At 43.5% G+C, this 57,671-nt stretch carries 53 protein-coding genes and 1 riboswitch (2 of these 54 running past the window's edge); of the genes, 19 read left to right on the top strand and 34 right to left on the bottom strand.

Features of this window, described 5'->3' with window-relative positions; translation table 11 throughout:
- Together AC5FX4_RS04835 and AC5FX4_RS04830 are read right to left on the bottom strand one after the other, a co-directional pair.
- A protein-coding gene (locus AC5FX4_RS04835) for a TonB-dependent receptor domain-containing protein (protein WP_493605347.1) crosses the window boundary here: on the bottom strand, positions 1-1,175 show its 5' portion. The gene continues 703 nt to the left of window position 1, outside the view; the window shows 1,175 of its 1,878 coding nt (coding positions 1-1,175); its start codon is at positions 1,173-1,175; its stop codon lies beyond the left edge, outside the window.
- 36 nt (positions 1,176-1,211) lie between these two features.
- Positions 1,212-1,364: riboswitch (cobalamin riboswitch) on the bottom strand.
- A gap of 158 nt (positions 1,365-1,522) precedes the next feature.
- Positions 1,523-2,005, bottom strand: a complete 483-nt coding sequence (locus AC5FX4_RS04830) for a YajQ family cyclic di-GMP-binding protein (protein ID WP_493605346.1) — start codon at positions 2,003-2,005, stop codon at positions 1,523-1,525.
- A 140-nt stretch (positions 2,006-2,145) separates the two neighbouring features.
- Between AC5FX4_RS04830 and AC5FX4_RS04825 the strand changes: the two genes are divergently transcribed.
- Together AC5FX4_RS04825 and AC5FX4_RS04820 are read left to right on the top strand one after the other, a co-directional pair.
- On the top strand, positions 2,146-2,496 hold the full coding sequence (locus AC5FX4_RS04825) for a VanZ family protein (protein ID WP_493605345.1): 351 nt from the start codon (positions 2,146-2,148) through the stop codon (positions 2,494-2,496).
- Entirely contained in the window at positions 2,489-3,388 is a 900-nt protein-coding gene (locus AC5FX4_RS04820) for a ketopantoate reductase family protein (protein ID WP_493605344.1), read from the top strand. The genes AC5FX4_RS04825 and AC5FX4_RS04820 overlap by 8 nt, the downstream gene beginning before the upstream one ends.
- A gap of 55 nt (positions 3,389-3,443) precedes the next feature.
- On the opposite strand, the gene thiI is transcribed toward AC5FX4_RS04820, so the two are convergent.
- On the bottom strand, positions 3,444-4,904 hold the full coding sequence (thiI, locus tag AC5FX4_RS04815; RefSeq protein WP_493605343.1) for a tRNA uracil 4-sulfurtransferase ThiI: 1,461 nt from the start codon (positions 4,902-4,904) through the stop codon (positions 3,444-3,446).
- A 105-nt stretch (positions 4,905-5,009) separates the two neighbouring features.
- Complete coding sequence (locus AC5FX4_RS04810) at positions 5,010-5,666, bottom strand: TetR/AcrR family transcriptional regulator (RefSeq protein WP_493605342.1); 657 nt, start codon at positions 5,664-5,666, stop codon at positions 5,010-5,012.
- Positions 5,667-5,856: 190 nt separating this feature from the next.
- On the opposite strand from AC5FX4_RS04810, the gene coaD reads away from it, so the two are divergent.
- Both coaD and AC5FX4_RS04800 read left to right on the top strand, forming a co-directional pair.
- Entirely contained in the window at positions 5,857-6,339 is a 483-nt protein-coding gene (coaD, locus tag AC5FX4_RS04805) for a pantetheine-phosphate adenylyltransferase (protein ID WP_493605341.1), read from the top strand.
- Positions 6,336-7,688 carry a capsule assembly Wzi family protein gene (locus AC5FX4_RS04800; RefSeq protein ID WP_493605340.1) on the top strand — a complete coding sequence of 451 codons (1,353 nt, stop codon included), beginning with the start codon at positions 6,336-6,338 and terminating at the stop codon, positions 7,686-7,688. The genes coaD and AC5FX4_RS04800 overlap by 4 nt, the downstream gene beginning before the upstream one ends.
- A 38-nt stretch (positions 7,689-7,726) precedes the next feature.
- On the opposite strand, the gene AC5FX4_RS04795 is transcribed toward AC5FX4_RS04800, so the two are convergent.
- The gene (locus tag AC5FX4_RS04795; RefSeq protein ID WP_493605339.1) at positions 7,727-8,281 is read right to left on the bottom strand and encodes a hypothetical protein; all 555 of its coding nucleotides are present in this window, start codon (positions 8,279-8,281) and stop codon (positions 7,727-7,729) included.
- Positions 8,282-8,636: 355 nt separating this feature from the next.
- On the bottom strand, positions 8,637-9,971 hold the full coding sequence (locus AC5FX4_RS04790; protein ID WP_493605013.1) for an IS5 family transposase: 1,335 nt from the start codon (positions 9,969-9,971) through the stop codon (positions 8,637-8,639).
- Between the two features lie 378 nt (positions 9,972-10,349).
- Here AC5FX4_RS04790 and AC5FX4_RS04785 point away from each other — a divergent pair, with 378 nt between their 5' ends.
- A complete protein-coding gene (locus tag AC5FX4_RS04785) occupies positions 10,350-11,471 on the top strand; it encodes an ISAs1 family transposase (protein ID WP_493605338.1) in 1,122 nt (373 codons plus the stop codon).
- A gap of 398 nt (positions 11,472-11,869) precedes the next feature.
- On the opposite strand, the gene AC5FX4_RS04780 is transcribed toward AC5FX4_RS04785, so the two are convergent.
- The 7 genes from AC5FX4_RS04780 to argC all read right to left on the bottom strand — a co-directional run bounded on the left by AC5FX4_RS04780 (position 11,870) and on the right by argC (position 18,591).
- Positions 11,870-12,388, bottom strand: a complete 519-nt coding sequence (locus tag AC5FX4_RS04780; protein WP_493605337.1) for a hypothetical protein — start codon at positions 12,386-12,388, stop codon at positions 11,870-11,872.
- Between the two features lies 1 nt (position 12,389).
- Entirely contained in the window at positions 12,390-12,569 is a 180-nt protein-coding gene (locus tag AC5FX4_RS04775; protein WP_493605336.1) for a hypothetical protein, read from the bottom strand.
- 200 nt (positions 12,570-12,769) lie between these two features.
- A complete protein-coding gene (argH, locus tag AC5FX4_RS04770; RefSeq protein WP_493605335.1) occupies positions 12,770-14,635 on the bottom strand; it encodes an argininosuccinate lyase in 1,866 nt (621 codons plus the stop codon).
- Positions 14,636-14,658: 23 nt separating this feature from the next.
- A complete protein-coding gene (locus AC5FX4_RS04765; RefSeq protein WP_493605334.1) occupies positions 14,659-15,864 on the bottom strand; it encodes an argininosuccinate synthase in 1,206 nt (401 codons plus the stop codon).
- A 14-nt stretch (positions 15,865-15,878) separates the two neighbouring features.
- Entirely contained in the window at positions 15,879-16,799 is a 921-nt protein-coding gene (locus AC5FX4_RS04760; protein ID WP_493605333.1) for an ornithine carbamoyltransferase, read from the bottom strand.
- A gap of 8 nt (positions 16,800-16,807) precedes the next feature.
- Positions 16,808-17,587, bottom strand: a complete 780-nt coding sequence (gene argB / locus AC5FX4_RS04755) for an acetylglutamate kinase (protein ID WP_493607774.1) — start codon at positions 17,585-17,587, stop codon at positions 16,808-16,810.
- The gene (argC, locus tag AC5FX4_RS04750; protein ID WP_493607773.1) at positions 17,581-18,591 is read right to left on the bottom strand and encodes an N-acetyl-gamma-glutamyl-phosphate reductase; all 1,011 of its coding nucleotides are present in this window, start codon (positions 18,589-18,591) and stop codon (positions 17,581-17,583) included. The genes argB and argC overlap by 7 nt, the downstream gene beginning before the upstream one ends.
- A 181-nt stretch (positions 18,592-18,772) precedes the next feature.
- Between argC and argE the strand changes: the two genes are divergently transcribed.
- Positions 18,773-19,933 carry an acetylornithine deacetylase gene (gene argE, locus AC5FX4_RS04745; protein WP_493605332.1) on the top strand — a complete coding sequence of 387 codons (1,161 nt, stop codon included), beginning with the start codon at positions 18,773-18,775 and terminating at the stop codon, positions 19,931-19,933.
- A 50-nt stretch (positions 19,934-19,983) separates the two neighbouring features.
- On the opposite strand, the gene AC5FX4_RS04740 is transcribed toward argE, so the two are convergent.
- Positions 19,984-22,410, bottom strand: a complete 2,427-nt coding sequence (locus tag AC5FX4_RS04740) for a zinc-dependent metalloprotease (protein WP_493605331.1) — start codon at positions 22,408-22,410, stop codon at positions 19,984-19,986.
- 157 nt (positions 22,411-22,567) lie between these two features.
- Here AC5FX4_RS04740 and AC5FX4_RS04735 point away from each other — a divergent pair, with 157 nt between their 5' ends.
- Positions 22,568-23,536 (top strand): class 1 fructose-bisphosphatase, encoded by a 969-nt coding sequence (locus AC5FX4_RS04735; RefSeq protein ID WP_493605330.1) that lies wholly within the window; start codon positions 22,568-22,570, stop codon positions 23,534-23,536.
- A gap of 27 nt (positions 23,537-23,563) precedes the next feature.
- Here the strand turns inward: AC5FX4_RS04735 and AC5FX4_RS04730 are convergent, their stop codons facing one another.
- The 4 genes from AC5FX4_RS04730 to AC5FX4_RS04715 form a co-directional block, all read right to left on the bottom strand.
- Positions 23,564-26,230 (bottom strand): NACHT domain-containing protein, encoded by a 2,667-nt coding sequence (locus AC5FX4_RS04730; protein ID WP_493605329.1) that lies wholly within the window; start codon positions 26,228-26,230, stop codon positions 23,564-23,566.
- Between the two features lie 8 nt (positions 26,231-26,238).
- A complete protein-coding gene (locus AC5FX4_RS04725; RefSeq protein WP_493605328.1) occupies positions 26,239-27,687 on the bottom strand; it encodes a KAP family P-loop NTPase fold protein in 1,449 nt (482 codons plus the stop codon).
- Between the two features lie 99 nt (positions 27,688-27,786).
- Positions 27,787-28,260 carry a GNAT family N-acetyltransferase gene (locus tag AC5FX4_RS04720; protein ID WP_493605327.1) on the bottom strand — a complete coding sequence of 158 codons (474 nt, stop codon included), beginning with the start codon at positions 28,258-28,260 and terminating at the stop codon, positions 27,787-27,789.
- A 17-nt stretch (positions 28,261-28,277) separates the two neighbouring features.
- Positions 28,278-28,628, bottom strand: a complete 351-nt coding sequence (locus AC5FX4_RS04715) for a hypothetical protein (RefSeq protein WP_493605326.1) — start codon at positions 28,626-28,628, stop codon at positions 28,278-28,280.
- Positions 28,629-28,638: 10 nt separating this feature from the next.
- Here AC5FX4_RS04715 and AC5FX4_RS04710 point away from each other — a divergent pair, with 10 nt between their 5' ends.
- A complete protein-coding gene (locus AC5FX4_RS04710) occupies positions 28,639-28,968 on the top strand; it encodes a C1orf53 family protein (RefSeq protein ID WP_493605325.1) in 330 nt (109 codons plus the stop codon).
- A gap of 3 nt (positions 28,969-28,971) precedes the next feature.
- Here AC5FX4_RS04710 and AC5FX4_RS04705 read toward each other — a convergent pair whose 3' ends face one another.
- A complete protein-coding gene (locus AC5FX4_RS04705) occupies positions 28,972-29,799 on the bottom strand; it encodes a sulfurtransferase (protein WP_493605324.1) in 828 nt (275 codons plus the stop codon).
- A gap of 96 nt (positions 29,800-29,895) precedes the next feature.
- Between AC5FX4_RS04705 and AC5FX4_RS04700 the strand changes: the two genes are divergently transcribed.
- Complete coding sequence (locus tag AC5FX4_RS04700; protein WP_493605323.1) at positions 29,896-30,915, top strand: glycosyltransferase family 9 protein; 1,020 nt, start codon at positions 29,896-29,898, stop codon at positions 30,913-30,915.
- On the opposite strand, the gene AC5FX4_RS04695 is transcribed toward AC5FX4_RS04700, so the two are convergent.
- The 5 genes from AC5FX4_RS04695 to AC5FX4_RS04675 all read right to left on the bottom strand — a co-directional run bounded on the left by AC5FX4_RS04695 (position 30,905) and on the right by AC5FX4_RS04675 (position 36,339).
- On the bottom strand, positions 30,905-31,294 hold the full coding sequence (locus AC5FX4_RS04695; RefSeq protein ID WP_493607772.1) for a group I truncated hemoglobin: 390 nt from the start codon (positions 31,292-31,294) through the stop codon (positions 30,905-30,907). The genes AC5FX4_RS04700 and AC5FX4_RS04695 overlap by 11 nt on opposite strands.
- Before the next feature lie 45 nt (positions 31,295-31,339).
- Entirely contained in the window at positions 31,340-32,161 is an 822-nt protein-coding gene (locus AC5FX4_RS04690) for a DUF3034 family protein (protein WP_493605322.1), read from the bottom strand.
- On the bottom strand, positions 32,148-34,463 hold the full coding sequence (locus AC5FX4_RS04685; protein WP_493605321.1) for a bifunctional diguanylate cyclase/phosphodiesterase: 2,316 nt from the start codon (positions 34,461-34,463) through the stop codon (positions 32,148-32,150). The genes AC5FX4_RS04690 and AC5FX4_RS04685 overlap by 14 nt, the downstream gene beginning before the upstream one ends.
- Positions 34,453-35,103 (bottom strand): methylamine utilization protein, encoded by a 651-nt coding sequence (locus tag AC5FX4_RS04680; RefSeq protein ID WP_493605320.1) that lies wholly within the window; start codon positions 35,101-35,103, stop codon positions 34,453-34,455. The genes AC5FX4_RS04685 and AC5FX4_RS04680 overlap by 11 nt, the downstream gene beginning before the upstream one ends.
- 129 nt (positions 35,104-35,232) lie before the next feature.
- A complete protein-coding gene (locus tag AC5FX4_RS04675) occupies positions 35,233-36,339 on the bottom strand; it encodes a phosphoribosylaminoimidazolesuccinocarboxamide synthase (RefSeq protein WP_493605319.1) in 1,107 nt (368 codons plus the stop codon).
- 200 nt (positions 36,340-36,539) lie between these two features.
- Here AC5FX4_RS04675 and AC5FX4_RS04670 point away from each other — a divergent pair, with 200 nt between their 5' ends.
- The 5 genes from AC5FX4_RS04670 to AC5FX4_RS04650 all read left to right on the top strand — a co-directional run bounded on the left by AC5FX4_RS04670 (position 36,540) and on the right by AC5FX4_RS04650 (position 42,397).
- Positions 36,540-37,226, top strand: coding sequence for an ABC transporter ATP-binding protein (locus tag AC5FX4_RS04670; protein ID WP_493605318.1), 687 nt, complete (start codon positions 36,540-36,542; stop codon positions 37,224-37,226).
- Positions 37,223-38,551 (top strand): ABC transporter permease, encoded by a 1,329-nt coding sequence (locus AC5FX4_RS04665; RefSeq protein WP_493605317.1) that lies wholly within the window; start codon positions 37,223-37,225, stop codon positions 38,549-38,551. Before AC5FX4_RS04670 ends, AC5FX4_RS04665 begins: the two co-directional genes overlap by 4 nt.
- A gap of 11 nt (positions 38,552-38,562) precedes the next feature.
- A complete protein-coding gene (locus tag AC5FX4_RS04660; protein WP_493605316.1) occupies positions 38,563-39,042 on the top strand; it encodes a DUF3299 domain-containing protein in 480 nt (159 codons plus the stop codon).
- A gap of 186 nt (positions 39,043-39,228) precedes the next feature.
- The gene (locus AC5FX4_RS04655) at positions 39,229-41,922 is read left to right on the top strand and encodes an Ig-like domain-containing protein (protein ID WP_493605315.1); all 2,694 of its coding nucleotides are present in this window, start codon (positions 39,229-39,231) and stop codon (positions 41,920-41,922) included.
- The gene (locus tag AC5FX4_RS04650; protein WP_493605314.1) at positions 41,915-42,397 is read left to right on the top strand and encodes a hypothetical protein; all 483 of its coding nucleotides are present in this window, start codon (positions 41,915-41,917) and stop codon (positions 42,395-42,397) included. The genes AC5FX4_RS04655 and AC5FX4_RS04650 overlap by 8 nt, the downstream gene beginning before the upstream one ends.
- A 275-nt stretch (positions 42,398-42,672) precedes the next feature.
- On the opposite strand, the gene AC5FX4_RS04645 is transcribed toward AC5FX4_RS04650, so the two are convergent.
- The 3 genes from AC5FX4_RS04645 to AC5FX4_RS04635 form a co-directional block, all read right to left on the bottom strand.
- Positions 42,673-45,270 carry a M14 family zinc carboxypeptidase gene (locus AC5FX4_RS04645; protein ID WP_493605313.1) on the bottom strand — a complete coding sequence of 866 codons (2,598 nt, stop codon included), beginning with the start codon at positions 45,268-45,270 and terminating at the stop codon, positions 42,673-42,675.
- Positions 45,271-45,373: 103 nt separating this feature from the next.
- Entirely contained in the window at positions 45,374-46,756 is a 1,383-nt protein-coding gene (locus AC5FX4_RS04640; RefSeq protein ID WP_493605312.1) for an ATP-grasp domain-containing protein, read from the bottom strand.
- A gap of 4 nt (positions 46,757-46,760) precedes the next feature.
- On the bottom strand, positions 46,761-47,696 hold the full coding sequence (locus AC5FX4_RS04635; RefSeq protein ID WP_493605311.1) for an ATP-grasp domain-containing protein: 936 nt from the start codon (positions 47,694-47,696) through the stop codon (positions 46,761-46,763).
- Positions 47,697-47,870: 174 nt separating this feature from the next.
- On the opposite strand from AC5FX4_RS04635, the gene AC5FX4_RS04630 reads away from it, so the two are divergent.
- Positions 47,871-49,016 (top strand): M20 family metallopeptidase, encoded by a 1,146-nt coding sequence (locus tag AC5FX4_RS04630; RefSeq protein WP_493605310.1) that lies wholly within the window; start codon positions 47,871-47,873, stop codon positions 49,014-49,016.
- Between the two features lies 1 nt (position 49,017).
- On the opposite strand, the gene mutM is transcribed toward AC5FX4_RS04630, so the two are convergent.
- Both mutM and AC5FX4_RS04620 read right to left on the bottom strand, forming a co-directional pair.
- Positions 49,018-49,827, bottom strand: coding sequence for a bifunctional DNA-formamidopyrimidine glycosylase/DNA-(apurinic or apyrimidinic site) lyase (gene mutM, locus AC5FX4_RS04625; RefSeq protein ID WP_493605309.1), 810 nt, complete (start codon positions 49,825-49,827; stop codon positions 49,018-49,020).
- A 16-nt stretch (positions 49,828-49,843) separates the two neighbouring features.
- Entirely contained in the window at positions 49,844-50,326 is a 483-nt protein-coding gene (locus AC5FX4_RS04620; protein ID WP_493605308.1) for a hypothetical protein, read from the bottom strand.
- Positions 50,327-50,501: 175 nt separating this feature from the next.
- Between AC5FX4_RS04620 and AC5FX4_RS04615 the strand changes: the two genes are divergently transcribed.
- The 4 genes from AC5FX4_RS04615 to AC5FX4_RS04600 all read left to right on the top strand — a co-directional run bounded on the left by AC5FX4_RS04615 (position 50,502) and on the right by AC5FX4_RS04600 (position 53,834).
- Complete coding sequence (locus tag AC5FX4_RS04615) at positions 50,502-51,422, top strand: manganese-dependent inorganic pyrophosphatase (RefSeq protein WP_493605307.1); 921 nt, start codon at positions 50,502-50,504, stop codon at positions 51,420-51,422.
- Positions 51,423-51,489: 67 nt separating this feature from the next.
- The gene (locus tag AC5FX4_RS04610) at positions 51,490-52,212 is read left to right on the top strand and encodes an AraC family transcriptional regulator (protein WP_493605306.1); all 723 of its coding nucleotides are present in this window, start codon (positions 51,490-51,492) and stop codon (positions 52,210-52,212) included.
- A 71-nt stretch (positions 52,213-52,283) separates the two neighbouring features.
- Positions 52,284-52,994: a transglutaminase-like domain-containing protein gene (locus tag AC5FX4_RS04605; protein ID WP_493605305.1), complete on the top strand. Its 711-nt coding sequence runs from the start codon at positions 52,284-52,286 to the stop codon at positions 52,992-52,994.
- A 174-nt stretch (positions 52,995-53,168) separates the two neighbouring features.
- Positions 53,169-53,834 (top strand): substrate-binding periplasmic protein, encoded by a 666-nt coding sequence (locus AC5FX4_RS04600; RefSeq protein WP_493605304.1) that lies wholly within the window; start codon positions 53,169-53,171, stop codon positions 53,832-53,834.
- Between the two features lie 42 nt (positions 53,835-53,876).
- Here the strand turns inward: AC5FX4_RS04600 and AC5FX4_RS04595 are convergent, their stop codons facing one another.
- The 5 genes from AC5FX4_RS04595 to radC all read right to left on the bottom strand — a co-directional run.
- On the bottom strand, positions 53,877-54,722 hold the full coding sequence (locus AC5FX4_RS04595) for a hypothetical protein (protein ID WP_493605303.1): 846 nt from the start codon (positions 54,720-54,722) through the stop codon (positions 53,877-53,879).
- A gap of 71 nt (positions 54,723-54,793) precedes the next feature.
- The gene (locus AC5FX4_RS04590; protein ID WP_493605302.1) at positions 54,794-56,605 is read right to left on the bottom strand and encodes an immunoglobulin-like domain-containing protein; all 1,812 of its coding nucleotides are present in this window, start codon (positions 56,603-56,605) and stop codon (positions 54,794-54,796) included.
- Positions 56,606-56,826: 221 nt separating this feature from the next.
- The gene (gene rpmG / locus AC5FX4_RS04585) at positions 56,827-56,982 is read right to left on the bottom strand and encodes a 50S ribosomal protein L33 (protein WP_005493124.1); all 156 of its coding nucleotides are present in this window, start codon (positions 56,980-56,982) and stop codon (positions 56,827-56,829) included.
- An 11-nt stretch (positions 56,983-56,993) separates the two neighbouring features.
- Positions 56,994-57,230, bottom strand: a complete 237-nt coding sequence (gene rpmB / locus AC5FX4_RS04580; protein WP_058028557.1) for a 50S ribosomal protein L28 — start codon at positions 57,228-57,230, stop codon at positions 56,994-56,996.
- Positions 57,231-57,504: 274 nt separating this feature from the next.
- On the bottom strand, positions 57,505-57,671 hold the end of the coding sequence (gene radC, locus AC5FX4_RS04575; RefSeq protein WP_493605301.1) for a RadC family protein. The gene runs 508 nt beyond the window's last position; only the last 167 of its 675 coding nucleotides appear in the window; the start codon falls outside the window, past its right edge; it ends in the stop codon at positions 57,505-57,507.

The following is a 57,671-nucleotide window of genomic DNA, read 5'->3' as shown; positions in this document are numbered from 1 at the left end:
TACTTATTGGCAACATAACCAAAGCCCGTGGTATAAGTTGTGTCGCGGCCATGAAAATCATAGTCATCAGTTCTTATCACCGCATTTGCTAACAACGTACCATCATCATAAAAACCACCGATAAACGCCGCCTTGTTGGTTCGCTCTGAATGCGTAAACTCAGCACTCGCATTTCCTAAATCTTCGGTTAGCTGATTGAGGCCACCACTGACTTTGAGCGCATTACTGACGTTGTATAATGCTCTATATTCGAACTCTACGCGTTCCGTGCTGTACACGTCATGCTTTGGTGTGCCAGTTTGTGTGTTCTCTTGCTGAGAGAAGCTTGCACTGGCGTGGTGAACTAATTTATCAACTTGCTTTTTCCAAGCTAATCGGCCCGTGTAGTTTTCAAACGCATAAGCATCATTGCCCCATGCGTTATCATACTCACCATCACCTTCACTGTACTGTGCGATTGCCGATAATGATCCCAAAGTTTCATGATCATAATTTAAGTTAAACCCTAAATTTCTATTGGTATAACCATCGCTATCATGATCTTTGCTCAGTGGTGCGGCAGGATCTTTACTCTTTACGTCATAGCCATCAGTATCTTCATAGCCAAGGTTAAAACTTAAAGATAAATCGTCTGAAGATAACTTACCCGATTGCTGGTAGTTCACATAATTATGGCCGCCGGTAGTCACAGCAACTTCATGCTGCTGTGCTTGACGCGTAATGATATTAATCACCCCAGCCATCGCATCAGAGCCATAAATGGCGGCTCTCGCGCCCTTTACAACTTCGATACGTTCAATGCTGTTTACTGGAATGTTGGTAAACGACACACTACCAGAGTTCGCATCACTGACACGTACGCCATCCACTAACACCAATACATGCTTGGTTGCAGCACCACGCAAAAATACACTGGCTGTTTGGCCAAAACCACCGGTTCTAACGACATCAACACCTGCCATGGTATTGAGCAAAGAAGGTAAATCGCGGGCATTACTTTTTTCAATTTGTATACGCTCAAGCACGTTTACTGTAGCTAAGGCATTATTGATAGGTTGTTCAAATTTGTTCGCTGTGACCGTGATACGCTCAATAGTTTGCGTGTCGGTTTGTGCAGATACAGACGATGACACAGCGGCGAGTACAGCCACTGCTAAAATAGATTTGTTGTGCATGATTTCCCCAAACTTGCGCCCACCGCACAAGTAAAACAAGTAAAGTACATCAAGGCCGGTCTCCGGACTTAGCCCATAGGGGCATCACCGTTGCGGGGGCAGTGCTGGATTTCGCTCACGCCTGTGATTGTCACCAACTTCCCGATTATCTTAGCTATTTTTGATAACGTCATGATCAAGTGTGATCGTTAAGATCATCTAGCCAAGCACCTTGAAAAGAGGCGCTATTGTGCGAACTTTAGAAATGATTGTCAATGGACGTCTAGAATTCTAAAGCAAGCTATATATCTAGCTTGCTTCAGTATGCGTGCGCTCTATTACAACACCGAGAGTGCGAGCAAAAAGAATTAATCGCGGAAGTTTTTGAATTGGAACGGCTGACCCAATTCAGAAGTACGAATTAATTGCATCACTTCTTGCAAATCATCACGCTTTTTACCCGTAACGCGCACTTCTTCACCTTGAATAGCGGCTTGTACTTTAATTTTTGAATCTTTGATCAATTTAACCAATTTCTTGGCCATGTCTTTGTCGATCCCTTGCTTCAAAGCAACCTTACGAGATACATTTTTACCTGAACGCTCAATGTCTTTTAATTCAAGACTCGACACATCAAGACCACGCTTTGATGCTTTGTTAGCTAAAATATCAAATAATTGCATTACTTGTGGGTCGGCTTCCGCTTTTAAAGTGATCACCTCATTTGTCAGTTCAATTGAGGCGTCAACACCACGAAAATCGTAGCGTGTTTCTAGTTCACGATTGGCATTATCAACCGCGTTTTTTGCTTCTGTCATTTCGATTTCAGACACAATGTCAAAAGAAGGCATGTTACTCTCCTAAAATATGAATAACGCAATTATATCAATCAAAATTAGAATGTGGGTAAAAATGTGATATTCACCCACCAGCCAGTTTTCAGTGATATACTGGCCCCAATTTAGTAGCTCATCATTTAGTAGGACTTTTTGTGACAAGACGGGTTTATCAAGTATTACTGTTAATCACTTTGGCTATTTGCACCTTTTTATTTGCTAAAGAATTTCAACATTCTGGTGTACGCATTGAGCATGCCGATAAAGTCGTTCATTTTATCATTTTTTTTGGCCTCGCATTTATCATGCACCACGCATTTAAATGGCCGATGATAGCGCAGTTGGTGTTGTTAGCCGCTTATGGCATTGGCATTGAAGTGATGCAAGACAGCCTCCCCTACAGAGAAGCGTCATTAGGTGACTTTGTCGCCGACTTTGCCGGCGCGCTCAGTTATTACTTAACCTATTCTGCAATATACAAGTGGCGCCTTAAAAAACATGGCTAATGTTCATATTGTGGGGGCCGGTGCGATTGGACTGTCCTTTGCACAAAAGCTAAGTCAAAGGCACACCGTCATGGTAATTGGCAGACATTCATCGATAAACGAGCTACTTTACACGCTAGATAACCACACCACCAAAATAAACGCCTCCTATACACTTGCTGATGCTAATCAACTGGCTTCAACTTCGATTTCTCACTGTTTTATTTGCGTCAAAGCCTATCAACTACAGCAAGCATTCTCAGACATTCAGCCTTATTTACAAAAAGATGCGAGCCTCTTTATTTCGCATAACGGTATGCAAGATCTCAACGCAATAAAAAACGAATTGAAGCCAAATCAGCGGCTCTATTTCATAAGTACCTCAATGGGTGCTTTGAAGTTGGCAACTAACCACGTGAAAGCAACGGGCAATGGTGATACTTATCTTGGTGCCTGCAACAAGCTGGCTGCGGCGAATATCGAGCAAATCTATCACGATTTTTTTACAGAGATCTTTGACCCCAGTGCGATTCATAACGATATCACTCTGCTACGCTGGCAAAAACTACTGGTCAATATTGCGATTAATCCCCTTACTGCCATTCATCGAGTCCCTAACGGGGCGCTCAGAAAACCGCAGTTTGCGGGCACAGTGATCAATTTGCTGAATGAAGCGTGCACTGTCGCTAAATTTGAAGGCGTTCACATACCCCTTTGGCAGGCGTTAGAAACTGCATATCAGGTGATGGATCGCACGCAACTTAATGCCTCTTCTATGCTACAGGATGTCACAAACCGTAGAACAACAGAAATAGAAGCCATCTGTGGTTACATTGTCATGCTCGGCAAGCAACACCACATCACCACACCATATAACCTGCAACTACTTAAACAGGTTAAGTCGTTACATTAAAAAAGCCGATATAAATCGGCTTTCAATGTGTAAGTGACAACCTTGAGTTAATTCATCACTCTGGCTTATAAACCTTAACATTCATAAAGCCATTTTCATGCAGGATCAACGCTTGCAGCTGACTCATCACCCCTTTAGTACAATATAAATAGTACTCTTTGTCTTGCGGTAAATCGGCAAACTTAGTCGCAAGGCGGAAGAAAGGTAAATGCACGACTTCAACACCCTCTATTTCCAAGGGGTTAGCGTCTTCCTCGTCCGGCGAACGAATGTCAAGTACAACACCATTTTCAGGCAATTCGCTAGCCGTTTCAGCCTCTTTCACTTCTTCTTTGGCTTCCGATTCAATGTCGCGAATATCTTTAATTACCGCATTGCTGACTACTGTATCAAGCACATCAAAATCAAACTTTTGTTCTTCAGCGATAATCGTGTCGAGTTTTGCTTTAACTGTTGGTTTTTTAGAGATCACACCACAGTATTCTGGCATGGCTTCAGCCATTTCTATGGTACCAATTTCACGGGCGATCTTAATAATATCGGCTTTGTCGTGTTGAATAAGCGGACGCACAATCAGCGTTTCCGTTACACGGTCAATCACATTAAGATTAGCCAGCGTTTGGCTCGATACTTGACCGATGCTTTCACCAGTGACCAGTGCAGGAATACCGTATTTTTCCGCAATTTTACTTCCCGCTCGCATCATCATGCGTTTGAGGACCACACCCATTTGCCCACTTTCAATATTCTCAAGTATTTCAGCTACAACCGGTTCAAAGTCCACGCTGATGAACTTAACACGGTGGGTTGAGCTAAAACGCTTCCACAAATAATGGCTTACCTGCTTCACACCAATTTCGTGCGCAGCACCACCCAAATTAAAGAATAGGAAGTGCGTACGTGCGCCCTTGCGGATCATCTGATAACTCGCAACACCCGAATCAAATCCACCCGAGATCAAAGACAGTACTTCTTCTTGAGTTGGTAATGGAAATCCGCCAATGCCGTAGTGCGTGTGTGTGACGATGTAGGCAAGCTCGCCTTTGATCTCAATTTTTACGGTTACGTCGGGTTTGCTTAGTTTAACCTTTGCACCCGGTACATTTTGATTTAAGCCACCACCCACATAACGCTCAACATCACTCGATGTAAAGTCATGCTGACCATTGCGCTTCACACGCACACAAAATGTTTTGTTTTCTATGGTATGTCCAGCCAGTTCAAGCGTGCGTTGATATATATCATCAAGGCTTTCAAACGGCGTTTCTTGTACTTCTATAAACTGAACTATCCCAGGAATACGTTTTAGATTATCAATAAAAACAGCACGTGTTTTCTCGCATGTACTGCTGCTTGTTACCGCAATATTGTCCCAGTTATTTTTCACCTTAACCTGATCATCAAAACGAGTTAAGATGATTTCAATGTTCTTCTCTAATAGTTTAGTGAAGCGTTTACGGACTGATTTGCTCTTGATAGCAATTTCAGGATGTAGTTTGACGATAAATTTAAGCATAGAAAAATAACTCTTTTGCGGGCGAATGCGCGCCGGAACATCGGGCGCGCGATTATAGCAAATTTCTATGCGTCTAGGAAATAAACAAACCAATAACTTGTTTATCTAGGCAATACTGGGGAGAGATTGATCAGCTAATTCTTGATAGTGTGTTTGTAATTGTTGAATTTTTGCGACACTTAACTCAGTACAATATGGCTTGAATAACATCAAGACTTTGACAATACCGTTATAGATATCCTGCTGCTCAAGGACACCTGTCATACGACGTGCTTTAACGTAAGGCGTCCAAAAGCTTACTGTCATCTTTAGCATATGCGCAAGCTCTGCCGCGTCATCGTCATTAATGTCGATAACATGACTATTTCTTAACCCAATCACCACTGAACGCACTTGAGCAAATAGGTCAGATTGGAACTCAATGTATTGTTTTTTCAACACACCATCTCTGGCCAATATATCGGTGAGGTTATCGTAGAAAAAATGATAACGCCACATCAGCTCAAACAATGAATCAAGGTATTTAGTTAGTTGCTCGAGCGGCTCAAACTCAGTATTCAAAGGTTTAAAGTGAGTACTCAAGTGGTCTCGATATAAGGTGAAGATATTGCGAATGATATCCTCTTTATTTTTAAAGTGATAATACAAGTTCCCTGGGCTTATCCCCAGATTGGATGCAATATGATTCGTGGTAATTGCACGTTCACCATGTAGGTTAAACAGCGCAATACTGGTACGAATAATTTTTTCCTTGGTATTCATATCCTGCTCTCTATGACACGCGTTAAATATTAGGATGTTCGTTTCGCTAACTGGGCCAGTATAGCCAATCCGCGAAAGTGAAAATAGCACTAAAGGGTATATGATATAAGCGCCTAATGTGCAAAGCAGACCAGTGAAATGTCTGTAAAATATTGCTACCATAGAGCAAATTTTTTAACGATGTAGTGTTATGAAAGTCACCGCTTTATATCCAGGTACGTTTGACCCATTAACCAATGGCCATGCCGATTTGATTAAACGTGCTGCCAAAATGTTTGATGTCGTTTTACTAGCGATTGCTCATAATCCCAACAAGCAGCCTTGCTTTTCATTGGAGCAAAGAGTCTCCTTAGCCGAACAAGTGTTGGCCGAACACAAGAACGTCAAAGTGATTGGTTTTTCTGGGCTTTTGGTCGATTTAGCAAAACAGCAAAAAGCCAATGTTTTGATCCGAGGCATACGCGCCGTGTCTGATTTTGATTACGAATTTCAGTTGGCAAACATGAATAGAAGGTTAAATCCCGACCTAGAAAGCGTATTTTTAACCCCTTCAGAACGTAACTCTTTCATCTCATCAACATTAGTTAAAGAGGTGGCCCTACATAAAGGTGACGTTAGTGAATTTGTTCATCCCATTGTAGCCAAAGCTTTACAGGAAAAATTACACGGATGAAAATCAAAAATCTGACTTTGAGTTTAGCACTGGCATTGAGTACCCAAAGTATTGCGAGCCCTTGGATAAGTACGGAAGAAGTTGAACTCAAACACTCTATCGATTTACTCGTCAGCTACAGACTGATCAGTCGCCCTGTTACGCAATTTCCATTGTTATGGCAAGGGATAGTACAAGATTTAGCGGTGATTGAAACAAAAAACGTACCTGAACCAGCTCAATTTGCTTTAGCGCATGTGCGTCATGCTTTAGTGCAAGCGAAGCGTCATGAATATTCGAGTATTAAGGCGCTTTATGACAGTCAACCTGAAACGCTTGATGGTTTTGGACAGCGTGATGCTGCCAAAACAAGTATTGAGAGTTACAGCATTATTACAAAAAAGAGCATCAGCGCTAAGGTGCAGGTCAACTACACAGACAACGCCCTCGACGAGAAAGAGATAAACCACTACGGTAGCCATTTAGCCTTGTTGTTCGGCAATTGGTCACTCAGTGCGGAGCGAATCAATTACTGGTGGGGACCGGCCAATGAAAACGCATTGATGTTGTCAAACAATGCCGCGCCAATGCAAGCAATACGCTTAAGTCGTGCAAATAGTAATTATGCTGGTCCAAGTTTGTTCTCGTTTGTTGGCCCATGGCAATTGACCGCAATTAAAGCCAAACAGAGACCAAACTTTACCGATACCCGCAGCGGTGATTTATGGGGACTGCGCCTATCCAGCTCCCCAATCAAGGGATTGGAGTTGGCCTTTAGTACAGTTGCAAGCGATTTTGTACTCGAACAACCAACACTCGACAAAAAACCACGCGTAAAACAGCGCTTAAGTAGCCTTGATGCTAAATACTCTGGCAGTCTATTTTCCATACCCTTAGCGGTTTATGCTGAAGCTGCAGGTAACAATGACTCAGGTATTTTGCCTGATGAAGCGTCATACACCTTTGGTATTGAACATTTTATCGGTAATCAGGACTATCGCATCAAAAGCTATATTGAATACACTGATGGCGTCACCGACTGCAAAGCGCAACAACCTAGCTTTCAATGTCAATTTGCGACAGAACAAGGCGGTGGCGAATATACCCAACGTCAACAATGGCTTGGGGCCGCAATAGGTCCACAGGCAAAAAGCATCACGCTGGCTAGTAACTACCATCGAATGTCTGGCGTTGGCGGCTTTGTAAAGCTTAAATATATTGACTTTGAACAACTCAATACCGAGCGTAGTTTAATTGAAGTCGGCTATCAGCAAGGCCTATTAAAAGGTCTCCTCAAAGCAAGTGTCAGCGCTTGGCGAGATGAAGACACCGAAGGCGCGGTTAAATTAAGCTGGGAATACCAGTTTTAATGAACAAAATAGCAAAAGTAAAACAGTCATTTTATGTTTTACTTTTGCGCATCCACCCCTTTGGGGCGAGCAAACAATGCAAACAACTTTTGCTTGAGCACGCTTAGTTTTAAAAAGTCCTTATTTGTACACATGCCGACACCAATACATACTGCAAATATTTTTCCAAGCGCAGCAAAGACATACCAAAACCACCAAGCTTCCTTTTCTCCCAGTATCGCTTGATCCACATACATCAGTGCATAAAGTATGTTGTTCCCGATAGAAAACACCAATAAATAAAAGAATGCAGTACAATAACGAAGCCCTAAAACCTTATGCAATACCCACAGCAGAGCAAACAACTCTACGTCATAAATCATCCACAATATATATGGGTTCATAATGAATGGCGTAACGTGCCATTCCCAAGCAGTGAAAGACATACTGTAAGATATGGTTGTCAAACCTAATGTCAGCAGCAAAGAGCCTCTGTTTTCACATTTCCCACTCTTAAAAAATAAGTAGTAGAAAAATGCAACTGTCATCGTTGCCAAGTTAACCATGAGTAGAATGTCTGCTAGATCATAAAAAAAGAATTTTTTTAAAGTCATTGAAATAAAAGTCTATGTGTAGCATGCAAAAGGCTGAGAATGGTTAATTCTCAATGAAATTAAAAGATAACACAATGCTAACTAAGCAAGATGCTTTCAAAGTGAGTCTGCATTATGAAATACATTAAAGGTTACGCACATTAAAAACAGCAAAAAATGAGATTGCTTAGCGATTCATCTAACTTCAACTGTGCAGAGAAAGTCTACTTCGACCTTGAATTCACACATATTATCAAATATGAAAATAGCGTTTATCATTTTAACTGTATAAATTCACATTTTAATTAGTCGATTCTGAAAATCTCGGCTTTCCAGTTAACCGAGCCTTTCCGTTCCCAATTCATCCACTGCAAGTCTAGCTAGACAATTCGATATTTGTCCGATTTTTCCAACTCAGACACATTTTCAACCAACATAAAATCCAGACGTAAAAAAGCCTCAATAGGCTTAGAATTTTTCTGAAGTTTTGCCCGATACCCGCTAAAATGGCATTGAGTTTGTCGCCCAATATGCCTTTCAAGCGGTTTAACCCCAAATGGCCATCACTTTTCATGTGCCCGATGATGGGCTCTATCCCATTGCGCCGCTTGAGTTTTTTCTTTATCGCAGGTGTCACACCGCGTTTTTGTCCTGCGATAAAGACTTCATACCGCTCTGCCATATGACCGCGATAACCTCGGTCTACAAAACACGTAAACGGGCGAATGTTGGTGACGTCTTCGACTATTTTCAAGGTGCGATACAAGGTGTCACCATCATAAGGGTTGCCGTGCATGGCATGACAGCATAGGACAAATTGTTCCTTCACCGTCGTTGCTACGCTGACTTTTACCCCAAACTCGTACGGTTTTGCACTTTTACCTTTCGCGATGCATTCAACGTGCGGCTCATGCAGTGAGTACAGCTTCGATTTACTGAATTTATCTTGCTTGAGCAGTTTTTCAGCTTGGCGGAGTTGAACGACCATCGCCGCTGAGGGGTTGGTATCTAACTTACGAAGAATGTCGCGGAACACACGGCCAAGATACGACTTTTGTTTTTTCAATGCTTTACGCATCCGCTTGTATTGTTTGGCATGCGCATAACGACTGACTGAATTTGCGACCTTCACACCTGCTCTCGCATAGCTTTGCCGCAGTGTGATACCTGCGTGTTTGGCGAGGTCGACTAGTTTTTTACGGCATCGTTCAAGCAGTTTACTGTCGGTTGGAAAACTGATGTTCTTTTCCATCACGGTGCTATCCACCACTACTTCGCGCAAACTACTTTCTTTTACCGCGCCGACTTTTAGTCCGACATCGACGGTGAGCGACAACATCAATTCCGCACCCTGTTCGCCAATTCGCTTGCGAAAGCGAACCATCGAACTTGGGTCACACGGCATCTGATGAGTAAAAAACTGCATCCCACAAAAATACTGCCAATAGGGATTTTCACACCACATGGCGACCGTATTTTCATCCGAAAGTTTATGAATTTGTTTAAGATATTCCAATCCAGCCAATAACCGAATGGGTTTTCCCAATGCGCCAGTATCTGCACTATAAAGTTGACCAAATTCGGCTTCTAAACGCTGCCAATCAATGATGTTGGCCAATTTAACCAGTTCATGGTTGGGCGCCACGAGGTCAATCAATTCGATCGTGAACAGCTGCTTTTGTGGTGTATGGTTGGTCGCTTTTGGCTTCATTTTTAATCTCCATTTTGCAAGGTTTTGAGGGGTGAGAAAACAAACCTTGCAAAATGAGGATAGTAAGATCGTTTAGATCATCAAGAAGATCAATACATTAAGTGTTTTTCAGTGTCGACTAATTAAAATACTTTTTAACTCTCGGCCAAAATGGCACAACTTCAAAAAGTCCTTATTTAAAAAAAGAGAAACCACTATGATACAATCGAATATCTTTACCAAAGTACTATACAGCCCCCAAAACCACCAATAATCTGTATGCTTTAAAAGTGCCATATCAATATACATCATCAGGAATAAGAGCAGGGCAAGATCATGAACTTTACCTTGACATAAATTTATGATCTTATACTGCTTTTCAGATTAAGCAGCACAATTATGTCAGCCAATAAGTTGTTCGAACACTTTTCTTCCATTGATGACCCACGCCAGCAAGGTAAAGTGCAACATCCATTATTTGATATTCTGTTTCTAACAATCAGCGCCGTAATCGCAGGTTGCCAAGGTTGGGAGGAAATTGAAGAGTTTGCCCATGACAAACTAACTTGGTTACGTAAGTTTATAGCGTTAGCTAACGGCGTACCGCGGCACGACACGATTGCAAGAGTTATAAGTCGTATTGATATGACCCAGTTTCAAGCCTGTTTCTCTCAATGGATGCAAAGCTGTAGTGAACTCACAGACGGCAGTGTGGTTGCCATTGATGGAAAAAGGCTAAAAGGTTCATTTAAACAGCCAGATAGAAAAGATGCGATCCACATTGTCAGTGCGTTTGCCTGCGAAAATGGCGTAACGTTAGGTCAATGCAAGACCGACTCGAAGTCCAATGAAATCACCGCAATCCCAGAGTTGCTACAGTTACTAGAGCTAAAAGGTTGCTTAGTGACGATTGATGCGATGGGCTGCCAAAAGGAAATTGCAAAGCAAATTGTAGAAAAAGAAGCAGATTACTTGCTGGCTCTCAAAGCCAATCAGGGCAACTTATTTGAACAAGTGAAACAACTCTTGCAACCAGAAATATCACGCCAGATAGCGACTGATAGCTTATTAAGTGAAGTAGATTATCAACGAGGTCGAGAAGAATTCAGAGCGGCTGTTGTCTGCCATGATATGGCTCAAATTCCCGCAAGTGCTAGCTGGCCCAATTTACAAAGTGTAGGCGTGATAGTGTCTTACCGTAAATCGGATAACCAACAGCAAGGTGAATTAACCTATCGATATTACATAAGCTCAGCGAACTTGAGTGCGCAAAGACTAGCGGAAGCCACACGAGCGCATTGGCATATTGAGAACAGTCTTCATTGGTGTTTGGATGTGGCAATGAATGAAGATGGTTGCCGTATACGCCGCGACGGAGCAGCAGAAGTGTTTGCTGGTGTAAGACATATTGCATTGAATTTATTAAAGAAAGAGACATCCTTTAACAAAGGTGTACGCGCTAAACAGCTAAAAGCAGCTAGAAACGAGTGCTATCTAGAAAAGGTATTGAATAGCAAGTGATTTTTCATGCTCTTGCCCTGGGAATAAGAGCATATTCATAGTAAGGAAAAAAACGCTATAGCAACAGGAGTAACTCATACTTCTGTTCAATAAAAAGTGCACACCCAACAAAGACATGATCAGATGAAAATCATATGCAGCCCATATTAAGTACATGGACATATAATATGACTCAATTTCAGTTCCCCAAAAAAAACCAAAGGTATTCAAAGTACTAAAACTGTATGATGCTGCAATTAGCCCTGAGGTAAATAATAAAGAATAGCTTTTCTTTTCTTTAAACCTAAAAAATTGAAACGTTTGAAATAAAAAAGAGATTATCAGAAGCAGCGTTATAGAACGCTCAAAAAACGTATTAAAATCAAACCATAACATACAAATAAAACAACTCTACAGCATTAACAGCGCTTAACTTTAAGATACAACTTATCCATTAATTTTATAACTAGTAAAAAATCCCTGTTTAAAATAAGAGCGACAACCATCATTAGATCGAATATATTCACTAACAAGCTATAAGCGCTCCATAACCACCACTGTTCATTGTTTGAATAAATAACGCGATCCACATGCATGGAGACAAACAAAATACTATTTAACGTCAAACCGATTAAAATATAAAAATATGCAGGGCTATATTTGCATTTTAGCTGTATGTGAAGAGTATGTATAAGAACAATTGACACTAAGTCATAAGCAAGCCATACAAGGTATCGATGTTCGACCAAACCAGCTAGCTCGTAAAAGTGATTACTTAGAAAATAAGATGCCGCCATCAAACCAGACGTCAGCATCAAAGATAAATCTTGTTTTAGTTTGAGTAGATAAAGGCCTAAATTGAAAAAAAAGGCAAGCACCATTCCTATAACAACAATAGTATCAAAATGAAGGCTTAGTCCACCAAACTCTAAAAACATGTTACCCCAGTCTTATTATTTCACAAATGTGATCTACGCCGCCGCCGCCTCGAGATCCAGAGACTTTGCCCAACAACCCTTTGTTTGTTAATACCTTATCAGATAGCTGACAAGTTTGACCAGCATCTTGCGACATATTTGATTTTTTAGCATTTTGGAACACTCTACTTAGTAATTTCATTTCAACCTCATTAACTTTTTTGGAAAGAGAGAAAAATTAACCTTTTTGTTACATGCAAAATATAAAGCAAGGGTTAGGCCAATATTTTATTGACACTAAAAGTTAAAGAATGAAATTAGGAATGATATGAATATTAAAGGGTTAGAAATAAAAAATGCGCTTGGGATCCGCCAAGCGCCTTTTTGCGTCTTTCAGGGAGTTTAAGCAACAAATTTACACGGGATCACCGTACCTTTTGCCGCTTTTAATATGAATTCCATCGCCACTTCGTCACAGTGATCTTTGCGTAAACACAAATCACAATCTTTCATCACTTTTTCGGGCAACGTGTCTTTGGTGCAGTAACTAAACCCTTGTTTAGTAAAGAATCCTGGAACGCGTGTTAATACAATAATGCGATTAAGTGCAAGCTTTTTAGCCTTGGTCAGTAAGTGCTGTACCAACTGCATACCTTGCCCTTTTACCGGTGTTTGAGGATCCACACCTAAAGAACGTATTTCAGCAAGTCCTGTGTCATAAATATAGAGCGACGCACAACCTGTTATTTTTCCGTTAACCACGGTGACCGCAAACTCGTTGATTGAATGGATCATGTCGCTCTTGGCACGCGGCAAGTTTTCGCCGACTTTTGCCCAGTGCTGAATTAAAGCGGCAATCGCATCCACGTCATCTAACGTCGCGTCTCGAACGAGGATCTGCTGTTTTTTTTTCGCCGAACGCACTGCATGTTCGACTTGTGTTACCGACGTACCGCCGAGCGCCTGACGTGCAGCAATACCGGCATCTAGCTCCAATACGGGGTAGACATCTTCTTCAATAACAGCACAAACCTCTTGGAATATTTCTAAACTCAAGCCTTCTAAACTTTTGCCTTGTAAAATGGCAATTTGCACAAGCTGACCGACAATGTGATGACCTTCTCTAAATGGAATTCCCTTAGCAACCAAATAGTCGGCAAGCTCGGTGGCATTAGAATGCCCCCCTTTTGCCGCTTCACGCGTCACATCACCATTCACTTTTAGCCCTTTAATACATGCCTCAGCCATATGAATACACGCCAACCACGTTGGCATCGCATCAAATAGGCCTTCTTTGTCTTCTTGCATATCTTTGTTGTAGGCAAGTGGCAAGGCTTTCAGCGTCATCATCATAGCGCTAAATGCCCCAAAAACGCGGCCCGTTTTACCACGAATAAGCTCTAGCGCATCGGGGTTTTTCTTTTGTGGCATCAATGAAGAACCAGATGTGACACTGTCCGCAAGCTCAATAAATGCCGCCTCACCAGAATTGTAAAAAATTAAATCTTCAGCAAAACGGGATAAATGCATCATTGAAATACTAGCAACACTGAGCAATTCAACCACAAAGTCTCGATCCGATACCGAGTCCAAACTATTGCGACTAGCGTGACTGAACCCTAAATTGGTGGCTAGTACTTCTCTATCTATGGGATAAGCGGTTCCCGCCAAAGCACCACTGCCAAGCGGGCAAACATTTAGGCGCATGAGGGCGTCTTGCAAGCGTGATTCATCACGCTCAAGCATTTCAACATAAGCCATGCACCAATGACTGAACAAAATTGGCTGAGCGCGCTGCAAATGGGTGTAACCTGGCAAAATCGTACCCAACTCGCGTTCTGCCAAATCAACAAACGCTGATTTTAGCGATCCCAATGCCGCCAATAATTGCTCAGCACTTTGGCGGCTCCACAACCTAAAGTCTGTTGCAACCTGATCGTTGCGACTTCTACCCGTATGTAGCTTCTTAGCAAGATCACCCACTAGCTCAATCAGTTTTGCTTCAACATAAGAATGAATATCTTCATAGCCAGCGCCCGCCACTTCTAATGGATTGGCTTGAACTTGCTCAAGTAATTGATTCAATGCAGCAATCAAGTCTTGATGCTCTTGCTCACTCAGCACATTGACTTGCAACAATGCACCCGCCCATGCGATTGAGCCAACAATGTCCTGCTCAGCCAGCTGATAATCAAATGGCAGTGAGTCATTAAACTGTTTAAATGCCGCATCAGGCCCTGATGAAAAACGCCCGCCCCATAACGCCATAATGTTTCTCCTAACGCTCTGTATTACGACTTTTTATTCAACGCCGCGATGCGGCTAGAAAGTGAAAACAGACGAATAAACCCTTCAGCGTGTGACTGGTCATATACATCGTCTTCACCAAATGTGGCAAAGTCTTCGCTGTACAAACTATTGATAGATTGTTTTTGTACCGCACTCACTTGACCTTTATATAGCTTGAGTACTACTTCGCCCGAAGCCACTTGTGCCAGCGCTTCAGCACCCGCCAAAATTGAGTCTTTTAATGGTGTAAACCAACGACCGTCATACACTAAATGCGCAAACTCGCTGGCTAAAGTTTCTTTCCACTTGCGGCTTGATTTATCCAATACCAATTCATCAATCGCTTGTAGTGCCGCCATGATCACTGTGCCTCCTGGTGTTTCATAACAGCCACGTGACTTCATGCCAACCAAACGGTTTTCCACGATATCAACACGGCCCACACCATGTGCCGCGGCAATCTTGTTAAGTTGAACTAAGCACAGATAAGGGCTATAGCGCTCACCATTGACAGCAACAACTTGCCCTTGCTCCACGGCAACCGATACAAACTCGGCTTTGTCTGGCGCCTGCTCGGGAGACACCGTCATGGTCCAAACTTGTTCGCTCGGTTGATTCCAAGGGTTTTCCAGTTCACCTCCTTCATGAGAAATGTGCCACGCATTGGCATCACGGCTATAAATTTTTGTTGCCGATGCAGAGCATGGAATATTACGCTCGGCTAAGTAATCAAGCAGTGATTCACGGCTTGATAAGTCCCATTCGCGCCAAGGGGCAATCACCTTCAAATCTGGCGCTAACGCGGCAAAGCAAGACTCAAAACGTACCTGATCATTACCTTTGCCCGTACAACCATGAGACAACGCATCCGCGCCTACTTTACGTGCAATTTCAACCTGCGCTTTGGCAATAATAGGACGCGCCATTGAGGTGCCGAGTAAATAAGTGCCTTCGTAAATCGCGCCAGTTTTTAATGTTGGGTAAATGTAATCGCTGACTAACTGCTCTTTTAAATCGACGATATGGCATTCTGATGCCCCCGAGGCAATGGCTTTTTCTTCTACACCAATCAGCTCTTCTTCGCCTTGACCTACGTCAGCCACAAAAGCCACCACTTCACAGCCGTAGTTTTCTTTCAACCAAGGCACGATAGCCGAAGTATCTAATCCACCAGAATACGCCAATACTACTTTTTTGATTTCGCTCATTTTACTTTACTTCCTTACACGTAATTTGGATTTAACAGTGATACCAACAGCGCATTCTGGGCATGCATGCGGTTCTCAGCTTGTTGAATGATTTTTGAATTTTCGCCATCCATCACCTCTGAGGTGATCTCATATTCGCGGTGCGCCGGTTGACAGTGTAGTACCGTACTGGCTCCCGTTTGCAGTAATAGCGATTGATTAATTTGGTACGGCATAAAGGTTTGCTTAACTTGCTCCAAGCACGCATTGTTACCCATAGACACCCAAGTATCGGCATACAGGGCATTCGCACCCACGGCGGCTTCAACACGATCGCTGATCAACACAGATGCGCCGTTAGCCGCTGCAATTTGTTCGGCTTGTTTGACAATTTGCGCATCTGGAGAGTGGCCTTTAGGGCACACTGCCACAAAATCGGTACCAAGCGTTGCCGCCAATAACATCAGTGAGTGCGTTACGTTATTACCTTCCCCCAAGTAAGCGAGTTTTAGCTGGCTTACATCGCCATGCACTTCTTGTAGTGTTAAAAAGTCAGCCAAGGCTTGGCACGGGTGATAAAGGTTGCACAAACTATTCACCACAGGAATAGAAGCGTGCTCTGCCAAGGTGTTTAAGGTACTGTGATGATTAACACGCGCCACCAAACCATCTGCCCAAGCTGAAATATTCAACGCAAAGTCTTTTACCGATTCACGAGAGCCCATCGCGCCATTTTGCTGATCAAGATAAACCGCATGCCCGCCTAATTTGTTGATCCCAATGTCAAAAGATAAACGTGTACGTAAACTCGGTTTTTCATAGAGTGTGACTATCGACTTACCCGCTAGGGCATGGGCATACTCTTGCGGCTGATTTTTAATGTTTTGCGCAAGTTGTAGTAGTTTCAAAATCTTTGCTTGATCTAACTCTAGACCCGTTAAAAAGTGCTGTATCATGTGCTTTCCTATGGAGTGATCTGTGTACCAACGTGTGCGCCTTCGAGTAACGCACCAAGATTTTCTGGCTTTTGCCAACTTGAGATATACACTCCACGTCGTAAGTGTTGGGCTGCGCGAAGGCTGGTCTTAACTTTGACCTCCATTCCGCCCACAATCACTCCTGTTTCGATTAAATCCTCAATTTGCGCTTGATTAAGTTGGTGTAGCGGTTGCTGATTGGCATCAAGCACCGCTTCAACGTCCGTCATAAAAATCAGTTCAGCATTGAGATGACTGGCAATCGCTGCGGCAGCTTCATCGGCGTTGACGTTAAATAATTGACCGTCCTCACCGATACCGACCGAACTAACAAGTGGTGTTCGACCAAGCTCAAGCATGGCCGCTAATAAACTCGGTGCGCCTTCAATGCATTCGCCTACTTGGCCCAACGCTTTCAACTTTTGTTGTGCAAAAAGGCCCGCTTCGTATAAACAGCAACCCACTGGCTGTAAACCCGTCGTGATAGCCTGTGCCATAAGCTGTTTATTCGCACAGCCCGCCAAAGCACCTACAATGTAAGGCATTTGTTCTTTTGGACTAATGCGCAAGCCTTGGTGTTTTGCTGTGGCAAAGCCTGCATCCGTTAACCAACGGTCAACCAGCGCACCACCGCCATGTACAACCACAAATTGCTTGCTGTTATCTTGCTCACTCACTTTCGCAAGCTGTTTAAATAATTCTTTGGCTGCATCTTCTTTATCCAATACCGCGCCACCGACTTTGATCACCCAAGTTTGCATTACCAAGCTCCCTTTAAGCCTAACTCTGGTTTTAACTGACTCGCGAGGTTCATGCATTGCAAGGCCTGACCTGCTGCGCCTTTAAGTAAGTTATCAATCGCTGCAACAACAATGAGTTGCGCTCCTTGTTGTTGCCAACCGATGTCAACATAAGGCAAACCTGCAACGCTCTTGATTGAAGGTAGCTGTGCACCCTTAAGTCTGATCAGCGGCTCATCGGCTAATACCTGATATGCTTGCTCTACTTGATTAGCCGTTACCTCAGGTTTTAGTTGTACGTAAATGGTTTCTAAAATACCGCGTGAGAAGTTACCCAAATGAGGCGTGAATAACACTTCATGACCAAGATACTGAGTGATCTCAGGCGTATGGCGATGGTTAAATAAACCGTATGGCGATAGCGAAACTTCACAAAAGTGGGTATTAATACTGGCTTTTCTACCTGCACCAGTCACACCAGACACCGCATTGATGATAATTTTTTCATCAGCGATTAAACCGGCTTGTTTAAGTGGCTTAAGCGCATTTAAAGCGGCTGTTGGATAGCAGCCAGCAACAGCAACAAGCTGCGCCTTAGCTATCGCTTGTGCGTTCCATTCCGCCAAGCCATATTCGGCTTGTTCAAGCCACTGAGGATACGGGTGGCTAAAGCCATAGTAGGTATCGTAATCACTACTGCTGGCTAAACGGTAACCACCTGATAAATCGAATACTTTTTTACCCATTTCCAGAAAACGCGGTGCAAGCTCTACGCTCACTTTATGGTCTGTGCATAAACACACATAATCCGCATACAATTCAATGTCTTGGTATGCTTTGTCATCTAGAGGCAATAAGGGCGTGTCGAGCAAAACTCCATGCTCAGGATATAACTGGCTCAATAACTTGTTTTTATCCAAGCTTTGCTCCGACACGTAACAACCCGACAGGGAGAAGTTGGGATGCTTTGCTACTAAACTGGCTAACTCTGCGCCGCTGTATCCGCTGGCACCTACTAAGGCTACATTCAACATTTTTACTAAAGCTCTCTTTTTCTATTGCGTTTATGGGTCAAGATGAAATTAAATGGTGAATGAGTATCGTCGCATGTCAGCACCTGAAATATTTATGCTAAAAAAGTGAATTGATATTCATACTAAACACCTTTAAATTGTTATGCAAATACTTTAAATAAATATTTTTGGATTTTTTATGACCAACCCAAATTTTTTGGCTATGTACCAGCAATTAATTGCTCATCCATCCGTCAGTGCACTCGATCCCACACTCAACATGAGCAATCGTCCAGTCATAGAGCTATTAGCCAACTGGTGCGAAAACTTAGGTTTTAACGTAGAGATCAGTGAGCTAGATTCGGCCCCTGGAAAATTCAATCTGATAGCCAAACGAGGCGAAGGAAGTGGCGGGCTGATGCTGGCGGGTCACACCGATACCGTGCCATTTGATGACAGTCGCTGGAACCATGATCCGTTCCAACTAAAAGAATTAGACAATAAGCTTTATGGACTTGGTTCGATTGATATGAAAGGCTTTTTTGCTTTCGTGCTGAATGCGATACAAAGCTTAGATGCGCAATCAAACACGCAAAAAGCTCCCATCATCATCTTAGCGACGGCCGATGAAGAAACAACCATGGCTGGCGCACAACAAATTGCGAAACATACTGATTTAAAACCCGCACAATGTGTGATTGGCGAACCAACCGATATGACTCCGGTATACACGCACAAAGGGCACATGAGTAGTGCAATACGTATCCTTGGTCGCTCAGGACATAGTTCCGACCCTGATAGAGGGCTCAATGCCATCGAAGTGATGCATAAAGTGATTGCAAACTTATTACAACTGAAAGAAGAGTTAAAGAATAAATATTCACTACCTGATTTTGCAATTCCCTACCCAACTTTAAACTTAGGGCACATTCATGGCGGCGATAATGCGAATCGCATTTGCGGCTGTTGTGAGTTGCATATCGATTTGAGACCACTGCCGGGCTTGAGTATCAAACAACTACAGATGCTGTTGCTAGATGCGGTCGCGCCGATTAACGAACAATACCCCAACAGCGTAGAAGTGATTGACTTGCATGACCCTATTCCCGCTTTTAGTGGCCGCACCGACAGCGCCCTTGTGCGGATGGCAGAAAAGCTCTCTAATACCCAAGCAGTTGCCGTAAACTACTGTACGGAAGCACCTTTTATTCAACAGCTGGGTTGTGAAACCATTGTGATGGGTCCGGGGAGTATTGAACAAGCGCACCAACCCGATGAATTTTTGGCAATGGAGAAGATTAAGCCCGCGCAAGATATTATTCGCCAACTCATCTTCAATAGCTGCTATACAAACGCATAAGCCCCTATAAAAACGCCGAGCATTGCTCGGCGTGGTTTGTATCTTCTCGTTTAAATTGGCGAACCCGGAGGCATTTTAATCGCTTTAAAACCATCCGGCCATTTGCCACTATCTAAGAACGACTGAACTTGTCGAGCAAGTTCATGACGAAATGCCGTTTGCTCATTCACATCACTAAACAATGACTGTTGATCAAACTGTTTAGCCACGCGCATCAGTTGATAACGTAACTGTGCTTGCACCTCAGGCTCAACGTTATCCGAGCTAGCTAGCTGGGCGATACGCGCTGCTGTTAAGAACTGTACGCGTTGCGTGAGCTTCTGCTCCATACCACTCTTGCCACTTGCATCAAACACGGTTCGATACAGGCTGTTCATTACCTCATTTAGGCCTAAGTATTTGTCACTGCGAGCATGTTGCTGCGACAAACGATTTAAGCGCTGTGCATTAAGTAACAGCGACAAGCTATGATTGACCGCCACCTCAGGCAACGCCATGGCATCGAGTACCAGTCCCGTTCTGCCATAAATGCTTTCGCGGGTTTTGCTCTCACCATATGCTTTTGGCGGGATCAGCGCCAAAATGCTACCGGGAATACGGAGCTGTTGTGCATCAAGCGTCGCAAGCAATGCATTAAGTGCTTTTTGTTGCGCCTCTTTGGCCACTACTTGCGCACCTTTTGCTACCTGCTCGCCGCGCACTTCATAGTCATAGTCCACACCACCAATTAACTTCACGGCAGATTCAACTTGATAGCGATGGAATAGGTAGAGTGGCACTAGCTTTTCTTCAAGCTGCGATAACGCCACACCCGTTTTAATATTATTGATACCAAAGGTGTTCAACGCTTGCTGACGAATACTCAGTACACGCTTAAGTTCGTCTGCAGAGTCAGCACCATTGTCCCACAAATGGGCCGTTGGATGTGCGCCACCTTGTGCTCTCGCATCGCTATCGGAAATAAACTCCAGACCGAGTTCACGGTTTTCAGCCAAAATATCTGCTAACGCTTTTGCTTCATCGGCTTGACTAAAATCACTGTAACCATACTTGATCACTTGTGTGTCCCACTGACCCGTGCCCTTTGCATAGCCTTGAGTAACATCTAGTTGACCTTGCGCATTAAAACTTACCAAAGGATGTGGATAATCCATCACCGAGGCACGATCTTTCATCGACGCTGAGAAGTTATGAGCAATACCTAAAGTGTGACCAATCTCATGAGCGCTAAGCTGACGAATACGGTTTAGAGCCATATCGTGAAGTCGACTCACAACTTCGTCACCTTTAACAAACGGTGCAGCCAAAGCTTCTGCTATTAAAATGTCTTGGCGAACGCGCAGTGAACCTAACGTCACATGACCTTTTATGATCTCACCTGTACGCGGGTCAATCACCGACGCACCATAAGACCAACCGCGTGTAGCACGGTGCACCCATTGGATCACGTTATAGCGAATATCCATCGGGTCCGCTGTTTCTGGTAGGATTTTGATCTGAAATGCATTTTTATAACCCGCAGCGGCAAACGCATCATCCCACCATTTTCCACCTTCTAGCAATGCGGTCTTCACGGGCTCTGGCACGCCTGGATCAAGATAGTAAACAATCGGCTCAACCGGTTCACTCACCGCAGCACTGGGGTCTTTTTTCGCTAAACGGTGACGTGGAATATAACGCACCAACATCGACTCACCCAAAGGCGCCGAATAGTCTTTATGCTCTATGCTCCAATACCCTGATTGCGGATGGAATTTACGCGGCTGGTAGTTATCATCCGGTAACTTCACTAGCGAGTGATGCTGATGCACCGTGATAGCATAAGGATCAGCAACTGCTTGACGTACGTATTCACCCGGCTTTGAGCCAGCGAAAGTCAATACAGCTTCAAGTTCGGTGTTTTCGACAAATGCTTTGCTACGTTCCATAAACACAGCACTACGAGATTGATCTAGGCTAAAACTGCCCTGCTCTCGTTGTGCGAGCGTGCGACTCACCGCATGTACATCCGATAACAAATATGGGGTGTAATCGATAAGTACGCTATCTGAATCTTCCGCCACCACTTTAAAACCTTGCAAAATACTTGATGCAAAAGCTTCATTGACGCTTTGCTGCTCAGCTTTGTTGTCGGAACTTGCGCGATAGTAACTATTCAAGGCGCGCAACATCACTTTGTCGCCAAAACGCTCAAACTGCACTAAATACGTGCCCCCCAACTGACCTCGGTCTAAGCCGATGTCATTGGAACCCACCCCATAAGGTAGGCTATGCTGAAGTAGAAAAGGTTGTTTGAGTTTATCAACATCTAAATAGATTTTGCCGTTGCTGGTATCGGCATAAAAAGAGTAGTAACCCGGAAAACGATTTAACTTATCAGTAAACTCATCAATGGGCTTAATTGCTGCGGCTGCTTGAGTTATCATAGTGCCCAGCAAAGTACAGAGAATGAAAGATAGTGTGCCTATTTTTCGCATATTCTTACCTTGTTATTAGTGGTTTTTATGGCTGTTCTAACCCCAGTATATAAAATTGTATACAAAACACAGCCATTTTAAGACGAAATTCAGTGAAGCTGTCAGTCAACCTCTCACATTTATGACTGTCACCACAACGTTATCAGGATCAAAAACTATGCGTAGACTCCCTCCAGTGCTTATTGAAGACGGTTGCTCACGAGAGCTATTGTCTCTTATCCGTACAATTTTAGCGGCCTGTAAAGAAATCTCTTTCCGTGTGGGTCAAGGTGCCCTGTCTGGTGTGCTTGGCTCAACTTTAGACGAAAACATTCAGGGTGAAACCCAGAAAAAACTGGATGTACTATCAAACCAGTTATTAAAAGATATTTTGCTAGAGTCTGGCTACGTTAAAGCCATCGCTTCGGAAGAAGAAGATTACACCGTTGCGGGTAACCCTAATGCAGATTACATCGTGGCATTTGACCCACTAGATGGCTCGTCAAACACCGATATTAACTCACTGGTTGGCACTATCTTTTCCATTATGAAAGCACCAAAAGATGCCGACCCTGCTGACGAAACTATTTTTATGCAGCCGGGCCATCAGCAAGTTGCCGCAGGGTATGTACTCTACGGCCCATGCACAACGTTGGCTTTAACAATCGGTAAAGGTACGCGTATTTTCACTTTGGATAAAACCCACGGCAGCTTTATGCTGACTGAAGAGTTTGCAAAAATTCCTGAAGACACCAAAGAATTTGCTATCAATGCCTCTAACCAACGTCACTGGCAGCCGGCGATGCAAAATTACGTCAACGATTTGCTCGCGGGTGATACTGGCCCACGAGGTAAAAACTTCAACATGCGTTGGATTGCCGCCATGGTGGGTGATGTACACCGCGTATTGTGCCGTGGTGGTTTGTTTACCTATCCTGCCGATACTAAAGATCCTAACAAGCCATTCAAGCTACGTTTACTCTACGAAGCCAATCCAATGGCCATGCTTGTTGAGCAAGCTGGCGGTATCGCACACACCGGTGAGCAGCGTATTTTGGATATCGATCCACAAGAGATCCACCAACGCGTGCCTGTGATCTTAGGCTCGAAAAACGAGGTGGAAGCGTGCTTGGGGTATCATAAGTAGTTGATGTGATTGAGTAGCACGGAGGTGCTACTCTTCTTGCGATGAAGTTGATATTAATTGTACTTCTACACCTTTGTGTTTCAGTGCCTCTATCAAAGCTATAGGTAGTTTTTCCTCTTCTTTTTTTGGTGAGTGCTGCCAAATAACTTTTTCTAATTCTGATAAGTTTAAAAGCGATTGCCACTCATTCACTGACTCTACATGACAATGCGAGCATATCAACGTTTGAAGCTTTTCAAGGTTAGACAAAATATCCCAGCTTGTAATTGTACAATGTCCAAGTCCTATCCTTAGTAGAGAACTTCTATCTAGTGTTAATGAACTATCTATGGTTTTCCCTGCAATTACACACACCACTAAATTAGGAAATGATGATAAAGACTTAAGAACATCATCTTTTGGTCGATCTAAATAAACTTCCTCAATTGTATTTGGCATCAAATCTATATCCAAATTTCTTAGGTTTGGTGTAAACAACCGGAGTATACGCAAGCTAGAAAAACGTTTAATGCTAGGTAATATAAGGGGTACAGCGGAAGATAATGTAAGCTCAGTAATTTTTAAATCAGGTAATTGTGCTATTCCATCAGCGCCATCAACAAACAAAATCAGCTTTTTTAGGTTATTTAGCTTGCCTAGCCAAGAAAAGTCTTGAATCGCAAGACAAGAAAGCTCTTCACTATCCCTCATCAGTTCTATGACCTTCTCTGTATCCATTGCAACTTCCAGAGATAACTCATGAGCTTCTATATCTAAATCTAAGATAGAAACCCCGGCACTAAAATATGTGTACGCGATGTGGCATTTTACCAATTCAATCTGTTTGTCAGAAAGCTTAACAGCCACATTAGTGATGATTTTTGCTTCCAGGCCTATCCGCGTATCAGAGTAACTTTCTTGTTTTGGAAATAATGCCTGATAGATTTTATCCGCTTGCTTTCTATTTTTGCCTTGTGCAGCAAATTCTTCAAAGACCAATTGCCATATCTCTTCCCAACTGGCTTGGTTGGTCGACTCAATCAGGCTGTCAAATACCGTTTGTTCTTCCTTAATCTCGGCATAATGCACGCTGATATAATAAGCACAAAAATATTCCTGAAACGATAAGTGACTAAAACCAAATACCTCATCGCCCGCATCATTACCTTTGGGAATAAAAAAACCAGTACGGCGTTGTAGATACTCAATCAACTGCGCACTATATTTATCGACTTCGTCGACTTCTAAAATCTCGGTCAGTTGCAAATCAAAAAATAACTTAAGCTGAGCGAAAGAAATGTTATGAATTGACCCATGGCCGACCTCAGGTAGTGCTTCTCGGGCATACTCTAGTTCTTCATCACTCAGCGCTTTGAGGGGTTGCTTTGGTAAGGGAAGCTGTCCCGCATGCATGCAATACGCAAGCTTGCCCAGCCAGTTACGAATATCTTGATAGTCAAAATCAGTCTCTGGCTTAAACTTGAGTTTGCGCGCCTTGTCCATTGATTCTAAGTAGGTGCCAACAATGCGGCGATAAAGCTCCGCTCGACCGTGAGGCAAGCTACCTCTGCGCCATTGAATAAAGCTAATCAAGTTAAGCAGTACAGGAATACGCGACAGCGCATCCAATTGCGCTAAGTCTTGGTTAATTTCGGTGATGTTCTCAACAAATTCATCGCGCTGCTCTTTATTCGGTGGCAAGTACTGCTCCACCCAGTTTTTAGCAAAACGCCCGCGCTGCTCTGCTAAAAATGGCATTAAATAAAATACGCTGGGTAGGCTTAGCTTTTTGAATAAATCCATTTGTTCCGCACCAGAGTGAAAAAAACGATGCCAACTTGCTCTGGTTTCATCAATTTCAATATCTAAAGCCAAATCATCGCTTTGTTTATTAAGCCCCTTACCTGTTTGGATCACATTCCGTTCACGACCTTGTTCACCAAACCAAAACCGCTCATTATCAAAGCCAACCACCCGACTGGTCATAAGTAAACGTGTTGATGGGTAACCTGTTAACAACTGCATGATTTGTTTTGATAGCCACTGACTTTGCGCTTGACTGATTTCATCTAAACCATCCACCAGCAGTAACACTTGGCCCAATTTAAATAACTGTAATAGTGTTTCTTTCTCTTGTTCAGTATCTAAAATAAGCGCGGCGAGAGAGTCGCCTTGCGAGTTTAAAATAAGTTCAATAAATGCCTGATCAGATATAGGCGATAGTTCAGTGGGTAAATTACGCGTGATCAGCCTAAGCGGAAATAAGGCACCCAGGTGTTTTTTAGCGTAATTATCGCTCCAGTGACATAAAGAGCACAGTAACCACTGCACTAAGGTCGTTTTACCTACACCTGGGTCGCCTAAAATGATCGTTCTTGGATTATCTTTAAGTACATCTGCCACATTCAGTAATGTTAACGGCTCATGCTCATCGGGCTTTGCCTCAGCCTTAACAAACTCTTCGGTACTGACCCTTTTTTTACTCAGTTTTGGTAATACATAGAGTTGGTCGATATGTACTCGTTTTTTATCACCATCACTGTCGTCGAGTTCTAAGCCTTGGTTACCCAAGTAGCTTTCTTGTTTTATCACTTGCTCTAAATAGCGATACAAAGGTGTACGACCAACTCTGATAAACTCGGATTGATTCGGTTTTTGGTAGTCTGGAAATTGACTAAATCGCGACATTGTAGATTTAGAACCTTGTAAAGACATAATACGGCCTAGTGATAATTATAATGGCAGATAAGCTGGTGCATAATATCACTTACAGCCTCTGGTTGTGTATTGCAGTGTTCCGCGATCCCTGTTTCATCTTCAAATAATGGCTTTATTTTGAATACGCTCAAATCGCTAGGGTGCTCATACTTCGTCTGAGTTTTTGCATCAAAATGGTCTTTATTTAGCTCATAAAATGCAGAGCTCGCTTTGTCATATACTTTTTCGTCGTTTATTGCTTTGCAAAAGTCGTATATATCCATCGCTCCATCATCTCGAAGCTCAACGCTCTCATATATTCGTCTGTAACTCACCGCTAAACTTGCTACGATCAGCACACATGCCAATAACAGCTCTTCACGCTTTCCCGCTTCTATTGGGATAAACTGAGCATAAAACCTATCACTTTGTTCAGGACTAATGAGCTTGTTTGCTTGTACCTTACGTAAGTAGCTAGCCACACGATTACTGATCATTTTTAGTCGTCGAGGGTTTGCAGGTAAGCAATCGTATTGATCCAAAATCACTCTTAGATCCTCTAAAAACCTCTGATCCGGATGGCTATTATGCAACTCATCTAAATGCTCCATAAAAAAATCCGTTTTCTGCTGATGCAAAGGCATTGGTAATCGGTGTGCCTCTTGGCATAGTTTTTCTAAATACTCTACGCCCAAATAACTGTATTGACTCTTCGCCTGTACCTGTTGTTCAGGCACTAGATCGATAAACTGCTTTTGTAAAAAACGCTCGATTTGTTGCTGGTCAATGGCCATCACCACGGTACAATTAGGAATGTTTAGATAGAGTTTCAGCCCTTCTAGTAATTTATAGGCCATTTCAGGCTCACAGCGGTCCAAATCATCGATAAAAATAACCAGCTTTTTCTTTTTTTCGCCAATGAGCGCTTTAACAGCTTCGGTTAATGCATTATTAATTTGATCTGGCGCGAGTCGAGTTAATAAATGATCTTTTTCGTACTTTTCACCCATTGCCTGCACTTTATCGAAGCCTGTAGCCCCCGTGGCCTTTTTCATCACGCCATCAATCACCGAAAGTGCGCCTAATATAGAAATACTCGCTAATTTTCCTGCCGAGTTAATAAACTTGGTGCTTGTTGAAAAGTGCCTCTGAATACAATGTAATAGCGCAACAATCGGTGTTTTTTCATGTTGATAACGCCAGGCTTCAAACCAAATACCGACACATTCACCATCGAACGCCTCTTCATCGCCATTGTGTGTTGCAAATTCTACTGGAGCAGCACCTGTCACAGCTTTATAAGCACCCGCTAAGCAAGATGTTTTACCGCTCCCCCAATACCCTGTAATGGCTATGGTTTTGGGGCTATCGGAATGGATAATGTCGTGTGAAATGTTGGTGATAAATTTCTCTGTACCCAAAAATTCGCAAGGTTGTGCGGTAGGTTGGTCATTATGGCTCTGTTTTTTGCTCAATGCGTAGTTCCTTGTACATTACAATCAATGACTTAACTGTTGCCATTATCCTATGGCAGTTCGACACCTGTGACAAGTAAGTTTGTAGCGTGTAAAACCCTATGCTTTCATTGCCTGCCACTGCTCTAGTGGTATTGCTCTGGCAACCAGCGCAGGGTTTTCAAACCCCCACTGAGTTTTAAGCCATGTTAGCATTCGTTCTTCTAAAATAGGCTCAAGCTTAAGCAAGCTTTCATCTAGCCAGTAGTGCAGCTCGCAGTCATAGCCGTCAACCTCGCTGGCATCAATATACACAGTACCAATACATTCTTTATCATCGGCATCGAACACACAAAAGCCATACGCAATATTTTCATTAAACTCACGTAAATGATGTTTCATCGCTGAAGTATTATCGGCCAGCGTCATATCCGGCTTGGGCCAATCGGTTTGCCCCACAAAAAGCTCACGAAGCCTTGCCTGATTGCGCATAACCAACGCATAGTCCGGCTCGCTAAACTTTGGCTGCATCACATGCAAAGTAAAGTGTTCATCTTGATAATGGTGTTGGATTGCTTTGGGATTGAGTGGCATTAATTCATATTCCTTATTTATTTTTCTTTTAATAGGGTGAGCATCTGGCTCACTTTTTCGAGGGTAAGGTCCCCCATTTGATCGGGGTTTGCCAGTGCATATAACACCCCCTCAACTTGGCTGTGATCAATATCGCCACGCATTTCCAGTAAACCCGCCCACATGTCTAATTCATCAATATCAACCATACCTTGCATCACTTGTGTCAGTGCTGCACAGATGTCGTCATTGCTTAGGATATAGACCACATTCGCTTGAGAGTAAGCGCTTAATCGCCCGTAAACTTGCTGATAATCAGCCTCTAAACGCGCCAATGTTGCTAAATCTTGATAGTGAGCTGTGTTAAGATCTGTCGAGTTGTTATTCATGGTGAAAAATATGTCTTGTTCTAAATGTGGTCAAACACTTGAGTGTAGCGCCGATGCGCAGTGCTGGTGCATGGCATTGCCCAATATATTGCCAGTTAGCAAAGTATCTGGATGTTTATGCCGAAGTTGTTTGCTCCAAGCAATTAGAGCACATATTGAGGGCATAAGCACCCAACCTATTAAAGCTCAGCTTGATTTGGCTCGCCCATATAAGCATTCAGCCGCTGTCGAAGGGTTAGATTACGACATAGAAAATGGCCTGCTGGTAATGAGCCGTTGGGCACATCTAAAACGTGGTAGTTGCTGCGGCAATGGCTGCCGCCATTGCCCATTTAATTAGCTGTTAATTCCCCGTTTCAACCGGCAAGTCACTTGGTAAGCCCCATTCGCTCCACGAACCATCATAGACACTCAGGTTGGTATATCCGCATTCGTCGGCGGCCAATGCCAGCATGCAGGCGGTGATGCCTGAACCACAGCTAAACTGCAGTGCTTGATCGCCGATATTTAAACCATCAAATAGTGCTTGTAACTCGTGCACAGGTTTAACCAAACTGTTTTCATCCAGTATCGACTTATAGGGTAAATTTTTACTGTTTGGAATATGGCCACTGCGCATATTTTCGCGCGGCTCTGGGTCTTCACTGCTAAAACGTTTTGCGCCTCTTGCGTCTAGCACGCAAACCGATTCATCTTCAATCGCGGACAATACTTTATCTTTATTAATAAAGTAGCCTACTCTTGGCTTAGCTATGAAATTTCCAACTTCCGTCGTTTGCGCATAATGTTGTGCAGTAGGCAGTGCCAACTTTTGCCATTGCACTAAGCCGCCATCCAACACATACACATTGTCAAACCCCATGCTCTTGAACATCCACCAAGCTCTCGCGGCACTAAATAAGCCCAAGTCGTCATAAACCACTATAGTATCACTGTCATCAATACCCAGTTGACGCACATTGGCTTGAAACTGCTGGGCACTGCACATGGTGTTTGAAAGCGGGCTCTCAGGATCAGCAAAAGCGCCACTAATATCAAAGCGCTTTGCACCTTGGATAATGGCGGGCGGATCATAAGGTTTGGATGTGCCCACTGGCGCAATGCCAGCATCCAAGATCTGCACCTGCGTTATATTTTCAACAAGCCAGTCACAGCTTTTCAAGTTTTTCATTTTAAATCCTTTATTCGCCAACAAGGGGTGAAATTCGCAATACGCTCAAGTTATACTAATCACTATTCATAAGCGCAATACAATGGCGACATTATTTTGAAACAACTCGATCCCAACCAAGTAACGGGTGCCATTTTGGTGGTGTTACCCAAATTTATTGGCGATGCCATTAATACGCTCCCCGCCATTGCCATGCTGCACCAGCTTTATCCCAACAATGAGATCCATGTACTAGCCAGACCTTACATGTGTGACATTTTTGCCCGTGACGAGCAATATCAAATCAAGGTGATCAGCGACAAGCGCTATGACAGAAGTGATAAACACTCAATGTGGTCAATGGCCAAGTCTCTCAAACGATATAATTTCGCGATGGCGGTCCTATTTCGCGGCTCATTAGGTGAAGCGGTATTATGTAAATTAGCGGGAGTTAAACGTGTGCTCGGCTATCGCCAAAATGGCCGCACACCACTTTTGAGCCATGGATTAAAACTCAACATCAATCATCACTACATTCAGCGCTATTGCCGCTTGGTCAATGACTGCCACGGTCATCCGTTTAGCGAACATATACTCCCACAATTGCATTATGACGAAACACAGTTAGTGACCAAGCAAGAAGGCGTTTTGTCCATTGGTGTGTATTTTGGCGGCCAGAATAAAGGTCCTCGGCATTACCCCAAAGCGCTGGCGCTGCAAACACTTTTAGCTTTATCACAACAGCATCAAGTACATTACTACTTACTTGGCGATCCGTCGGAACAAAGTGACAATCAGGTATTAACCGATGCGTTGTCAGCAGAAAAGGTTTCGGTTGAAAACCTCAGTGGCAAAACTACCCTCACCGAATTGGTGGATTGTATTGCCGCTTGCGATTTAATGATCAGTATCGATTCGGGGCCGATGCACATGGCTGCCGCGGTTGATACCCCTTGTGTGGCCGTCGTGGGTTTTGGTACTTCGCCTTGGTCGGTAGTCGCACCAAAAAATCATCACTTTATTGCCTTAACCAGCAATAGCTGTAGTTTAAACGACGAGAAAATCATAGAAGCTATCAAGCCAGAACAGATCACACAAGCAGCGAGTAGCATGCTCACACAGATTGTTAACGCTTGATAATGTCACTGCGCATGGGGGCTAGGCGCGCCAAAATTTGATTTTGCACGGGGTGGGCAATGCCCACTTCGTTCATTGCGTTTATCAGTAAGTCTACAGTGTGGTTAAAATCATGCTCAGGAATATGCATACCCGTGTGAATTTGCACCATGTTATCACCACCGTACTCACAAGGCCCATCTAGCACATCACACAGATGCGCGACAAAACCCGCCCTAAAATGGCTCACATTACTGTTTTTAAAATAATGAAATATCACCTCATCTTGACCAATTTGACTGATAAAGGCATCAACCAACTTGTTCAGTCCTGCTTGTGCGCCCACTTGTTGATAGAGGGTACTCGGCGTACTTTGGCAAGCACCAAGCAGTGCAACCATCAGCAATGCCAAACAACTGTTTTTAGCTCGCATAAACAGCTTCATCTAAAAGTACCCCGTGACAGATAAATACCAACCCGTTTGCTGATCAACACCAGCTATCGAACCTAAATCCAGCTTGGCAGCGGTAATATTAAAGTGTTTGTTAGGAAACCAAGCGATAAACACATCTCGCCAGTGGTTCTCTCCAAGTCCTAAATGATCGGGCTTTTCTCTAAACTCAGCGCCGATGGCCCAATGTCGTGATAAAAAAACCGCACTGCTGGCTTCAAATAGCCATGTTTTGTTGCCATGAGGTCCGCCAAACCCTAACAGCCCGATTTGATTAGCGTCACTGTGACGTGCCGTGATATTCCAAAACCAGTTGTAACCGGCCAGCGCACCTAAATGCAGCTTGCTCATTGCGATATAAACATCGTTACCTTGGCTTTTTTCGGCACCAAGTAAGGTAGCGATACTCGCATCCTTGAGTGATTTATGTTGCAGCCCAACGCTCAACTGTGGCCAATGACTGTAAACAATATCACCGTATAATCTCACCTTAATGGCGCTGACAGATTGCTCTATGCCGGTGTTAAGTGCGGGTACATCAAACTCTTGCTTCGCGTAACTCAATTCCATACGGTCAAATAAATTGGCTTGTACCCCACATACGTCAAGACGGTAGTTTTTAACGTCGCCTCGAGAACAAAAGCCACTTAGTGACCATTCATCTTCGCTGGCATATCCAGCTAATTGTGCCCACGGCACTAAGCCACCACCCGCACTGCCCTCAATTTGCGAGACCCCTGGTGTGGCTAACAATTTGCCAGCCGCTAAGGCCTGCCAGCTAAGTATGAATAAAAAACATGCACTAACCCACTTCATGGTAATTACCTAACCAGTTAATAAACTCTATTGCAGGCAAAGGCTTACTCAGTAGGTATCCCTGTGCATAATCGCAGCGCATCTGTTTCAATAAATGTAAAGACTCTTGGTTTTCAACCCCTTCAGACACCACCGAAAAGCCCAATTGATGACCAAGCGTAATCGTTGACTGCACAATACATTGGTCTTGGTATGATTCGTTGAGCTTTAATATAAACACTTTGTCGAGTTTCAGTTCATCAATCGGCAAACTCTTTAAACGCCCTAACGAAGTTTGCCCCACTCCGTAATCATCCAATGAGATCATCGCGCCAATCGCCTTAAGTGCCTTCAATGCAGCAATGCCTCGTGCTTCATTTTCTATCATGTCGCGTTCGGTCAGCTCGATGGTGATAAGGTTGGCTGGCACCTGATGGATCACCAACATATTTTCTAAGTGTGGTATAAAGTTTTCATCTATGATGTCTTGCGCCGACACATTAATGGCTGCTTTCATGGTTAAACCTTCATGCAGCCATATACCCACTTGTTTTACCACATTACTGACAACCCACTGCGTTAATTCCACTATCAAACCAGATTGTTCAGCCAAATCAATAAATAACTCAGGTGAGACCCACTGACCATTGGCACGTTGCCAGCGGATCAACGCTTCCACTTTGTCTATCTGTCCATTATTGATATTGAGTTTCGGCTGGTATGCCATAAATAACTGGCCATCATCGCTTTGCAATGCCTGCTTAAGTTCGTCAATGATCTGTAAGCGCTCTAAATGCGCCTCATCCTCTCCATCTTGATAGAAGTACACATCCTGCCCGCCTTGCGCCGCCATATCTACAGCTATCAACGCTCTTCGAACTAAATCTTCTGGCATTTGCGCCTGTTCAGGATAACTGATCGCGCCAATACTAAAGCGTAAATGAATATCTAAATTTTGGATCTCGTAGCACTCGCTGAGTGCACTTTGCAATTCGCAAACCGATTGGCTAATTGAAGTGTCGACAGGCGCTTCCAATACCAGTAAAAATTCATCTCCACCCAAACGGGTATTAAAGCCGTTAATTTGTGCTGTGAAGTCGGTAATACGCTGGGCTACCGCTTGTAAACACCCGTCGCCTATTCTAGGTCCTAACTTGTCATTGATGTGACGTAGGCCTTTAATGTCGATAGCAATCAAATGAAATAAACGAGCTTCATCAAGTTGCTCAGCTAGCATTTCCAACGCAGCCATACGATTGTAAAACCCAGTCAAAGTATCGTGACGGGCTTGAAAACTAATTTTTTCTTCACGGGTTTGAATGTCTTCCCCCATGTTTTGAAATGCATCAACGAGTTCACACACTTCTTTGCTTGGCCGAGACTCTGCTATTTTGGCCTGATAATTTCCTTGCGCAAATTGCTTGGCCATTACCGTTAGCTGTTGCAATGGTGTGGTTAAGTTATTAGCCAGTACACCACTGGTGACAAAACTAATAACAATGGTACCAAGTGACAAAGAAATAACCGTAAACACTAACTTATCAAACTCGCGATAATGCTCAGACAGATCTGCGCTGAGCACCACACTAATGGGATTGTTTTCCAACGCGGTTAACGGTACTTCTGCACTGCGATAAACGGGGTCTTGCCAAAACCAACGGCTTATTTTTTGGTTTTCAATAAACTCCAACAACGAAATATTTTGTGGATGATTTTCTATTGATGTGGTTTTTAAGCCCGTTGAGTGAGCAACAAAACTCATCTCCATGCCAGTTAATGCTTTCAGCTCTTTGGCAACATCGGTATCAATCACAAAACCCACCATGCTGTAAGCAATGGTACGTGGCGCCTTTACTGGCAGTAGAATGACTTGATACAGCTTATCGCCAATGACTAAAAAGGTAGAGTTATCACCTTGCTGTAACAGTTGCTTCATCAACAAAGTAGGGTCTTCAGCAAGCGCTACATTATTTTGATTCGCAGAAATAAGTTTGCCACGGGTATCAAACAACAACATGAGATCCGCATCGATGCGCTGACTGTGGTTGTATAGTACGCTACTGATGGTATCTGCATCACGTGTTGCCACAGCTTGTTTAAAACCAAAGTCGGCCGTCAACACCGTTGCGGCAGTCACCAACAGGCGCTCTTTTGCCTTCAAATATTGTTGGTAAACATTTTGAGCAACTTGAATATCTTGCTGTACTTGACGTTCGTTAAAGTGGCTCGTTGACCACCAAAAACTCGCCAAACTGGCTATCGCGCTTAACAAGACTAAGCCAACACATAAAAATATAATGCGCTGTTTTAAACTAGTGCCCATGATGCTCCTTAAATTTTTCACCAAAGGTATTGCGAGGCGCAGGTGTGACGAGATCCACACTCACCTTATTTTTCTTATGGCCGGCTTGCCAACTCACCGTGCGACGCTCATCAATATTGTCGCTTTGCTCTGGGTGCCAAAGTAGATATTCACTGGCATCTTCAGGTAACAAGACTTCACCTTGTGCGTTCGACACAAAGGTTGCTGGACTCTGACCGACGTAAATATAACCCACCATAGAATCATGAATGTTACAGCCCAGAACCACAACCCCTGAATTTTCAAAGACAATGGGGGCCTTAGGTGTACCCGCATAGAGCTTCAATTCGAATGGCTTGGCAGGAGAAAACGAATAAACATGGTGGCGAATATCATCGCTGTTCGGAAAAGAAACTTGTTGCCCTGCAACGATGGTTAACAACTTAGGGGAGAACTGTTTATCCACCTGATCCATCACGGCAATGTCTGATGGTGGCGTTTGTGATTGATAGTTAAGCAACTCGATAACGGCATTTTCAACAGGTTGGTCAAACTGATCAACGATGACGAGCGTCTTTGCTTGAACGCAAAAAGCAGCAAAACCCGTTAATAAGTAAGTAATGAGAGAAGCTGGATGGTTACACAGCTTACGAAATGGCATACCCTGCCTTTTGATTCATAGCAACATTATCCTTAAGTAAAAATGACCACACGGGTAATTGCAAGGCATTTGCTATATAACAACCAATAAACAGCATAAATTGCTGTTTATTGGTTAAAATGAAGCGAATTACGCGTTATCGATCAAGCCATATTGTTGATCTAAAATACGAATGACATCGCCACGCGGATCAGTTGGGATCTGCAGGTTTTCACCCACTATTTTACTCGCAATGCCCACGTAAGTGTCTGATACAGACATCATCACATCCACTGGCAATTTGTAACCTTTTGCCAATGCTTCGCGCTCGCTCATGCGGTCTTTATTCAATAAGACGTCACTATCTGGCACGTTATTGATCAATAATTGACGGAAACCTTCTTTAGAGTTTTCAATAATTTTGCCATCACGATATGCAGGACCATCCCAAATGCGAGACGAATCAGGCGTACCCACTTCATCAATGTAGATCAGCTTATCTTGGCCGTCGGTATCTTCGACGTAGCCAAATTCAAACTTGGTATCTACAAAGATTTGATCTAGACCCGCTAATTGCTCACTAATGAGCTGAAAACCTTCAGTTAATAACTGCTCATACTTGCTGACATCGTCAATTGACTTGAAGTTAAATGCCGCTAAGTTATCGGTGATGTTTTTACGCGTGATATTGACATCATCTACCGCAGGCACATCATCAAGACCGGTAATGATACCTTTGGTTGAAGGCGTGATCAGCAGCTCTGGCAATTTTTGATTTGCCACTAAGCCTTCTGGCAATTCAATACCGCAAAACTCACGCTCACCTTTGGCGTAATCTCGCCACATACTGCCGGTAATATACTGACGCGCAATGGCTTCCACTCTCACGGTGCTGGCTTTACGAACGATCCAAACGTATGGGTGTGGAATATCGACAATATGGTTACCAGCAAGGCCTGCTTGGTCGAACAACTTAAACCAATGTGCTGCCACACTGTTCAAGGCAATACCTTTACCAGGCACGCCATTTAAGCCATTCTCGCCTTGCCAAATACAGTCAAATGCCGAGATCCTATCTGAGATCACCATGATCGCAAGCTCAGTACCTTTTGGTACATCGTAGCCTTTTTCCGAGATCAATCGGGCACTATCTTCATCGGTGAGCCAGTAAACTGAACGTACTTTACCACTGTGAACCGCACCTTTTGTGCGAATTGGTAGATCGTCATTGACGTCTAAAACTTTGTAGCTACTCATTATTACTCCAAGGCCGGATGCACCTTGCTAAAGGGTGCAAAAATATGAGGGGGTTAGGAGGCGTTATAATAATCGTTCAGCGGCAAAATCACAATCAACAACGCATTTGTCGCACAAAGTTTCAATTTTAGCGTGCTATGGTTTTGCACACCCAAAAACTAATATAACATCAAGTGCATAATGGCACTGAAGGTATATTGATGATAACAGTTCGAGATTTGGTCTATGTATGGCCTGGGCAAAAAGCCCCCACCCTGCACATTCAACAGCTCAATATCAATCAAGGCGAAAAAGTCTTTTTACATGGTCCAAGTGGCAGTGGTAAGTCGACCTTGTTAGGACTGTTAGCGGGCATTCATACAATACAGCAAGGTGACATTGAGATATTAAATCAATCGCTTGGCAAGCTAAGTGCCAGCAAACGAGATCGCTTTCGCGCTGACCACATCGGTACCATTTTTCAAAGCTTTAATTTATTGCCCTACTTAAGCCCACTCGACAATGTCACTCTAGGATGTGAGTTTTCAATATCTCGAGCCAATAAAGCCGTGAAACAAAGACAAAGTGTCGAAGCTGAAGCCCTGCATTTACTGCGAGCCCTCGGTATTGACGACTCAACCCTTAAACTGTCTGTATCGCAATTAAGTATTGGTCAGCAACAACGTGTTGCCGCCGCCCGTGCGTTTATCGGTCAACCGGAAGTAATCATTGCCGATGAACCTACCTCTGCACTGGACGCCGATGCGCGTCAAGCATTCATTGATATGCTGTTTACACAAGCGAAGGCGTATCAAGCAACCATCCTTTTTGTAAGCCATGACAAAAGTTTAGCGAGCGCTTTTGACCGACAAATCAGCTTGGACAGTATCAACGAGGTTAGCCCATGACCTTACTAAAACTTGCCCTGAAAAGTAGCTGGAATCGACGTGCGAGCGTTGCGCTGACACTGTGCACCATCGCTATCAGCGTCATGTTGTTACTGAGCATTGAGCGAGTTCGTGTCGAAGCGAAAAGTAGCTTTAGTAATACCGTATCAGGCACCGATCTGATTGTGGGCGCACGCACCGGGGATATTCAGCTGCTCCTTGCCAGTGTGTTTCGTATTGGCCATAGCAATAACGGCGTAAGTTGGCATAGCTATCAAGACATCAAAAGCCGCAAAGGGGTCGCTTGGACGATCCCAATAAGCCTTGGCGATAGCCATAAAGGCCACGCCGTGCTCGGTACCGATGAACAGTATTTCGTCCATTACCGATATGGTAAAAAGCAAAACTTGCATTTTCAGGCTGGCCGCGCGTTTCATAATGGTCACGAAGTAGTGCTTGGCAGTGAAGTGGCAAATAAACTTGGTTACCACCTAGGTGATCACATCATTATTTCTCATGGAATGGGAAACACCAGCTTTCATCATCATGATGATAACCCAATGACCGTTGTTGGCATTTTAGCACCTACCGGTACCCCCGTTGATAAAACCTTGCATGTCCCTTTGATTGCCATCGACAATATACATAAAAACTCGGCATCACCACGCGCGCTTTCACAACCAATTAGACCCGCTCTTAAAAGTGCACATGAACATGAAAACACGCATGAACTTGAGCATGAACACGATCATAAAGCGCCAGACTCGCAACCTGCTGATCTCATTGGCTCACCAAAACAGATCACGGCCTTTTTGATGGGTTTTGACTCACCGTTGTACACGTTGCAGGTGCGTCGTAATATCAATCAATACAAAGACGAGCCACTACTGGCGATTATGCCGGGTGTGACATTGCGAGAGCTGTGGGAAATGTTGGACATCGTCGAGAAAATCTTGCTGCTGTTTTCTATTGTCGTGGTCCTTGTTAGTTTATTGGGCATGCTTACCACCTTACTGGCCACCCTCAATCAACGTCGTAGAGAGCTTGCTATTTTGCGTTCTGTTGGCGCAAGACCTGGACATATTTTCAGCCTACTGAGTGTTGAGGCTGTGTTACTTACCGTGTTTGGTTGTCTTGGGGGAATTGCGCTGTTTTACACTTTGCTAATGAGCATAGCCCCTGTGGTGCAAAGTCAATTTGGTGTGGCAGTCAGCGCAACTTGGTTCTCTCACTATGAACTTGGCTTATTAGCGGGTATTATGCTCGCTGGCACCTTAATGGGCATTATTCCTGCTGCGCGGGCTTACTTTTATTCCCTAGCCGATGGCATGAGCATTAAAATATAGAGAGTTTTTATATGCGATTTTTTACTTTGCTAACATGTATGTTTGTCAGCACGATTGTGCAAGCCGCCGCACCCAAAGAAATCTTTTGGGAAGATCTTATCCCAAAAGGTCATGTGCAACTCACTGAGCAAAATGCTGCCAATCACGATGGCAGTGAACAAAACTGGGTACAGCCCAACCTGAATGCCCCAGTGGTAAAGAGTTTACATGGTCAATCAGTCAGCTTACCTGGATTTGTTGTGCCACTTGAAGGCGATAATGAATTGATCAGCGAGTTTTTATTGGTGCCTTACTTCGGAGCCTGTATTCATGTGCCACCGCCACCCCCCAATCAAATCGTACATGTTAAGTTTGAAGGCGGAGTACCCATCGAAAGCCTATACGATGCCATCACAGTTACTGGAGTGATTAAGGTAGAGACTTGGAAAGGCGAGCTAGCACAAACCGGTTATACCATGCAGGCCGTGGGTGTTGCGCCATTTGAGCTATAGAATAACCAGCAGCGTATGAGCAAGTTTAATTTGCTCATACGCTGCTGTTTTACCGACTTCTTCTCAACACAGCTTCCATACGTTCGTTAACATTATTATTCCAAAGACTCGAACGCCGTGTAGACAACAAAAAGTACTCTCCGCTATAGTGTCCCCAATAATATTACTACCCATGCTTCTTTTGTGATGAAAAAAAATATTTCTAAGTTCTCAATACTTTGCGTTGCTATTGCGTATTTATGTGGATGTGGCTCCTCTAGCGGTGATGATGACAACGGTGCACCAACCATCACAGCAACGCTCGCACAGAGCATTAATGAACGAACCACTGCGACTGGTGAATTTAAAATCACGGGTCATGGTAACGAAATAACCAACACAATCGTGAGCCAAATATCAGGCCCTGAAGTGGGTGATTTACAAGTCAACGCTTCTAGTTTCAGTTTTGTTGCCCCGGAAGTCACCCAAGATACCGCCATTGCATTTGAAATATCCGCGACAGATGACGATGACCAAGTTAGTCGACATGTGCTTAACAGTCAGGTGATCCAGGTCAATCGAGCCCCTGAAGTGACCGACCAAAACATTGCCATTGAGTTCAATACCGCGATTGAATTTAGTTTATCGGCCATCGATCTTGATGGCGACAAATTGACTTATCAAATGAACTCGCCCTCGCAAGGCGAGCTGACCCTAATCAACGAAATTCACCAGAATTACCGTTATACCCCAGCCCATAATGCAATCACGGATCAAGTCATCACACTATCAGTAAGCGATGGTTCACTGACTACAACAGCCCAAATAACACTGGATATCGTAGATACGAGTACGCCTTTGTTACTCGACACTCAACCAAAAATGAACACCCTCAACACTGACTTAAACCAACCAATCAGCCTCATATTTTCTGACAATATGCAAGCTGGTTGGTTAACAGATGACAGCGACACACTATGCGCTGGTGCGGTTGAATTGAGCCTCGATAATTTTTCAACCTGTTTGCCATATCAGATCACAACCACCCAGTTAGACGATCGTTTTGTCGTTGAGATTCAACCAACTGTTACACTTAATCATGTTACAGATTATGCGCTAAAACTGAGTAAGCAAGTCACTAACTTTCATGGTACGCCTTTGGCTGAGGCACAAGTTCTTCGGTTTCGTACAGAGCATGCCGATTTACTCATTTCGGAAGTATCATCATCAACAGATAAGCGAGATAATCGTTGGCTTGAAATTTACAACGGCACAGCAAGTACCCTAGATCTCGCTAACTATGAGATTGTTTCTGACAGTATTAAGTTAGACGATTTGACTGGAGCCGGTGAGCGGGCCTTTCCCTTGTCTTCGCAGTTATTATCACCCGGCGAGTTTATTATCGTGCAAGGTCAACATGGTGGATTATCGTGGTCAAATAGCATTATCAACTCGTCTCAATTGATGCTTATCGGCGATGGCATGTATGCTCCCCTGTGGTCAGAGTCAGGCTATGTGGAACTGAGGCGTCATTCACAAAGCACCGTCGACTTTGTGCGCTTTGGTCAATCAAGTAAATTACCTAGGAACAATGCGCACTGGAGTGCCACAACACAGCTGATGATGCATGGACAAAGCATAGCGAGGCCACAGCTAATCTCGGATTCTAATTCAGCGCGTGATTGGCAGGCGGTCAGCTTTGCAACACCTGCGGGACCAAACGATGTACTGTGCACTCAAGATGATGACTTGGATGGCATTCCTGATTGCGCTGAATTACCCGGTTCAAGCTATGCGGGTATGCCACTGTATGACTGGGGTGCAAGGTTAAACCGCCAAGATATTTTCATTGAAGTCGACTATATGGAAAGTGAAGATGCCTTACTCACACCACAAAGAGCGGCACTTGATAAAGTCAAAATGGTTTTTGCCCAGCAAAATATCGCTGTACATTTTGACGCTGGTAACTTATTCCATACAGAACCCGGTATAGCGACAGAGCACTATGATATCGGTGGTGGTAATCAGCTTGATTATTACCCTGCAGTCTCGTTTGAGACTCGTAAGGGCGCACCGAGCATACTAGATCATAAGGCACTTAACTTTGACCTTCGTCGTCGCCTCATATTCCATTACCTGTTGATGGGCAATAGCCAAAATATCGATGGTAGCCCAGGTTCTTCTGGGGCTGCCGAATTTAACGGTAACGACCTACTAGTCACTTTAGGTGGCACACCGGTTCATAGCAATAGCGGTCTAATGCATAACATGACGGTGAATTTACAAGCTTCGACTATCCTACATGAATTAGGCCATAATCTTGGTTTATCACACGGCGGAGACGAGCAGGTTAATTACAAGCCAAACCACTACAGTTCAATGAATTACCTGTATCAATTGGATGGATTACCAACCACTGGCTATCGTGAGGGAGATCGCTACTATCAGGCTTTCTACCAAAACAACACAAATTGCTTCCCAGCAGGCAGAGCACTTATCAACGGCCCGCTCAGTGCGCCTCAACATTTTAAAATCGATTATTCTCATGGTGTTAATACAGTAATTAATGAGTCTTCTATAAACGAAGCATTGGGGCTTCACCACCGTGACTCAACCAGCGTTGATTTCAACTGCAATGGATCTTTTGGTGATATATTAATCAACTTTGATGTTAACCGAGATAATATTCATAACGGTGTATTAAGAGATTATGATGAATGGGGCAACCTCACACTCGACTTTGCCAATTATTCAAGTGGTGCCAACAATGGCCAATCCAAGCAATCATCCGTCACAGCGACGCCATCAATTATGCACTCGGATGCACAACATATCGTGACAGAGCAAAATGCGGCACAACGTCTCTTTGAGCTAGTACAAACGGCAAACAGTTATGATTAAGACATTGGCTATCGTGTTCTCAGGTGGAATGCTAATGGCCTGTCAATCAACACCCAACGCGCAAGCGATTTGGTCGATGAACCATGATGGGATTTATTACCAAGGTAATTTACTTGATATGGGCAGTGCACATGCACTGTCTTGTCAGCAATGTGAAGTAACCACTCAAACCTTGCTCACACCGTTTGGTCCTAGCCACTATGTTTTACTTAAACAAAATGGTCAGTTCAAAGCTATTTGGGGCAGTACTGCACAAGCAGAATTGTTTATCCCCAACAATCACACGCAAACGCGGTTGCCATTAACGCGAGTTGAAAGCCATTGGCAACTCACGATAGACGGAGCGGTTTATACAATGATCGACACTCAACTAGCCACGCTGACTATTGGCGATGCGCAATTCAATGTCTTAGTGAAATCAGAGCAAAAATCGCAGAGATTTATTTACAGCGCCCTACTTATTTCGAAAAAGTGAGTAAGCTCGCGACTCATTTTCATTTTTCTGGATAAATATATATTTGAGCCAAAATAATTAGCTTATTGTTAACTAAGTACTTTTTTCTTAGTGCCAAAAAAAACTTCCCCCTTATAGTAAAAAGTCGTACTTTACCTGTTGTAAAAACAGACAAAAAAATACATTCTAATAACACAGAGATACTTTTTTTAACATCTAAGTTTGGATCCTCGTAATGTTTTACCCATTCTCCAAACGCTATTAAGGCCGCATTTGCGGCCTTAATTTTGTCCTGACTAGTCTGACTTATTACTTCGACCTGGATAATAAATCACTGCAGGCTCTGAATAGTTGGGCACATGATCATAACTAAACACTGCATAATATTTAGCAATGTCTGCATTGCCAAAATTATCCAACGTGTATTGATCTTGCCCACCATACAGCTTAACGCCATCAAATGGTGAACGAGGCGGGTGAAAACGATTACGCACAACAAAGCTGCCAACCAAATCCGCACTCTCGGTATTTAACCAAGTAAGCTTGACCACGCCGTTTTCCACTTGTGTCTGTAAATGCGTTGGTGCAGGCAGCGCTTCTACACGTCGTTCAATATACTCAACCTCTAACTTAGCGGGTTGTGCATCATGGCAATCACGCCAATTAACCAACGCATTGCGCGCTTGCGATTCTGCAGTGGCTCGGATAATGAAGTACAGTGGACTTTGCGCCTTGTGCAATCGCGCCAATTCTTTCAAGCTGTAACTATCAAATATAAAGTTATGTGCCGTACGTTCTTTAAGCTGTTCATTACTGACTTCATAACCAATATACTCGATTTTTTGCCTTTCTTTTACGTGCTTAAAATCAACATCTTTAAGCTCCACCAGCTCGACAGTAAAACGCACATCCTTAGCAGACGACAAACTGTTAGTGCTAAACAGCGTCAAGCAGGCTCGAGTGAACACTGTGCGCTCTGGGTCTAAGTGTTCATTCAGCTCAAATGCCAGTTGTCCGTAAACAATTTCACCCTCTGCATCAAAACCCGACGCCAACTTGTCTGCAACCACTTTATCTTTATAGATGGTATTGCAACTACTGGCATGCACGCAGGAACGTAGTTCTGGCAGTTGGTAGATCAGCTCTAAATTGGGGCGGTAGTGTAGACCACTGCCAAAAGTACCGTAACCAATATCAAACTGCATAATTTGTGAGTCGTTGCCAATGGGTAAACTTTGTGGTCCTTGAATACGCAGTAATAAGGTACGTTGCGCCAGAAGCTGTTCCAGCAGCTCTCGCTCTACCCCATTAAACGCCCAGCGCAACCAGATCCCTTGAGTCATTTTGTCTGACTCAATGGTCTGCCCTAATGTATGCAGTGGTTTTGCATCCTGAATTGCAGAAAAATCGTAAATATCATCGATTAAACTGGCATCCAAGATAGAAATAGACCACTCACCATATTTTTCAATTTTGGCTGCCACTCGATTCATGGGATACAAAAATAGCTTAGCGGCTTCAATGTGAGAGCCTTCAGGGATCGCCGTTAAATCAAACGCCACCACGCCGAAGCATACTCCTCTGTTTTTATCGATACCGATAAACATTGAGTTATAGCCAAAATGCTCTTTATTTTTACTCAGGTAGTTTTGCGACAGATAACCAACGTGCTCGCGCGCAGGAAATAACGTACGACCACATTGATTATCCGCAAGCGTGGTTTTTAAACGCAGCTCAGGACTAAACGGAGACTTAATTTTCGTGACCTTGTCCACAGCACGAATATTGTAAAAATAGAAGTGACCACTTTTCAGTTGCGAATCAACAAAGGTCAACGACTTAGTGATCGCCACCAAATTTTCTTCTGTGCAAGGGCTTTTGTTGTGCTCGCTACGATACACCTCAAAGTAAATATCATCTCGCTCTTGATATTGCCACTCTAATTCAACGTGATCGTGACCCACATCCTTAATCGTAAACTCCTGCACCCGAGAAGGTGCTAGCGGCGAGTAGTTAATCGCTTCACTCAATGCATACGCCACTGCAGGGATATTTTCAGCGACACTCTCTGCCATATTTTTCATGTAATCTGGAATGTTACGCGTGCCCACTTCCACCACGGTGGCAATGATCCCTTTTCGATAGTAGTACTCACGACCACTCCCTTGGATCAACTGAGCAGGTGGCTTACCACGATGAATTCCGTATTGGCGACCGGTGACCTTACGGATCTCATTATTCATATTGGCGCACAGTACATTGAGATCGGTGCCTTCGATTTCAACTTCATGGTTAAACTTATGCGCAGGAAAAAACACATTTCCCTGTGAGTGATAATCCAGTGCAACGCGAATATTTTCGTGACTTTCCACAAAATCCCGAATGGCCGACGTTTCAGGTTCCGAAAACGCATGCGGACCGCCGTAAGTATTCGACTGCGTATTTTGGTTGCGCATAAATTTGGCATCAAAGTTACGATTGAGGTCGACACCAAAGGTGCCATCCCCATTGTTACGACGATTTTTACGCCAGAATGAAAAATGGTTACGAGAATATTCAAAACCATCGGGGTTCAAGCAAGGCACCATATACAAAGTATTGCGTGTTAGCGCCGTTTGTAATTTCGGGTTAAATCGATAATTATCGATGACATACTGGATAAATTTGATGGCTAGTTCATTGCCAATCCACTCTCGGGCATGGATTGACCCCGTATACAGTAAAGCGGGTTTATCATCTGCGTAGGTCACATCCAATGAAACAGTCACCAGCATGATGGGACGACCTTCCCAAGTCTCGCCGATGCTTTGTAGGCGGATTAAGTGTGGATGTTCACTCATGCTTTGCTGTAAAAAGTCGATGGTATCTTGATATGATGCATATTGGATTTTCATATTTCGTCCGAACAACTAGTAAAGAAGCGCTACCCGCTCATTCGTCGCGTTCATAGTGCGACAGTATAGAATGCAGGTAGCGATAGAGCATGGCTGTTATGGCTTACAAACAAGGTTTAGCCACTTCTTGCCAATGATTGACGATTCTTTCGAGCTTTTTATCTTTGAGGTTTTTCACAACACATAGTTGCGCTGGCTCAGTATTAAGCGCTTCGACTAAACCATGTGCGCCAAACGTGCTCATCAGCTCTTCAACCATTTTCTCGCCGACCCCTTTAACCTGTGACAAGATCTCTCGGATCTGCGCTTCATCGAAGAGCTCATAGGCATAACTATTCAGCTCATCACCAGCTTCATCACTACCTGGTCCACTCAAAACCGCTTTTGCGGGAACAACTTTGCCTTTTAGTACAACGTTGTCTTGAAAGTTCCAAACCTCACTTGGCCATTCTTCTTGACCGCTATAAGTCGTATCTAAGATCGGATAGTGTTGATCATCAAAGCGTGAAAACAGCTCCCCACAATCTTGGCTTGGCGTGTAACTTGAAAAGCCAATGTGACGCATAGTACGTAATAAGCGGGAGTCAATCTTGCCTAATTCTTCCCAGTTATACAGTGGAATATTCGGCTTTCTAAAGCGACCATCGCTGAGCAACCACATTAAATATTGACCAATCCAATCACGAATATACGGGAATGCAGCAAAGGCCGTCGCACATTCTAAAATACGCAACTTACCATCTTTACCAAGCGCAATATCACAGGCCCAATACTCTGCGTTGGCAGCTTTCGATGCGCGCGCCGCCAAATCTAATACACTCTTTGGCACATCTTGATAATCCATACTGCCACCTTGGCTAGTATTGGTTAGCCACTCACCTTCTGGTGGACGACGCCAAAAAGCACATACTGGCTTATGACCCACTAGCATCACGCGGATGTCTGCTTCCATAGGCACGAAATCTTGCACATAAACTGGGTAATAGCGCTTTTGGGTCAATAACTCCATTGCCTCTTCATAGCTATCGACTTTATGAACAAAGTACCCACCGTAGTTTGACGGCCCATACGAGCGTTTAATAATTTTCGGGTATTGGGTATGAGCTAAATATTGTTTCGCTTTTTCAGGAATGTAAAAGATCTCTGTATGAGGCGCTGGTAAATTATATTTGCGACAAAAATGCGTGACGTTTTCTTTTGACTTGTTTGAAAACTGACTGTCTAGTGAAGGCAAAAAGCGCACGTTTGGTAGTGCTCGAGCGACTTCTCTAAACGTTTCATAGGCTGTAGCTGGAATATTACCAATCAGTACATCAATTTTCTTACGTTTCACTTCATTGATAAAGCGCGCTTTATCATTTCCCCAATGGTAAGTGACGTGCTCGATTTTGTCAGGCCAGCCTTTGAAGTTAGATTTATCAAAAAAGCGCAGTACATAATCTAAGTAAAGTAATCCGATTTTAGGTAAAGATTTTTTTGCTGTCATTGCCTTAGGCCACCTTGACTGAATGAAGTTCGCGTTTTTGCTGTACCGTTCTCTCAATAAGCTCAACCATTGCTTGAAGCTTGTTGTTGTTAAAGTTAATACCTAGTTGCTCTTGCTCTGGCGTCGCAAAAGCAGGAATTGTATTGACCTCTAACACAACGTACTCTTCACGTTCACGGTCATAAATTAAGTCGACGCCTGCTATCTCTAAACCTAAAATTTGCGTCGCGCGGATAGCCAAATCAACAACGTCATCATTGGGTTCACGCACAAACACCGAACCACCACTGGTGATATTGGTTTTCCAGTCGTCTTTTGGCGCTTTCCTGCCGTAGCACCCCACACATTTTCCATCAACAATATCAATGCGATAATCCGTGTTGTCATAGTTAATAAAGCGCTCAACGTAGAAGTAACGCAAGTCGGTACGACTTAGAAATGGCAACAACATATCGAGGGCATGCTCACCATCGATTTTGACAATACCTACACCACCCCAACCGTCCGTCGGCTTGTACACTAACTTGCCACCAAAATCACGAATAGCCGCTTTTAAACCAGCAATATCGTTTTTATGGCATAAACGATAATCCGGCGTAACAATACCTTGACCACGCAACAAGTGAGATGTTCTAAACTTATCTTCCGCCAATGAGAACGAATGGAAGTTGTTTAAAGTAGGAATTGACTCGCTGAGCGCTTGATAAAGATAAAGCTGGTATTGTGTTTGCTGACCTGCGTTGTAACTTAAAAATGCATCCAACTCTTCCATGACTGTGCCATTACAAAAGATCTGCCCACCTTGGGCACGTGCATCTCTTAAATTTAATCCTGTCGTTGATTGTATTCCGCGTTCCGCAAGCGCGTTTACAAGCTTTTGTTCGATGGCTTTACCGCCACCATTTTCGTACATCCAAATGCCAACATGAGGTGCTGTCACGGTGTTCTCCTTGGTCCATTAATCGAGGCGAGAGTTGCTTAGGGACTATTGTAAAAGGATCTATGTGACACATTTTTGAACAATTCGGGCGGACAAAATTTGTTCATAAAAGCTTCACTGAAATGCAACTGAGCACGGCGACGATGAGCGCCAACACAACCAAGGAACGCAGTGATGATAGAGATAGATTTTGACGAATTAGCAACGTTAATTGCGTGTAATTCACACAGTAAAAATAAAGCTGGCGTCGATCAACATGGTGAACAAATGATCGAATTACTGGGTGCGCTAGGCTTTTCTCTTACCCGATACCAAAGAGCACACATCGGCGACCATTTACTCTTTCACACCCCCAAGCAAGCAGGAAGAAAAGTGCTGTTACTTGGCCATTTAGATACGGTTTTTCCGCCCAACACCTTCACTGAATTTAAACAAGATGATGAGTGGGTGTATGGTCCAGGTGTCTGCGATATGAAAGGAGGTAACTTTGTTGCCTTGAATGCGCTGCGTCGCTTACGCGCCGAGTTTGGGCCGTTGCACAACATTGACTTTTTACTCGTGAGTGACGAGGAAATTGGTAGCGATGACAGTAAGCCATTAACCTCAGACTTGGCAAAAAACTACGATGCCTGTTTGGTATTTGAAGCGGCTGGTAAAAACCATGAGGTCGTAGTCGGTCGTAAAGGAATAGCCACCTTTGAAATCGAGATCACGGGTAAAGCTGCGCATGCGGGTAACCATTACAGCGATGGCATAGATGCCAATTTCGCTTTAGCAAACATGCTACTTGAAATGACTAGCCTGACGAACCTTAAACGTGGCAGCACCGTGAATGTGGGTAAAATTCAAGGTGGCATTGGTGCCAATACCATTTCTCCCCATGCCTCAATGCTGGTTGAAGCGCGGTTTACCTCAATAGAAGAACAAAATAGATTGCTGCAAGGCATTGAAAATATTTGCTTTGCCATTGAGATCACCGGCGTTGAAGTTAAGATCAGTGGCGGCTTACAGCGTGGCGTGATGGCACCGAATAAGTCACAGCAAACCTTGCTCAATGAGATTGCCCAAATACTCGGTGAAGAGTTGCCCACAGAGCAGCGTGGTGGCGTCTCAGATGCCAATGTTGTATCGTCAGCGGGCACGCCCACACTGGATGGCTTTGGCCCATACGGCGATGGTGACCATACACGTCACGAACGCGCTTTGAAATCAAGCTTTATACTGCGCACCGAGCAAGTAACCACGATTTTACGTCACTGGTGTTTTAGTAACAAAACGGCACCACAGTTGAGCGATGCCGATAGCGCCCTCGCTCAGTAAATTACTTCTGGCACACCGCGCAGTACACCGTGCTGCGCTGCCCTAAACGCACTTCTTTAAGCTCACTCTCGCAGTTTGGGCAGGGTTTACCTTTGCGGCCATACACCAACAGTTGCTGTGCGAAATAACCCGGTTTACCATCACTTTGTGCAAAATCTTTGAGCGTTGTACCACCTTGTTTAATCGCTGCCGCGAGCGTGTCTTTAATTATTGGCGTTAACGCTTGATAGCGTTTGAGTGACACCTTACCGGCTTCTCGTTTTGGATGAATACCCGCTTTAAACAATGATTCGTTGGCATAGATATTACCAACCCCCACAACCACATTGTTATCCATAATGAATTGTTTTACGGGCACTTTTTTGCCACGAGAGCGCTCATACAACCATTGTGCTGTAAATGCATCCGTTAACGGCTCAGGACCCAATTTAGCAAACAGCATATGGCTTTGTTGTGGTTCTTGCCATAAACATGCGCCAAAGCGTCGAGCATCATTGAGGCGAAGCGCTTTGCCATTGGTAAAATGAAACTCTACGTGGTCGTGTTTTTTCAGTGTTTCACTTTTTGGCACGATGCGTAAGTGACCCGACATGCCAAGATGTAAGATCACACTGCCTATATCAGTATCAAGCAACAGATATTTAGCACGGCGTCGTACTGAATTAATCACCAACCCTTCGATGCTGCGCACTTCATCGGGCACAGGCCAACGTAAACTGGCATTGTGGATCAATACCTTGCTAACAGTTTGCTGTTCAATATGGGGTTGAATGCCTAAACGGCTGACTTCGACTTCGGGTAATTCGGGCATACACTTCTCAAAAATTTTATTTCAATTCACTCAGTGAGAGCGGAGCAAAAAGCTGTTGAGCTTGCGCTTGTGACAATGAAAGCCAATGCTGCTGTTGCTTATCAAACAAGTAATATTGACCATTACTGCCAAACAACTGATAGCTCAATGGCAGCTCGCTGGATGCTATCCAAAATCGCGCCACACTAATGGCTTTATCGCTACTGAGCGACACCGATACGACATTCAACTGTGTACTTTGCCACAATGAAACCAGTGATTGTAGTTGTTCGGGCGCTGCTTGCCATGGTCCATCACTACGCCATGACGTGCCAATACGTTCAATTTTATATCCAGGAAATGCCAAAGTCAGCACAAAGCTCTGTTCAGGCAACAAAGGTTGAGGACCGACAATGTCTTCATCAGGGTTCAGCTTGTGATGAATACCATTGAGAAAAAAGATCATCAATAACATAGAAAAAATCACCACGTTATTCCAGGCCTTACGACTTAACCCCATTATGCGCTCCCAGTAGTTGCTTGCATGCAGTGTAACGGAAAAAGAGTGCTGCTGTGTAGCTGAGATTTTTTCATCTCCAATTTTATACCACTTATGTCTAAATAATGGACATTCGCTATTTTCTTAGTGATTATCTTTGCTAAAATGGCGGCCAAATTTTAAGGAGTTCCGTCTAATGGCAATGTACGTAGTGGGTCACAAGATCCCAGATTCAGATTCAATTTGTGGTGCAATTGCACTGGCTTATTTAAAAAACCAAATCGGTGAAGCAGCGATCCCTACACGCTTAGGTGAAGTTTCTCCAGAAACTCAGTTCATTCTTGACCGTTTTGGTTTTGACGCACCTGAACTAAAAATGAGTTACGCGGGTGAAGAGGTTTACATCGTAGACCACACAGAAAAAACGCAAGCACCTGATGACATTGACCAAGCTACAGTTGTGGGTGTTGTAGATCACCACAAACTCGGTGACTTAACCACGTCTACGCCGCTTGAGTGTTGGATCCGCCCTGTGGGTTGTAGTAACACCATTATCAAAATGATGTATGACTTCTACAATGTTGAAATTCCAGCAAACATTGCAGGTTTGATGATGTGCGCAATCCTAAGTGACACGGTTATCTTCAAGTCACCAACCTGTACCACAGCTGACATCAAGTGTGTTGAAGCGCTTGCCCAAATCGCGGGCGTTGAAGACTTCAAAGAGCTGGGCATGGACATGTTCAAAGTAAAATCAGCGGTACAAGGCACACCAGCTCGTGACCTCGTCATGCGTGATTTTAAAGACTTCAACATGAACGGTAAGCTGGTTGGTATTGGCCAATTAGAAGTGATTGACCTATCTGTATTTGACGAGATCAAAGCAGATCTTGAAGCGGATATCGCGAAGCTTAAAGAAGAAGGCGGTCGCCATTCAGTATTGTTACTGTTAACCGACATCATGAAAGAAGGCTCACAAATGCTGATCGCGTCTGATGACGAAGGCATCATTGAAACAGCCTATGGTGTAAAACCAGAACAAAGCCGTGTATGGCTTGACGGTGTACTAAGCCGTAAGAAGCAGGTTGTACCACCGCTACAAGACGCATTTGCTTAATCAGTAAATAACGTCAATATTTGAAAAACCGAAGCACTCGCTTCGGTTTTTTGTTATCGTCAGTTTGATGAAAACGCTATTTATCGAACCCGGACTCTTCGCCATTCGTACTCAAGTGATTGACACGGAGGCACATCAGCACGCCTTAATACAACTCACCATTCCAGAGCGCGCCTGTACACTGTCGATTATCAACGAACAGAATACTGTCGTTGAAAGTAGCAACATCAGTCTCATACAAGCCAATATCGTGCATCAATTGCAGATGGAACAGGGTTGGATAATATTGATAGAGCCAAGCAGTCAACTCGGTCTGCAAGCTCAGAGGAAACTGGCCAATAATGCGTTTGTAACGTGGCCACTGACTATGCCTCATGAACCACTTAATACGCTTGAAAACCTACTCGCTCAAGCGCAATTAACTTACTCGCCTAGCATGCATCATAGCCACCTTGATGCACGCATTGCTCGTTTACTCAGTCAATTGGATCAGTGTTTTACACAAGATTGCTTGAAGCCGGAACATTGGCAAGCACAAGAAATCGCCAAAACATTCAATCTATCACAAAGCCGATTTTTGCATTTGTTTAAAGAAAATATGAACTTGCCTTGGCGACCTTATTTATTATGGCGCAGATTAATCTGTGCGATACAAGCGTTAAGCCAAGGGCAATCTGCAACACAAGCCGCTTATATTGCTGGGTTCGCTGATAGCGCACACCTCAGTCGTACCTTTAAAAAGCAGTTTGGTATTACCCTGCGCCACGCGCTTAAAGGCATTCAAAAGTAAATAACCAGTTTATTCAATTTCATTTGCACGCTTCTTGGCATACTCCTGCACACAACGATAGGAGTAAACTCATGCACAATTACCTCAAACAAACACCACTATTAAACTTTGCACATCCTAGTATCCAAGCACTTATTAGTGCTAAAGGTTGGCTGCAAATGAGTAAATCAAAAGCCCTGAAAGCGATTTATAACTTTGTCAAAGATGAGATAAAGTTTGCTTACAGTGAGCGAGACGATTTGTGCGCTAGTGCTGTACTAAAAGATGGCTATGGGCAATGCAACACCAAAGGCACCTTATTGATGGCGCTGTTAAGAGCCGTTCAGATCCCATGTCGTCTGCAAGGTTTTACGATAGATAATGCGCTTAAAAAAGGCGTAATGCCAAATTGGATCCTCAAACTCGCCCCCCAAGCAATCATCCATAGCTGGGTTGAAGTTTACAGCGATAATACATGGTTAGAGCTTGAGGGCTACATCATTGATGCAGCCTATTTATCAGTGATTCAACAGCGTTTTAGTGACCACCATGGCCAGTTTATTGGCTATGGTATCGCCACACCGTGTCTGCAAGCACCCACAAATGCGTTTGATGGCGGTAACACATACATTCAAAAAGAAAGCATTATCAAGTCACTCGGATTATTTGACTGCCCGGATGCTTTTTATCCTCAATTTAGTAACCTTACAGGGCTCAAAAAATGGCTATATCAATGGCTATTACGCCATATTATAAACGCAAATATCGACCGTATTAGGCTGACTACTTCCAGCCACAGATAAGGGAAGGTGTAAAATCACTACCATGATGACTTTGCAGGCTTTATAGCTAGACTGAATAGTAATGACCATCACACAGTGTTTTTTATGGCATTCACTTTTCTAGCTCCTTTAATTTGTAGATGCGCATGTATTGGTTTGCTATTTTTCATAACCTCTGTAAGTGCGCAACAACTGATGCTTGTTAGCAGCGAGGGGCCGCCGCACACCATCAATAATGAAAAACACAGTGGCATCGATCTCGATGTTACAAAAGCGGTATTAAAACGCTTGGGGTATGACGTTAAATTACTGTTTGTGCCGCTTGGGCGTGCAAAAGTGATGGTCAAGGTTGGTGACGCAGACTTAATGGCGCCCATTTTTCACACCCAAGATAGTAAAAACTTTTTTATCAGCGAGCCTATTGTTACGTATAAACCGATGGTGTTTTCGTTACGAAGCGCCAAGCTAACACCCACTCGTATCGCCGATCTCAATAAATATGCGGTGATCACCTTTCAAGGCGCACCCAGCTACTTTGGTGAAGAATTTAAAGAAATGTCCAAAGAAGCGGATTATGTGGAGTCACCTAGAATGTCCGTGATCCCCAATTTACTAAACAAAGGTCGATTTGATTTTGCAGTGCTGGACAAATACATTTTTTATTATTTTTTCCGCCAAAACAATAAAACACGCTCGATAGCACACTTTCAAGAACACCCACTTATTCCGCCCGTTAAGGCAAGTGTCGCTTTTCGAGATGCTACGTTGCGCGATGCCTTTAACCATGAACTCAAGCATTTTATGCAAGAGCAAGGCTACCAAAAAATTGTTAATCACTATCTAGGAAACATACCTTATTAAGCATCACGATTAGAGCTTGTGCGCTGAAGTCAGCCACTTAAATTATCGCCCTGGCGAAGAAACAACCTGTAAGTGTTCAAGTTGCGAGATGCTGATTGCTATACTTTCAAGGCATAACATAAAACTGGCAACATCCGACAACCATTTATTCACCCCCTCTCCTTCAAGGGCCTTTGCCGTGAATAAATCGCCAGAGTATTCCAGTGAGATCAGCAATATCTGATCCTGTGCGTGTTTTCGAACGCTCACATGCTGCGCCTTAATGTTAGAATCAGGAAGGCCATTACTGAACAATAGTTCTAGTTTCTTTAAAGCATCTTTGAACTGTGATGCCTGCAAAACATTGTTGGCGGATACGCCTTCACGCACAATGAATTTAAGCACACCACCAGAGAATATGAGTTCAGGCAGGCTGCTCGCTGACGACTCGACCCTTGCCTGTGTAAAGTAAAAACGCACTCCATCGCGTTTCCCACTCAGCGAATCATTTACTCTCGTATGGTGGCCTTTTGGTGTGATCCCAGCTTGTATTGCCTCTGCATAGATCTCGCTTTCACCTTTCGCTAGATAAACCATGTGCAACGCTTGTGCGATTGGTGGCACCAAATGCACCTTAGTCATAACCTTATTCACAAAAGGCTGTACTCCAATATGTAACCACGCGTAAATGGCAAAAATAAGGGAAAATGTCATAGGTAAAATAACGAAAGCCAGCATGGGAAAAACAACCGACAGGACGACTGCAAGTAGTAAGCAAACCCTCATGTGATAGCGGTATTTCTTTTTTAGCGCGTCTAGATCTGTAGTTGAACTGTGAAGCTTGTCAAGAGAAGGCTTTAACTGCGCTTTTATTATACGTAAACGCGGATCGATTTGTTGTAACGACATAATAGCTTTCCTTAATGATTACATAGTCAGAAAAAGCCGCACACTGCGGCTTTGCATCCCATTTAGGACCCTTAAGGGCATGCTTTTCCTTTACATACCACACCACTTTCCAATACTAATTCTTTTAGTTTGTCATTTGCGGACAAATCTATTTCCGACAATTTATTATTGTCCAAATGCAGTAACTCTAATTGTACATTTTGGCTTAAATCAAGCTCACTCAGTGCGTTAGATGACAATTTGATAGATTCAAGCATGGTATTTTTGCTTACATCTGTCTGGGTTAATTGATTAAATGCCAGATCGAGATTTATCAAATCGATAGCTTCACTTAATTTGATTTCTGCCAAGGTATTCGTGCTCAAATCTAACTCAACCAAACGCTTATTGCCGCTGATATTCAATTGACTCATTTGATTTTTCGCTGCATCTAACGCCAAAAGACCCTCATTGCTCGTTAAGTCTAGTGAGGTGAGTTGGTTATTGGATACATTCAAGTTTATTAGTTCAGCGCAACTGTTTATATTCAAGTCCGTTAACTGATTGTTTTGCAGTCTAATATAGCGCAAATACTTGTTATTACTTAGATCGATTTGCGTCAACTTATTGTCCGCGACACCTATCCACTCGAGAGCGAGATTATGGCTTGTGTCTAACGCCAGGAGTTGGTTATCAGTCAACGCTAACTGCTTTAATTGAGGTAAGTTGCTGACATCCAATTCATCCAATAAGTTCGAAGACAAAGAAATATCTTCTAATGTTGAGTTGTTTGTAACACTTATCGCCATCAACGTGTTGTCACTGGCATTGAGGTCGATTAATGCGGTATTTTGACTGACATCGAGTTCGGTTAATTGATTGCCCATCAAATAGAGACCCGCAATACGAACGTTATTCGTTAGATCTATTGAAGTTATTTGATTTTCGTCAGCCCTCAACTCAGTTAAAGCCTTGTTATGAGTCACATCTAATTGCGTCAGCTGGTTAGCGTTGACATTCAATTGCACAAGTTCAAGGTTGTTACTCAAATCCAAGCTCGAAAGCTGATTGCTGTCTACATTTAACACATCCAGTTCGATGTTTTGGCTAACATCAATTTCGCTCAATAGATTGTCTGACAAGTAAAGTCGTTTTAATCGCTTAAGTTGTTCTAGACCAGTTGCAACACGAATGAGGCGTGCTTGGCAATCTAACTCTTCTACATCCGATGCGCGCACATACCCAGCATCTTGCGCACACTTTAATAAAGCGTCATCTTGAAGAATATCGACGAGAAGTAGATCGGGTATCACAGTAATAGATCGACTGACGGAAGATTGATTACCAGATTTGTCTACCGCAGTGTAAGTCAGGGTATAGTCACCTTCTTTGTTAAAGTCGACAGTGCCAGAATGAATTAGGATCAACTCACCATCCACTTCATCATAAGCGTATGCCCCACTATCAACAAAATCGGTGCCCACCAATACTTGTACTTTTTCGTGGCCATTAAGATGTATAGTAGGTGCAGTAGTATCAACAACATTCACTACGCGTTTGTCTAACGCTTGATTACCTGCTTTATCACTGACCGTATAAGTTACTTCATACCGGCCTAACTGATGCGTATTAATATTAGAGGTTGTTATTACAGTCAGTTCGCCATCTACCGTGTCGAGCGCCTGAGCCCCCAGCTCTTGATATGTACTGCCATATTCAATATCCAGTGGATTGTCACCAACAATCGTAATCACTGGTGCTGAAGTATCTTTCGTCGAGGGCGTTTTTGCGTTTTCCGATGCACTTTCTTGAGCAGACGGTGTTTTTGATGTTGAGTCAGAACCACCACACCCAGACAGTGAACATAGTGCGGCCAGTAATAACGTATATTTTGAAATGGTCATTTGTAATCCCTTACTCTCCAACCTATGTGAGCAAATTGAAAAGTTTCTACCAATTAATTAACAAACGCGCATTTTACATCCATTTTTCAGGGAACAATATAAATAATTGAGTAAAAGCTCTCCAATTAATAATAAAGTATTTAATTGAACTTTCGTTCAGCAATGGCAAAAAACAAAAAACCCAGCCGAGGCTGGGTTTTTAGTATTCTGTAAAAGCAAAATTACTTGATTTTTGCTTCTTTGAAAATCACGTGTTTACGAACTTTAGGATCGTATTTTTTGATTTCCATTTTTTCAGGCATGTTACGCTTGTTCTTGTCGGTAGTGTAGAAATAACCAGTACCAGCAGTTGAAACTAAACGGATCTTATCACGCATGATTCAGCTCCTTAAACTTTTTCGCCGCGAGCACGGATATCTACTAATACCGCGTCGATGCCTTTTTTATCGATAATACGCATACCTTTAGTAGTAGTACGTAATGTAACGAAACGTTTTTCGCTTTCAACCCAGAAACGGTGTGTTTGTAGGTTAGGTAGGAAGCGACGCTTAGTAGCGTTGCGCGCGTGTGAACGGTGGTTACCTACCACTGGGCGCTTACCTGTAACTTGACAGACTTTAGACATGTCTATGTATCTCCAATAACTTCGCTCGAGCTTAAATTTTCCCTTGGACCTTACTGCGTTGCCCCGGGGTAAATCAGAGGGCGCTCTTTATACAGCATCTACAGGCAGAGATCAAGGATCTGATCCTATCTAATCAGCTCATGTGTAAATTTGATAGCGGCCAATTATAATGATCGAATGCCCCTTAGGAAAGCAAAAACTGCATTTAAATTAAACTAATTTGTAAAAAAGCCCGCAAAGTGATGTTTTTTACAACTTTGGCGCCCTGAACTCACTAAATCAGCCCTCGCTCAGCGAATGAAATACACTGATTCCCCGCCACAATCAGGTGATCCAAAACATGAATGTCGACCAAGGCCAGCGCATTTTGTAGTTTTTTAGTGATTAATTTGTCTGCTTGGCTCGGTTCAGCAACACCCGATGGATGATTGTGCGCAAAAA

It is taken from the genome of Pseudoalteromonas sp. ATL1, from assembly GCF_058933015.1.
This window is presented reverse-complemented; position numbering and strand designations above follow the sequence as displayed.

Coding starts and splice junctions, on each gene's coding strand:
- AC5FX4_RS04830 (WP_493605346.1), bottom strand. CDS start 2,005: ATGCCTTCTTTTGACATTGTGTCTGAAATCGAAATGACAGAAGCAAAA.
- AC5FX4_RS04820 (WP_493605344.1), top strand. CDS start 2,489: ATGGCTAATGTTCATATTGTGGGGGCCGGTGCGATTGGACTGTCCTTT.
- thiI (WP_493605343.1), bottom strand. CDS start 4,904: ATGCTTAAATTTATCGTCAAACTACATCCTGAAATTGCTATCAAGAGC.
- AC5FX4_RS04810 (WP_493605342.1), bottom strand. CDS start 5,666: ATGAATACCAAGGAAAAAATTATTCGTACCAGTATTGCGCTGTTTAAC.
- coaD (WP_493605341.1), top strand. CDS start 5,857: ATGAAAGTCACCGCTTTATATCCAGGTACGTTTGACCCATTAACCAAT.
- AC5FX4_RS04800 (WP_493605340.1), top strand. CDS start 6,336: ATGAAAATCAAAAATCTGACTTTGAGTTTAGCACTGGCATTGAGTACC.
- AC5FX4_RS04795 (WP_493605339.1), bottom strand. CDS start 8,281: ATGACTTTAAAAAAATTCTTTTTTTATGATCTAGCAGACATTCTACTC.
- AC5FX4_RS04790 (WP_493605013.1), bottom strand. CDS start 9,971: ATGAAGCCAAAAGCGACCAACCATACACCACAAAAGCAGCTGTTCACG.
- AC5FX4_RS04785 (WP_493605338.1), top strand. CDS start 10,350: ATGTCAGCCAATAAGTTGTTCGAACACTTTTCTTCCATTGATGACCCA.
- AC5FX4_RS04780 (WP_493605337.1), bottom strand. CDS start 12,388: ATGTTTTTAGAGTTTGGTGGACTAAGCCTTCATTTTGATACTATTGTT.
- AC5FX4_RS04775 (WP_493605336.1), bottom strand. CDS start 12,569: ATGAAATTACTAAGTAGAGTGTTCCAAAATGCTAAAAAATCAAATATG.
- argH (WP_493605335.1), bottom strand. CDS start 14,635: ATGGCGTTATGGGGCGGGCGTTTTTCATCAGGGCCTGATGCGGCATTT.
- AC5FX4_RS04765 (WP_493605334.1), bottom strand. CDS start 15,864: ATGAGCGAAATCAAAAAAGTAGTATTGGCGTATTCTGGTGGATTAGAT.
- AC5FX4_RS04760 (WP_493605333.1), bottom strand. CDS start 16,799: ATGATACAGCACTTTTTAACGGGTCTAGAGTTAGATCAAGCAAAGATT.
- argE (WP_493605332.1), top strand. CDS start 18,773: ATGACCAACCCAAATTTTTTGGCTATGTACCAGCAATTAATTGCTCAT.
- AC5FX4_RS04740 (WP_493605331.1), bottom strand. CDS start 22,410: ATGCGAAAAATAGGCACACTATCTTTCATTCTCTGTACTTTGCTGGGC.
- AC5FX4_RS04735 (WP_493605330.1), top strand. CDS start 22,568: ATGCGTAGACTCCCTCCAGTGCTTATTGAAGACGGTTGCTCACGAGAG.
- AC5FX4_RS04730 (WP_493605329.1), bottom strand. CDS start 26,230: ATGTCTTTACAAGGTTCTAAATCTACAATGTCGCGATTTAGTCAATTT.
- AC5FX4_RS04720 (WP_493605327.1), bottom strand. CDS start 28,260: ATGCCACTCAATCCCAAAGCAATCCAACACCATTATCAAGATGAACAC.
- AC5FX4_RS04715 (WP_493605326.1), bottom strand. CDS start 28,628: ATGAATAACAACTCGACAGATCTTAACACAGCTCACTATCAAGATTTA.
- AC5FX4_RS04710 (WP_493605325.1), top strand. CDS start 28,639: ATGTCTTGTTCTAAATGTGGTCAAACACTTGAGTGTAGCGCCGATGCG.
- AC5FX4_RS04705 (WP_493605324.1), bottom strand. CDS start 29,799: ATGAAAAACTTGAAAAGCTGTGACTGGCTTGTTGAAAATATAACGCAG.
- AC5FX4_RS04695 (WP_493607772.1), bottom strand. CDS start 31,294: ATGGTTGCACTGCTTGGTGCTTGCCAAAGTACGCCGAGTACCCTCTAT.
- AC5FX4_RS04690 (WP_493605322.1), bottom strand. CDS start 32,161: ATGAAGTGGGTTAGTGCATGTTTTTTATTCATACTTAGCTGGCAGGCC.
- AC5FX4_RS04685 (WP_493605321.1), bottom strand. CDS start 34,463: ATGGGCACTAGTTTAAAACAGCGCATTATATTTTTATGTGTTGGCTTA.
- AC5FX4_RS04680 (WP_493605320.1), bottom strand. CDS start 35,103: ATGCCATTTCGTAAGCTGTGTAACCATCCAGCTTCTCTCATTACTTAC.
- AC5FX4_RS04675 (WP_493605319.1), bottom strand. CDS start 36,339: ATGAGTAGCTACAAAGTTTTAGACGTCAATGACGATCTACCAATTCGC.
- AC5FX4_RS04670 (WP_493605318.1), top strand. CDS start 36,540: ATGATAACAGTTCGAGATTTGGTCTATGTATGGCCTGGGCAAAAAGCC.
- AC5FX4_RS04665 (WP_493605317.1), top strand. CDS start 37,223: ATGACCTTACTAAAACTTGCCCTGAAAAGTAGCTGGAATCGACGTGCG.
- AC5FX4_RS04660 (WP_493605316.1), top strand. CDS start 38,563: ATGCGATTTTTTACTTTGCTAACATGTATGTTTGTCAGCACGATTGTG.
- AC5FX4_RS04655 (WP_493605315.1), top strand. CDS start 39,229: ATGAAAAAAAATATTTCTAAGTTCTCAATACTTTGCGTTGCTATTGCG.
- AC5FX4_RS04650 (WP_493605314.1), top strand. CDS start 41,915: ATGATTAAGACATTGGCTATCGTGTTCTCAGGTGGAATGCTAATGGCC.
- AC5FX4_RS04645 (WP_493605313.1), bottom strand. CDS start 45,270: ATGAAAATCCAATATGCATCATATCAAGATACCATCGACTTTTTACAG.
- AC5FX4_RS04640 (WP_493605312.1), bottom strand. CDS start 46,756: ATGACAGCAAAAAAATCTTTACCTAAAATCGGATTACTTTACTTAGAT.
- AC5FX4_RS04630 (WP_493605310.1), top strand. CDS start 47,871: ATGATAGAGATAGATTTTGACGAATTAGCAACGTTAATTGCGTGTAAT.
- mutM (WP_493605309.1), bottom strand. CDS start 49,827: ATGCCCGAATTACCCGAAGTCGAAGTCAGCCGTTTAGGCATTCAACCC.
- AC5FX4_RS04620 (WP_493605308.1), bottom strand. CDS start 50,326: ATGGGGTTAAGTCGTAAGGCCTGGAATAACGTGGTGATTTTTTCTATG.
- AC5FX4_RS04615 (WP_493605307.1), top strand. CDS start 50,502: ATGGCAATGTACGTAGTGGGTCACAAGATCCCAGATTCAGATTCAATT.
- AC5FX4_RS04610 (WP_493605306.1), top strand. CDS start 51,490: ATGAAAACGCTATTTATCGAACCCGGACTCTTCGCCATTCGTACTCAA.
- AC5FX4_RS04605 (WP_493605305.1), top strand. CDS start 52,284: ATGCACAATTACCTCAAACAAACACCACTATTAAACTTTGCACATCCT.
- AC5FX4_RS04600 (WP_493605304.1), top strand. CDS start 53,169: ATGCTTGTTAGCAGCGAGGGGCCGCCGCACACCATCAATAATGAAAAA.
- AC5FX4_RS04595 (WP_493605303.1), bottom strand. CDS start 54,722: ATGTCGTTACAACAAATCGATCCGCGTTTACGTATAATAAAAGCGCAG.
- AC5FX4_RS04590 (WP_493605302.1), bottom strand. CDS start 56,605: ATGACCATTTCAAAATATACGTTATTACTGGCCGCACTATGTTCACTG.
- rpmG (WP_005493124.1), bottom strand. CDS start 56,982: ATGCGTGATAAGATCCGTTTAGTTTCAACTGCTGGTACTGGTTATTTC.
- rpmB (WP_058028557.1), bottom strand. CDS start 57,230: ATGTCTAAAGTCTGTCAAGTTACAGGTAAGCGCCCAGTGGTAGGTAAC.